Source organism: Streptomyces sp. NPDC002884 (assembly GCF_040295245.1).
In the GTDB taxonomy this organism is placed as follows: domain Bacteria; phylum Actinomycetota; class Actinomycetes; order Streptomycetales; family Streptomycetaceae; genus Streptomyces.
Genome location: NZ_JBEOVB010000044.1, coordinates 1 through 57,471 on the forward strand (window position 1 = coordinate 1; position 57,471 = coordinate 57,471).

Genomic DNA, 57,471 nt, shown 5'->3' on the forward strand with positions numbered 1-57,471 from the left:
GCGGCTGGCTATGGTCGCGGCCCCCCCCCCCCCGGCGGCCGTCTGCGGGCCCAGGAGGGCTCAGAGGCACCAGGTCCCGGTCGAGCGCCTGAGGGCCCGCAGCGTGTCGCTGCGGGCCCTCAGGCGTTGTCGTGGGACTGCCGTGCGGCTTGCTGTGCCGTTACGCCTCGTCCCGGCGCAGAGACGGCTTGAGCTCCTTGAACCGGCCGAGCAGGCCGTTGACGAACGACGGCGACTCGTCGGTGGAGAACTCCTTCGCCAGCTGCACCATCTCGTCGAGGACGACCGCGTCCGGGGTCTCGTCGGCCCAGATCAGCTCGTAGGCGCCCAGACGCAGGATGTTGCGGTCGACGACCGGCATCCGGTCCAGCGTCCAGCCGACCGAGTACTGCGAGATCAGGTCGTCGATACGCCGCGCGTACCCGGCGTAGCCCTCGACCAGCTGCATGGTGTACTCGCTGACCGGCGGCTGCCGGGTGTCGGCCCGGGAGAGCCGGATCCAGTCCGCGAGGACCGTCAGGACGTCGACTCCGCGCTGGTCGCCCTCGAAGAGGATCTGGAAGGCGCGCTTGCGGGCCGTGTTGCGAGCAGCCACGGTTAGCTGTTCACCCGGCCGAGGTAGTCGCTGGTGCGGGTGTCGACCTTGATCTTCTCACCGGTGGTGATGAAGAGCGGGACCTGGATCTGGTGGCCGGTCTCCAGGGTGGCGGGCTTGGTGCCACCGGTGGAGCGGTCGCCCTGGAGGCCGGGCTCGGTCTCCTGCACGACGAGCTCGACGGCGGCCGGCAGCTCTACGAAGAGCACCTCGCCCTCGTGCTGCGCGACGGTGGCCGTGAAGCCCTCGATCAGGAAGTTGGCGGCGTCGCCGACGGCCTTGCGGTCGACCAGCAGCTGGTCGTAGGTCTGCATGTCCATGAAGACGAAGTACTCGCCGTCCATGTACGAGAACTGCATGTCGCGCTTGTCGACAGTGGCCGTCTCGACCTTGACGCCGGCGTTGAACGTCTTGTCGACGACCTTGCCGGAAAGCACGTTCTTCAGCTTGGTGCGCACGAAGGCCGGGCCCTTGCCGGGCTTGACGTGCTGGAACTCGACGACGGACCAGAGCTGGCCGCCTTCGAGCTTGAGCACCAGGCCGTTCTTGAGGTCGTTCGTGGAAGCCACGGTTGCGGAATCTCCTGGACTGACGTGGACGACCCCGGTGCACGCACCTGGCTAAAGGGCGAGCAGCTCCTTGGTCGTGATGGTGAGTAGCTCGGGTCCGCCGTCCGCCTCGGGGCGCACGACGAGCGTGTCATCGATCCTGACACCGCCCCGGCCCGGGATGTGGACCCCCGGTTCGACGGTGACCGGCACGCAAGCGTCCAGTTTACCCATGGCCGCGGGAGACAACTGCGGGTCCTCTTCGATTTCGAGCCCGACACCGTGTCCGGTGAGCGCCGGCAGGCCCTCGGAGTGCCCCGCGGAGTCCAGGATATGGCGGGCCGCGCGGTCCACGTCCCGGAAGGCGGCTCCGGGTGTCAGGGCCTCGCGCCCGGCCCGCTGGGCAGCGAAGACGAGGTCGTACAGCTCGATCTGCCAGTCGGCCGGGGACGTGCCGATCACGAAGGTGCGGCCGATCTCGCAGCGGTAGCCGCGGTAGCTCGCCCCCAGACAGACGGAGAGGAAGTCGCCCTCCTCGACCCGTCGGTCGGTGGGCCGATGACCGCGCCGGCCGGAGTTCGGGCCGGTGGCGACCGAGGTGGTGAAGGCGGGGCCGTCGGCACCGTGATCGACGAGGCGCCGTTCCAGTTCGAGGGCGAGGTGCCGCTCCGTACGGCCCACCAGGATGGACTCCAGCAGCTCCCCCAGGGCTTGGTCGGCGATCTCGGCGCCGATCCGCAGACAGGAGATCTCCTCCTCGTCCTTCACCACCCTCAGCTGTTCGACCGCGCCGCCCACGTCCGCGAGGCGCAGCCGGGGCGCGACGGAGCGCAGCTCGCGGTGGCGGGCCACCGTGAGGTGATGCTCCTCCACCGCGAGGGAGTCGCCGCCCTCGCCCACGAGGAGATCGGCGGCTGCGACCGCCGGATCGCCTCCGGGGCGGTGGAGGCAGTGGACACGCAGTGCCTCGTCCGGCCGGCCCTCGCTCGGGCGGTCCTCGGGCGGGTCCGTGCAGACGAGGAGATCCTCACGTCTGCCCAGCAGCAGGACGGCGCCGGCCGGGGCCGCGCCCGCGAGGTATCTCACGTTGGCGGGGCGGGAGATCAGCGCGGTGGCGCTGCCGCTCGCGTTGCAGCGTTCTCTCAGCCGGGTGCGGCGGGACGCGTAGACCTCTGACATGACACGAGCGTAGGAGGAGTGGCTGGATTGTGCCGGTTGGGAGGGCGTTCGGGGGAACCGGCCGGGTCGGGCCGGAGCTCTCGAGAGCGCTCTACCACTTCGGGGGGCTCGCGATCGCCCTCGCCAGTACGTCGTCCAGGACCCTCGCCGTCGTCGGGACGTCCAGCTGGGAGTTGTCGATGATGGGGAGGCCGGAGCCGTACCAGCCGGCCATGCGGCCGTGGATGCGGGCCACCTCCTCGTCGGTGAGGCGGCGGTTGCCGGAGCGCTCGGCGTTGCGTTCCAGCACGACTTCCAGGCCGGGCAGCAGGACGACGGGCAGCAGGCCCGGACCCACATGCCGTTTCCAGCCACCCAGGCCCACGGCCGGGCGGTCGGGGAAGATCGCGTCGTCCAGGATGCACGAGATGCCGTTGGCCAGGAAGTTGCGCGCGGCGAAGCCGCAGGTGCGGCGGGCCAGGCGGTACTGGGCCTCGGAATGGTCGTTCCACCCCGACTGCGGGTCGGCGAAGCCCGAGCGGACCCATTCCCGTACGTCGTCGAGGCTGACGTGGGCCGTGGGTACCCGGCGGTGGTCGGCCCAGAACTTGGCGACGCTCGTCTTCCCGGCGCCCGCCGGGCCGATCAGCAGCACCGCCAGCGTCGTGGCCGCCGGGTCGGGGACGATCGGGGCGGGCGGCGCGCTGGGCATGGGGACGGGGCCGCCCGGCGGCAGCGGGACATGCCCGGTGGTGTCGGTGCCCTGGGCGACCGGGGCGTGCTGCGGGACCGGGGCGTGCTGCGGGGCGGGCGGCGGCGGCACGGGCGGGACCGGCGGCTGGGGCGCGGGCGGCACCGGGCCCGAGGGGGCGCCGAGGTACCCCGGCTGCTGCTGGGGGGCGCCGCCCGGCTGGTGGGGCGGCGGCAGCGGAGAACCCACTGCGTGCTGCATCCGGTGCCACTCCGTCTCGTACAGGCAATGGGCGCTGGTTGTGAGGGGTGCGGACCCCCATTTCGCTACTGAACGGTACCGCCCCCGGCTGTCGTTTGGTGAACGGCCGGGGGCGGTCCGAAGTGCCCGGTGCGGAAAGCGAATCGGGCGGAAGGGAAGCGGACGGACCTGCTCGCCCGTCCCGCGCTCCTACTCGCTCACCTCCCCGTACGCGGCCAGCAGCACGGCCGGGTCGGGACCCTCGAGGACGTTCGGCTTGGCCAGGCCGTCCAGGACGATGAACCGCAGCAGGTCGCCGCGGGACTTCTTGTCGACCTTCATGTTCTCCAGCAGCTTGGGCCACTGGTCGTAGCGGTAGTGCAGCGGCAGTCCCACCGACTCCAGCACCGTGCGGTGGCGGTCGGCCGTCGCGTCGTCCAGCCGGCCCGCGAGGCGGCCCAGTTCGGCCGCGAAGTGCATGCCCACGGAGACGGCCGCGCCGTGCCGCCACTTGTAGCGCTCGTTCTTCTCGATGGCGTGCGCCAGGGTGTGACCGTAGTTGAGGATCTCCCGCAGGCCCGACTCCTTCAGGTCGGACGACACGACGTCCGCCTTGACCCTGATGGAGCGCTCGATGAGCTCGGCAGTGTGCGGGCCCGCCGGGGTGCGGGCGGCCTCGGGGTCGGACTCGACCAGCTCGAGGATCACCGGGTCGGCGATGAAGCCCGCCTTGATGACCTCGGCGAGCCCGGAGACGTAGTCGTTGACCGGCAGCGAGTCCAGCGCGGCCAGGTCGCACAGCACACCGGCCGGCGGGTGGAAGGAGCCGACGAGGTTCTTGCCCTCGGCGGTGTTGATGCCGGTCTTGCCGCCGACGGCCGCGTCGACCATGGCCAGCACGGTCGTCGGGACGGCGATCCAGCGCACCCCGCGCAGCCAGGTCGCGGCGACGAATCCGGCCAGGTCCGTGGTGGAGCCCCCGCCGACGCCCACGACGACGTCGGTGCGGGTGAACCCTGACTGGCCGAGCGCCTTCCAGCAGTAGGCGGCGACCTCGGCGGTCTTGGCCTCCTCCGCGTTGGGCACCTGGATGGCGACGGCCTCGTAGCCCTGCTCGGCCAGGTCGGCGCGGAGCGCTTCCCCGGTGCCGGCGAGCGCCTCCGGGTGGATCACGGCGACCCGCTTGACCCGGTCGCCGATCAGCCCGCCGAGTTCGCCCAGCAGCTGACGGCCGACCAGGACCTCGTACGGCTCCGAGCCCGCGCTGCCGCCGATCTGGATCCGGGTTACGGACTCGCTGCTCATGCTTCCTTCAACTCCAAAGCGTCCAAGGCCACTTGGCTGACCTCTTCGGGCGTACGGCCGTCCGTCGTGACGACGGCGGTGGCGACGCCCTCGTAGAGATGGCGACGGGCGTCCATCAGCTCGCGCCACTGCTTGCGCGGATTGACGGCGAGCAGCGGGCGCGCCGTGTTCAGGCCGGTGCGCTTCACGGCTTCCTCGACGTCCATGGCCAGGTAGACCACGCGCTGCCCGGCCAGCAGCGCGCGCGTGTCCGCGTCCAGGATCGAGCCGCCGCCGAGCGCCAGCACGCCCTCGTGCGCGGCGAGCGCGTCCCGCACGGCCCGCTTCTCGATCGCGCGGAAGGTCTCCTCGCCCTCGTCGACGAAGATCTCCGCGATGCTGCGGCCCGCCTCGGCGACGATGTCGTCGTCGGTGTCCCGGTAGGACACGCCGAGCCGCTCGGCGAGCAGTTGCCCGACGGTGGACTTGCCGACGCCCATCGGGCCGACGAGGACGACCAGTGGCCCGCTCATCGGATGTGCAGGCTGTCGAGGTACGACCGCACGTTGCGGCGGGTCTCGGTGACGCTGTCGCCGCCGAACTTCTCCGCCACCGCGTCGGCGAGCACCAGGGCGACCATCGCCTCGGCGACGATCCCGGCGGCCGGGACCGCGCACACGTCGGAGCGCTGGTGGTGCGCCTGGGTGGCCTCGCCCGTGGCGACGTCCACCGTCCGCAGGGCCCGCGGCACGGTCGCGATCGGCTTCATCGCCGCGCGCACGCGCAGCAGCTCGCCGGTGGTGAGGCCGCCCTCGGTGCCGCCGGAGCGGCCGCTGGTGCGCCTGATGCCCTCGGACGTGGTGACGATCTCGTCGTGCGCCTTCGAACCCGGCACGCGCGCGAGGTCGAAGCCGTCGCCGACCTCGACTCCCTTGATCGCCTGGATGCCCATCAGGGCGGCGGCGAGGCGGGCGTCCAGCCGGCGGTCCCAGTGCACGTGCGAGCCCAGGCCGACCGGGACGTCGTACGCCAGCACCTCGACGACGCCGCCGAGGGTGTCGCCGTCCTTGTGGGCCTGGTCGATCTCCGCGACCATCGCCTTCGACGCGTCCGCGTCCAGGCAGCGGACCGGGTCCGCGTCCAGCTTCTCGACGTCGGCGGGGGTCGGCAGAACGCCGTACGGCGCCTTCGCGGCGGCCAGCTCGACGACGTGCGAGACGATCTCGATGCCGGCCGTCTCCTTCAGGTACGACCGGGCCACCGCGCCCAGCGCGACCCGGGCGGCCGTCTCACGCGCGGAGGCGCGCTCCAGGATCGGCCGGGCCTCGTCGAAGCCGTACTTCTGCATTCCGGCGAGGTCGGCGTGGCCGGGGCGCGGGCGGGTGAGCGGCGCGTTGCGGGCGAGGCCCGCGAGGATCTCCGGGTCGACCGGGTCGGCCGACATGACCTGCTCCCACTTGGGCCACTCCGTGTTGCCCACCATGACGGCGACCGGTGAGCCCATGGTCAGGCCGTGCCGGACACCGCCGAGGAAGGTGACCTCGTCGCGCTCGAACTTCATGCGCGCACCACGCCCATAGCCGAGCCGTCGCCGCGCGAGGTGGTCGGCGACCATCTCCGTGGTGATCGGCACGCCGGCGGGAAGGCCCTCCAGCGTCGCGACAAGTGCGGGACCGTGGGATTCTCCCGCGGTCAGCCAACGCAGCCTGCTCAACGATGCTCCTCAGTGCTCGCGCCCTGGTACTGCTCTGCGCACGCGCGTCCGTCGCGTACGTCGGTGGCGTGACCGGGTGCGCGGCCCTGGCCCGCCACCTCCGATCCTCCCACGTCCCGGCCCTGGAACCGGTCGCCGGTCCAGCAAGCGGACGGGGGGCCGGCCGGGGACGGGCTCACGGGTGGTGCGAGGCCCCGCGGGTGGCGAGGGCGTGCTCGCCCGCCTTGCGCATGGCCTCCACCGGCGCCGGGACGCGGCCGGTCATCTGCTCCACCTGGAGGACCGCCTGGTGCACGAGCAGGTCGAGGCCGCTGACGACGGCGCCGGCGAACATGGACCAGCGGGCGGCCAGCTCGGTGGGCCACGGGTCGTAGAGCACGTCGAAGAGGGTGGCGGGCCGCTCCGGCACGGAGGCGGCGAGGGCGTCCGTGGCCCCGGCCGGGGTGGTCGCGACGACCAGCGGGAAGCGGAGCGCGTCGGCGGCGTCCGCCCAGTCGGCGATCCGGACGTCGACATCGAGCCGCTCGCCCCACCGGCGCATCTCGTCGGCGCGGGCCGCGCTGCGGACATAGGCGACGATCTCGCCGGTGCAGACCCTGGCGAGGGCGGCCAGGGCGGAGGACGCGGTGGCGCCGGCGCCGAGGATCGCGGCCGAGTCGACCTGCTCGACACCGCGCTCGCGCAGGGCGGCGACCATGCCGGGGATGTCCGTGTTGTCGCCGAGCCGGCGGCCGTCCTCGGTGAACACGAGCGTGTTGACCGCCTCGACGGAGGCGGCCGTCTCGCTGACCTCGTCGAGCAGCGGGATGACCGCGCGCTTCAGCGGCATGGTCAGCGAGAGACCGGCCCACTCGGCGCCGAGTCCGGCGACGAAGGAGGGCAGGGCCTCCTCGTCGACGTCGAAGCGGTCGTACGTCCAGCCGGTGAGTTCCAGTGCCTCGTACGCGGCGCGGTGCAGCACCGGGGAGAGCGAGTGGACGATGGGGCTGCCGAGTACCGCGGCCCGGCGGGCGTCAGTTGCCCGTGCTGGCATCGAACTTGTCCTTGAGCTTCTGGAATTGTGCGTAGGTCTTGGCGAATTCGGTGTTGCTCTCACCGTCGGTCGCCACGAAATAGATCCAGCCGTCGGTGGTCGGATTCATGGTCGCCTTGAGCGCGTCCTCACCGGGATTGCCGATCGGACCGGGCGTCAGGCCCCTGTTGGTGTAGGTGTTGTACGGGTCCTTGTTGCTGTTGATCTCGGACTCGCTGATGTTGATTTTACTCTCGCCCTTCAGGTAGTTGAAGGTCGAGTCGAACTGGAGCAACTGGTTGGTCTGGTCGTTCGTCGGCTTGAGCCGGTTGTAGACGACCTCCGCCATCTTGCGGTAGTCGTCGTGCGTCTTGCCCTCGGCCTGGACGAGGCTGGCGACCGTGATGACCTGCAACGGGCTCTCGAGCTTGAGCGTCTTGGCCTTGGCCTCGAGGTCGTACTCGCCGTACACCTCGTTGGCGTGCGCGACCATCGACTTCAGGACCGCCTCGGGCTTCATGCCCTTGGCCGCGCCGTACGTCCCCGGGAAGAGGAAGCCCTCCAGCGGGTCCTTGATGTCGTCGTTGTCGTTCGCCCAGGCGGGCAGACCGAGCGTTTTGTACTCGTTCTCCGCCAGTTTTCGGGTGGTTCCGGTGGCAAGTCCGAGTTTCGTGTCGATGGCCTTGTAGACAGCCACGTTCCGCTGCCCCGGGGTGACCAGCACATTGGCCTGGCTGGCCGGGTCGAGCATCATCTCCACGGCGCTCTTCGCGGACATCTCCTTCTTCAGGATGTACGCGCCTGCCTGGATTCCGCCGGCTTCGGGATTGTTCGTGACCGCGGAGACGAACGCGTCCACGCTCTTGACGACGCCGGCCTCCTTGAGGAGTCTGCCGATGGCGGCGCCGCCGGAGCCCTTGGGCACCTCGATGCTCACGGTCTGCTTCGTGCCGTCGCCCGCGTAGTCCGGAGCCGCGGCGTAACGATTCTGGTAGTAGTCGTAGCCGAAATATCCGACGCCCGCGACACCACCGCCGAACACCAGTACGACGACCAGGCAGGCGCAGCCGCTGCGGCCCTTCTTGCTCTTCGCGCCCTTGCCGCCCCGGCCCCGCCGGTCTCCGCGGCCCTCGGGCTCGTCGTCGTCCTCGTCGTCCTCGGCCCCGCCGCCCGCGAAGAAAGCGTGCTCACCCTGATCGGGTCCCGGGTCCCAGTCGGCTTTTTGCTCGGACCCGGCTTCCGGCTCCGGCTCCGGTTCGGGCTCGGCACGCCGCCGGGCGGGCGGCTCCGGCGGCGGGTAGGCCTCCGGGGTGCCGTAGAAGTCGGGCTGTTCGGCGCCGTAGGCCGCGGCCTGCTGCCCGTAGGGGTCACCCGGGTCGGCCGCGTAGGGGACGTGGGCATGGGTGCCCGTGCCGTCCCAGCCGCCCTCCTGGTACCCCTCGTGGTAGCCCTGCTGGTTCTGCTGGGTGTACTGCTGGCCCTGAGCGGCGTACTGCTGCTGGTCGTAGCCCTGGTACTGCGGGTCGTACTGCTGCTGACCGTACTGCTGCTGACCGTACTGCTGCTGGTCGTACTGCTGCGCCTGTCCCTGGCTCCAGTCGCCGTACTCCTGCTGCTGGTCGGCGTGCTGCTCCTGCTGCTGCGGGTAGTGGTGGTGCTGTGGCTGGCCGCCGTAGGCAGGCTGATGGCCCGTGGGGGCCTGCTGCCCTTCCCATCCGCCGTCCCCGTACAACGGGTCCTCCGGATGCCACGGTTCGGAGCCAGAGCCCCGGCCATACTCAGTCATCGATCCCCTAGAGCCGCGAGGCGGCGATCACGCGGCTTTTTCCGGCCCGTCACCGTTCCGTCTCTCTCTGTGCGGCAGCTGTTCGAACACCGCCGCATCGCCCGGAACGTTACCGTAGCGCGATCAGACAACCACTTCGACGCCCTCACCCGGCGCCTTGCCTGACACCCGTTCGGATTCCAGGGCCTGCTGAAGGATGATCACAGCGGCTGCCTGGTCGATCACCGAGCGGCCCTTCTTCGCCTTCACGCCCGAGGCACGCAGTCCCTGACTGGCCGTCACGGTCGTCATCCTCTCGTCCACCAGACGTACGGATACGGGCGCGATTTTGTTCGCCAGCTGCTGTGCGAAGCCGCGGACCTTCACCGCGGCCGGGCCCTCGCCCCCCTTGAGGGAGCGAGGCAGACCCACCACGACCTCGATCGGCTCGTACTCCTCGACCAGTTGTCCGAGCCGGCGGTAGGCCGCGGGGACATCCCGGCCGGGGACCGTCTCCACCGGAGTGGCGAGGATCCCGTCGGGGTCGCACGAGGCGACCCCGATCCGGGCGTCCCCGACGTCGATCGCGAGTCGACGGCCCTTCCTCATCGGCTCGCTCACTTGGCCGTTTCCGCCACGAGTCGCTCGACGGCGTCGACGGCGTCGCCGACGGCGGCCGGGTTCTGGCCGCCGCCCTGGGCGACGTCCGGCTTGCCGCCGCCGCCACCGCCGAGGGTCTTGGCAGCCGTACGGACCAGCTCGCCGGCCTTGAGACCGCGCTCGCGGGCGGCCTCGTTGGTGGCGATGACCGTCAGCGGCTTGCCGTTGTTCACCGTGAACAGGGCGACCACGGCGGCCCGGCCGCCCTGGATGCGGCCGCGCACGTCGAGGACGAGCCTGCGCAGGTCGTCGGGGGTCGTGCCGTCCGGGACCTGGCCGGTGACGAGGGCCACACCGCCGACGTCCTTGGCGGACTCCACGAGACCGGCGGCGGCCTGGAGGACCTTCTCCGCGCGGAACTTCTCGATCTCCTTCTCGGCGTCCTTCAGCTTGCCGAGCATGGCGGAGACCTTCTCCGGGAGCTCCTCCGGACGGCCCTTGATCAGCTCCTGGAGCTGGGCGACGACCGTGTGCTCACGGGCCAGGAAGTTGTAGGCGTCCACGCCGACGAGGGCCTCGATGCGGCGGACACCCGAGCCGATCGACGACTCGCCGAGCAGCTTCACCAGGCCCAGCTGGGAGGTGTTGTGCACATGGGTGCCACCGCACAGCTCCTTGGAGAAGTCGCCGATGGTCACGACCCGCACCCGCTCGCCGTACTTCTCGCCGAACTCGGCGATGGCGCCCTGCTTCTTGGCCTCGTCGATGCCCATGACCTCGGCCCGGACGTCCAGGTCGCGGGCGAGGATCTCGTTGATCTTCTGCTCGACGTCGGTCATCACGGCCGTCGGGACGGCGGACGGGGAACCGAAGTCGAAGCGGAAGCGGCCGGGCTGGTTCTCGGAACCGGCCTGGGCGGCCGTCGGGCCGAGGGCGTCGCGCAGCGCCTGGTGCGTGAGGTGCGTGGCCGAGTGGGCGCGGGCGATGGCCGTGCGGCGGCGCTGGTCGATCGAGGCGTGGGCCTTGGCGCCGAGCGTGACCTCGCCGACCTGGACGACGCCCTTGTGGACGTACACGCCGGGGACCGGCTTCTGGGTGTCGCGGATCTCGATGACGGCGCCGGTGTCCACCCTGATGCGGCCGGTGTCGCCGATCTGGCCGCCGCCCTCGGCGTAGAACGGGGTGCGGTCGAGGACGATCTCGACCTCGTCGCCCTCGGTGGCGGCCGGCGAGGAGGCGCCGTCGACGAGGATGCCGACGATCGTCGACTCGCCCTCGGTGTCGGCGTAGCCGATGAAGTCGGTCGCACCGGCCCGGTCGGCGATCTCACGGTAGGCGCCCACGCCGGCGTGCCCGGTCTTCTTGGCCTGGGCGTCGGCCTTGGCGCGTTCCCGCTGTTCCTTCATCAGACGGCGGAAGCCGTCCTCGTCCACGGACAGCCCCTGCTCGCCGGCCATCTCGAGGGTGAGGTCGATCGGGAAGCCCCAGGTGTCGTGGAGCAGGAAGGCCTTGTCGCCGGCGAGGACCGTGCCACCGGACTGCTTGGTCTCGGTGACGGCGGTGTCGAGGATGTTGGTGCCGGCCTTCAGCGTCTTGAGGAAGGCGTTCTCCTCGGCGAGGGCGACCTTCTCGATCCGCTCGCGGTCGGTGACCAGCTCCGGGTACTGCTGGCCCATCATCTCGATGACGGTGTCGATGAGGTCCTTGACGACCGGGCCGGTGGCGCCGAGGAGGCGCATGTTGCGGATGGCGCGGCGCATGATGCGGCGCAGGACATAACCGCGGCCCTCGTTGCCGGGGGTGACGCCGTCGCCGATGAGCATCACGGAGGTGCGCATGTGGTCGGTGACCACGCGCAGCGAGACGTCCGACTCGTGGGCCTCGCCGTACTCGACGCCGGTCAGCTCGGTGGCCTTCCTGATGACGGCCATCGAGGTGTCGATCTCGTACATGTTCTGCACGCCCTGCAGAATCATGGCGAGGCGCTCCAGGCCGAGGCCCGTGTCGATGTTCTTGCTCGGCAGGTCGCCCAGGATCTCGAAGTTGTCCTTGCCGATGCCCTCGCCACGCTCGTACTGCATGAAGACGAGGTTCCAGATCTCCACGTACCGCTCGTCGTTGACGGCGGGGCCGCCCTCGACGCCGAACTCGGGGCCGCGGTCGTAGTTGATCTCGGAACAGGGGCCGCAGGGGCCGGGGACGCCCATGGACCAGTAGTTGTCCTTCATGCCGAGGCGCTGGATGCGCTCCTTGGGCACGCCGACGACCTCGTGCCAGATGCGCTCGGCCTCGTCGTCGTCCTTGTAGACCGTGATCCAGAGCTTCTCCGGCACCAGGCCGTAACCACCCTTGTCCTGGGGCGCGGTGAGCAGCTCCCAGGCGTACTTGATGGCGCCTTCCTTGAAGTAGTCGCCGAAGGAGAAGTTGCCGCACATCTGGAAGAACGTGCCGTGGCGGGTGGTCTTGCCGACCTCTTCGATGTCGGGCGTGCGCACGCACTTCTGCACGCTGGTGGCGCGCGACCACGGCGGCTTGACGTCACCGAGGAAGTACGGCTTGAAGGGGACCATGCCGGCGGGGACCAGGAGCAGAGTCGGGTCGTCCGCGATGAGCGACGCCGAAGGGACGACGGTGTGACCGCGCTCCTCGTAGAAGCTCAGCCAGCGGCGGCGGATCTCGGCCGACTCCATCAGTGGTCCTCATTCCGGTTGTGCGAGTACGTCGTGTGCTCGGGATGCTCGGGGGTACTGCGGCTGTTCTCGATGGCGGTGTACCGCCGGGGCGCGGGGAGTGCGGGATCGTCGCGGATCCCCAGCGCCTCCCCCAGCTCGGCCTCCCGCTGGGCCATGTTGTCGCGGACGTCGAGCGCGAAACCCACCGCGCGGTCCTTGAGGCGCGCTCCCGTCTCGAGTGCCTTGTTGGCCGCGGACGCGGCGAGGCTCTCGGGGGTCAGCTGCCTCAGCTTGCGATTGACCTTGGTGGTGGCCCAGACACCGGCGGCGACGCCCGTGGTGAACCAGAAGGTACGGCGGAACATCGCTGGTCTCAGTCCCTCTTTCCACGGGGCTTGCGCTTCTCCCGCCGGGAGACCGTTCGGCCCACGATCACGGTCCGCCGGGACTCCCCGGCGGGCACGTCGTCCTTGCGGCCGCCGAGGGCCCGGCGCACGCCGTAGCCGAAGGCGGCGACCTTCACCAGGGGGCCGCCGAAGGTGGAGGCGACCGTGGTGGACAGCGCCGAGGCGTTCGACGTGACTTCCTGGACGTCGGTGGCGATCGCGTCGACCCGGTCGATCTGGGTCTGCGCGGAACGCACCGCCGCGGAGGCGTCGGCCAGCAGCGGGACGGCCTGCTCGGTCACGTCGGCGACGAGTCTGGTGGTCGCCCTGAGCGTCTGCGCCAGCCTCGCCAGCGCGACGGCGAGGAAGGAGACCAGGATCGCCCAGAACACCGCCACCAGGATGCCGGCCACCTCTCCACCGGACACTGCGCACCCGCTCCCTGTCTGACGAACACCTATCTCTGGAGGCGAGCCTATCGCGCCGGCGCCGGCGTTCCGTACCGGATTAGACGTGCGAAAGCCCGCCGTCCCACCTGCCCCGAAGGGCAGCGGGACGACGGGCCTCGGCGCAGAAGTCCTACGACCGCTACAGACCGATCCGGAAGGGGATCAGCGGGCGTAGTACTCGACGACGAGCTGCTCGTCGCAGATCACCGGGATCTCCTTGCGGTTCGGCTCGCGGTCCAGGCGGAACGCCAGGGCGCCGAGGTTCACCTGGAGGTAGCGCGGGGTCTCGCCGTCGGGGGCGAAGCCACCGGCGCGGGAGACCTCGAACAGCGTCTTGCTGCGGCTGCGCTCGCGGACCATGACGACGTCGTCCGGCTTGACGCGGAAGGACGGCTTGTCGACCTTCTGGCCGTTGACCTCGATGTGGCCGTGGACGACCATCTGGCGGGCCTGGTAGATCGTGCGGGCGATGCCCGAACGCAGGACCAGCGCGTCGAGACGGCGCTCGAGCTCGATGATCAGGGCCTCACCGGTCTTGCCCTGGACCTTGGAGGCACGCTCGTAGGCGCGGACGAGCTGGCGCTCGGACACGTCGTACTGCGCGCGCAGACGCTGCTTCTCGAGCAGACGGACCTTGTAGTCCGAGTTCTGCTTGCGGCCACGGCCGTGCTCACCCGGCGGGTAGGGGCGCGCCTCGAAGTACTTGACGGCCTTCGGGGTCAGCGCGATGCCGAGGGCACGCGACTTCTTGACCTTGGGACGGGGCTGGTTCGCCACGATCTCTCACTTTCCAGAATTTCCGGCTCGTCAGGGTTAAGGGAGGTCGCATCCGCAGCCGGGGAAACCCGTCGGGTCCGCGTGGAACCTGTCGGGCAGCCGCTCCCCTGGTCTGGGCACATACGTGCAGCACGCGAGTTGCCCATCGACCGTTCTCGGAATTCCGAGTGGTGATGGGCTGCCCGCGACACCTTCGACGGTGCGCGACGCTCCTGGAGCGAGGTCCGAGGACCGCTGCTCCGGCCGACCGTCCTGTTCTGACTGCACGGGACGCGGCACTTCGGGCGAGTCTACAGGGTGCTCAGGACCCGTCGCGACCGAGGTGCTGCCGGGTCCACTCGACCGCGTCCGCGTAGCGGGCCTCGGCTCCGTGCCGGGTGGGCTCGTAGTACTCGCGGTCCTTGATGGCGTCCGGGGCGTACTGCTGGGCGGCGATGCCCTCGGGCAGGTCGTGCGGATACACGTACCCCTGCGCGTGCCCCAGCTTGGCGGCGCCCTTGTAGTGCCCGTCGCGCAGATGCGGCGGCACCGGACCGGCCAGACCCTTGCGTACGTCGTCCAGGGCGGCGCCGATCGCGGTCGTCGCGGCGTTCGACTTGGGAGCCAGGGCGAGGGCGATGGTGACGTGGCTGAGGGTGAGGGCGGCCTCGGGGAAGCCGATCATGGCGACGGCCTGGGCGGCGGCGACCGCGATCGGCAGGGCGTTCGGGTCCGCCAGGCCGATGTCCTCGCTGGCGGAGATCATCAGGCGGCGGGCGATGAAGCGCGGGTCCTCGCCGGCCTCGATCATGCGGGCCAGGTAATGCAAGGCCGCGTCGACGTCCGAACCTCGGACGGACTTGATGAGGGCGCTGGCGACGTCGTAGTGCTGGTCGCCGTCGCGGTCGTACTTCACCGCCGCGCGGTCGACCGTCTGCTCCAGGGTCTGGAGGCTGATCCCGGTCTCGTCCTGGTCCAGGGCGGCCCCGGCGGCGGCCTCCAGGGCGGTGAGGGCCCGGCGGGCGTCGCCGCCGGCGATGCGCAGCAGATGTGCCTCGGTGTCCTCGGGGAGGGTGACGGCGCCCTTGAGGCCGCGTTCGTCGACCACGGCGCGCCTGACCAGGTCGCGCAGACCGTCGTCCGTGAGGGGCTCGAGGGTCAGCAGGAGGGAACGGGAGAGCAGGGGCGAGATCACCGAGAAGTACGGGTTCTCGGTGGTCGCCGCGATCAGCGTCACCCAGCGGTTCTCGACGGCCGGCAGGAGGGAGTCCTGCTGCGCCTTGCTGAAGCGGTGGATCTCGTCGAGGAAGAGGACGGTCTCCTTGCCGTAGCCGCCGATGGCGCGGCGGGCGCCGTCGATGACCGCGCGGACCTCCTTGACGCCCGCGGTGATCGCCGACAGTTCGACGAACCGCTTGTTGGTGGCCTTGGAGACGACGTACGCCAGGGTCGTCTTCCCGGTGCCGGGCGGTCCCCAGAGGATCACCGAGGAGGGGCCCGCCGGACCCGTGGCACCCTCGCCGACCAGGCGGCGCAGGGGGGAGCCCGGCTTCAGCAGGTGCTGCTGGCCCACGACCTCGTCGAGGGTGCGCGGGCGCATCCGGACCGCCAGGGGGCTCCCGGTGGGGTCCTTCTCCTGGCGGTCTTCGGCTGCGGCGGTGAACAGGTCGGGCTCCACACGTCGGAGCCTACGTCAGAGGTCCGACAGTGACGTCCGGCGCCTGTCCTCCGCGGGGCTCAGGCCCAGAGGTCCGCGCCCCAGCGGGTCAGGATCAGCATGGCGATGATGCCGACGTGAGTGACCGGCAGGACCCAGGTGAACTCGCCGAGGAAGCGCTTCAGCCAGCCCGGGGCGGGCAGCAGGCCGTTGCGCACGTTGAACGAGGTGACGTACCAGAACATGGTGATCGTCGCGACCCAGGCCAGCGAGCACCACAGGCACAGGGCGTTGATCTCGTACAGGGACTGGTACTGGAGCCAGGTGCAGAAGGCCACGCCGAAGAGGGTGCCGAAGTTGAAGGTCAGCCAGTACCAGCGCGGGAAGGCGACCCGGGTCAGCAGGCTCATGCCCACACAGATCACGATGCCGTAGGCGACTAGGCCGAGCATCGGGTTGGGGAAACCGAACGCGGCGGCCTGCTTGCTCTCCATGACGCTGCCGCAGCTGATGATCGGGCTGATGCTGCAGCTCGGCGTGAAGGTCTTGCCCTCGACCTTGGCCTCGAGGATCTTGAACTTGTCGAGCGTGATGACCCAGGCCGCCAGCAGACCGGCGGCACCGGTGATCAGCAGCAGGATCGCGAACGCACGGCTGCCGCCCACGGTCCGGGGCTCGATCGCGGTGACGCGCTCGGGCTCGGACTCCGTGGAGACGTCTTTGACTGTCGTCTTGCTCATCACGCCGATCCGTCGCTTGAGAGTTGGACCATCTTCGGGCAGGGGCCATTGTGCCGCACCGGGCCGGGTGCGCACCGTTCGGTGCGTATAAGGAAGTACGTGAGCACGCCCTCCGGCGTTCGGTTCCGGCCAAGGCCAGGCGCCCACCTGCACGCGCGCGTGACGCTCGGACGACGGCGCCCGGCGGAGGACGAACGGGCGGCCGCCAGGTTGACGTGCCGGCGCATGACGAAGGCGCCGGGTCACCCGACCCGGCGCCTTCCTCGGGCTCGCGCGCCCGCTAGCCCAGCTTCGACTCCAGTTCCGCCACGATCTCGTTGACGCCGACCGCCCGCTGCTCGCCGGACTCCATGTCCTTGAGCTGGACGACGCCCTCGGCGAGGTCGCGTTCGCCGGCGACGATCGTGTAGCGGGCCCCGCTGCGGTTGGCGCTCTTCATGGCGCCCTTGAGCCCCCTGGCGCCGTAGGAGAAGTCGGCCGCGACGCCGAGCTTGCGCAGTTCGGTGACCTTCGCGAAGAGCACCCGGCGGGCCTCCTCGCCGAGCGGGACGGCGAACACGGAGGTCGCGGCGGGCAGTTCCAGCTCCACGCCCTCCGCCTCCAGCGCCAGCACCGTACGGTCGACGCCCAGCGCCCAGCCCACCGACGGCAGCGCGGGGCCGCCGATCATCTCGGAGAGACCGTCGTAGCGGCCGCCGCCGCCCACCGCGGACTGGGAGCCCAGTCCGTCGTGGACGAACTCGAAGGTCGTACGGGTGTAGTAGTCGAGGCCGCGGACCAGCTTGGGGTCGTCCTCGAAGACCACGCCCGCCGCCGTGATCAGCTCACGGACCTCCTCGTGGTACGCCTTGCACGCGTCGCAGAGGTAGTCGCGCAGGAGCGGGGCGTCCCCGAGCTGCTTCTGGACCGCCTCGCGCTTGTCGTCCAGGACCCGCAGCGGGTTGATCTCCGCACGGCTCAGCGTCTCCTCGTCGAGGTCCAGACCCCGCAGGAAGGTCTGGAGCGCCTCCCGGTACACCGGGCGGCACTCCTTGTCGCCGAGGCTGTTGAGGAGGATGCGGAAGTCGCACAGCCCCAGCGACCGGTACGCCTGGTCGGCCAGGATGATCAGCTCGGCGTCCAGCGCCGGGTCCTCCGCGCCGATCGCCTCGGCGCCGACCTGGGAGAAGTGCCGGTACCGGCCCGCCTGCGGCTTCTCGTACCGGTAGTACGAGCCCGAGTACCAGAGCTTGACCGGGAGGTTGCCCTGCTTGTGCAGGTTCGCCTCCAGGGCCGCGCGCAGCACGGACGCCGTGCCCTCCGGGCGCAGGGCCAGCCGGTCGCCTCCCTTGGTCTCGAAGGCGTACATCTCCTTGCTGACGATGTCGGTGGACTCGCCCACCCCGCGCGCGAAGAGGTTGACGTCCTCGAAGCCGGGCGTCTCGACGTAGCCGTAGCCGGAGTTGCGCAGCGGGGCGGCGATCGCCTCGCGTACCGCGAGGAACTTCGCGGAGCGCGGCGGAATCAGGTCGTACGTGCCCTTGGGGGCCTGAAAGGTACTCACGGAAGGTCTCTCGTCACATTCCTCGTCGGGGAGGGGTGTGCGAACCCGCTCCCTGGCCGCCGGCCGCCACCTGCCGCAGATGCGGATTGGTGGCGCGCTCCTGGCCGATGGTCGTCTGGGGGCCGTGTCCGGACAGCACCACGGTCGAGTCCTCGAGCGGCAGGCACACGCGGGCCAGCGAGTCGAGCATCTCGGCCATGTCACCGCCGGGCAGGTCGGTGCGTCCGATGGAGCCGGCGAACAGCAGATCCCCGGAGAAGAAGACCGACGGGACGTCGGCCGTCTCGGGCATCCGGAAGGTCACCGACCCCCTGGTATGGCCCGGCGCGTGGGCGACGGAGAACTCCAGGCCCGCCAGGTCCAGCGCGGCGCCGTCGGTCAGTTCACGGACGTCGTCCGGCTCCCCCACGGTCAGCTCGCCCATCAGCGGCATCCCGATGGACCGGCCGAGCGCCTTCTCGGGATCGCTCATCATGTAGCGGTCCTCGGGGTGGATCCAGGCCGGTACGTCGTGCGCTCCGCACACGGGAACGACCGAGGCCACGTGGTCGATGTGGCCGTGCGTGAGGACGACGGCGACGGGCTTGAGCCGATGCTTCCTGATCGCTTCCTCGACTCCTGGGGCCGCCTGGTGGCCCGGGTCGATGATCACGCACTCCTCACCGGCGGCGGGGGCGACGAGATAACAGTTCGTCCCCCAGGCCCCGGCGGGGAACCCGGCAATGAGCACGATCGTCCTTCGTTTGTGTCGATACGCGTGGGCTTCTGGGCCGCTGCGCCAGTGGTCAGAGCCTACCGGCGCTGCCGTTTCCTCAGCGAACCCATATACGGTACGGGGCACACGCAGGCGGTCGGCTCACAAGACGCACGCGTCCCAGTCGACGTACGAGACGCACGAGGAGAGAACCCGGTGGTCACCCAGGAACAGCGGAAGCGTCAGCTCGCCCGGGAGAAGTTCTTGCGGCAACAGCAGCGGCGCACCTCCGCGCGACGCAAGGCGCGTGCGCGCAACTCGGTGATCGCGTCGGTCCTCGGCGTGATCATCATCGGCAGTGTGGCGCTGTACACGACCGGCGTCATGAAGGACGACGACAAGGCGAACGCGAGCTCGGAGACGACGCCGTCGGCGACGCCGAGCGCCGCCAAGGACCCGTGCGAGAAGGCGGCCGCGGGCTCGGTCAAGACGCAGACCTGGAAGAAGGAGCCGGCGGTCACGATCGACAAGTCGGCGAAGTACACGATGACGCTCGCGACGACGTGCGGGGACATCGGCATAGCGCTCAAGGCGAAGGCCGCGCCGCACACGGTGAACTCGTTCAGCTTCCTCGCCGGCAAGGGCTACTTCGACCACACCAAGTGCCACCGTCTCACCACGAGCGGCATCTACGTGCTGCAGTGCGGCGACCCGACGGGCAGCGGCAGCGGCGGTCCCGGCTACACCATCCCGGACGAGAACCTGAAGGACACCAGCCTCAAGAACAACATCTATCCGGCGGGCACGATCGCGATGGCCAACACCGGTCAGGCGCACACCGGCGGGAGCCAGTTCTTCCTCGTCTACCAGGACAGTCAGCTGCCGCCGAGCTACACGCCCTTCGGGACCGTGTCGGCCGACGGCATGAAGGTCCTGGCGAAGATCGCCGCCGCGGGCGAGAACACGGGAGCCGGTGACGGAGCCCCGAACGCGACGGTCGTGATCAACAAGGCGACGGTCACGAAATCCTGACGGCGATCCGCCGACCAAGGGGCGGTCAACTGCGCAATTTCGGTCGCGCTGGATGCGGACAGGCGGCCCGCCGGTCGCCTATGTTGGCCGTGACGAAACTGTGGACGATGCCCAGGGGCGCTGAAGCCCCTCGGAGGCATCATGTGGAGGAGGCGCTGTGAGCAGCGACCCGTGGGGCCGCGTCGACGAGACGGGGACCGTGTACGTGCGTACGGCCGACGGCGAGCAGGTGGTCGGTTCCTGGCAGGCAGGCTCCCCCGAGGAGGCGCTGGCCTATTTCGAGCGCAAGTACGAGGGCCTGGTTGTCGAGATCGGCCTCCTCGAGAAGCGAGTGAAGACCACCGATCTGTCGACGAAGGACGCCCAGGTCGCGATCGACCACATCCGCGAACAGGTCGACGCGCACCACGCGGTCGGTGATCTTCAGACGCTGCGGGACCGGCTGGACAAGCTGGTGGCGACCGTCGAGTCGCGGCGCGAGGAGCGCAAGCAGCAGCGGGCCAAGCAGTCCGACGAGGCCCGCAAGGCCAAGGAGGACCTGGTCACCGAGGCCGAGCAGCTGGCGCAGTCCGACCAGTGGCGGGCCGCCGGTGAGCGGCTGCGGTCGCTGGTGGACATCTGGAAGGGTCTGCCGCGGCTGGACCGCAAGTCGGACGACGAGCTGTGGCACCGGTTCTCGCACGCGCGCTCGGCGTTCTCCAAGCGCCGCAAGGCGCACTTCGCGCAGCTGGACGCGCAGCGCGAGGAGGCCCGCCGGACCAAGGAGCGGCTGGTCACCGAGGCCGAGGCGCTGTCCGGTTCCTCGGACTGGGGTCCGACGGCGGCTCGCTACCGCGAGCTGATGGCGGAGTGGAAGGCCGCGGGCCGCGCCCAGCGCGAGCACGAGGACGACCTGTGGAACCGCTTCCGCGGCGCCCAGGACGTCTTCTTCGCCGCCCGCAGCTCGGTGTTCGCCGAGCGGGACGCGGAGCAGACGGAGAACCTGAAGCTCAAGGAGGAGCTGGCCGAGGAGGCCGAGAAGCTCCTGCCGATCGGTGACCTGAAGACGGCGCGTGCGGCGTTCCGCTCGCTCAACGAGCGCTGGGAGGCCATCGGCCACGTCCCGCGCGACGCCCGCCCGAAGATCGAGGGCCGGATGCACGCCGTGGAGCGGGCGATGCAGGAGTCCGAGGAGGCCGAGTGGCGCCGGACGAACCCGGAGGCACGCGCGCGTGCCGCGGGTCTGACCGGTCAGCTCCAGGCCGCCGTGGACAAGCTGCGGACGCAGATCGACCAGGCGCGTGCCCAGGGCAACTCCGCGAGGGCCGACAAGCTGGAGCGTGAGCTGGACGGCCGTCAGGCGCTGCTGGACCAGGCTCTGAAGGGCCTCCAGGAGTTCGGCGGCTGAGATCCTCCCGACCGGCGTCCGCGACCGCGGCCCGGACAGCGAAGAGGCCCCCGTACATCGCGTACGGGGGCCTCTCGTGTGCTCGGTTACGGCCTGCGCGCCGATGTCACCCGGTACACGTCGTAGACGCCCTCCACGCCGCGTACGGCCTTCAGGACGTGCCCCAGGTGCTTGGGGTCGCCCATCTCGAAGGTGAAGCGGGAGGTGGCCACCCGGTCGCGGGAGGTCTGGACCGCCGCGGACAGGATGTTGACGTGCTGGTCGGACAGCACCCGGGTGACGTCCGAGAGGAGGCGGGAGCGGTCGAGGGCCTCGACCTGGATGGCGACCAGGAAGACCGAGGACTGGGTGGGCGCCCACTCGACCTCGAGGATGCGCTCCGGCTCGCGGGACAGTGACTCCACGTTGACGCAGTCGCTGCGGTGAACCGATACACCACTACCCCGCGTGACGAAGCCGATGATCGGGTCGCCGGGCACGGGCGTACAACAGCGGGCCAGCTTGACCCAGACGTCGTCGACGCCCTTGACGACCACACCGGGGTCCTGGTTGCTGCGCCGCTTGCGGCCACGGGTGCGGGACGGGACCGTCTCGTCGATCTCCTCGGTGGCCGCCTCCTCGCCGCCGAGGGCCTGCACCAGCTTCTGCACGACGTTCTGCGCGGCCACATGGCCCTCGCCGATCGCCGCGTACAGCGAGGAGATGTCCGGGTAGCGCATCTCGTGCGCCAGCGTGACCAGCGAGTCGCCGGTGAGGATGCGCTGGATCGGCAGGTTCTGCTTGCGCATCGCCCGCGCGATGGCGTCCTTGCCCTGCTCGATGGCCTCGTCGCGGCGCTCCTTGGAGAACCAGGCCCGGATCTTGTTGCGGGCGCGCGGCGACTTCACGAAGTTCAGCCAGTCCCGGGACGGCCCGGCCCCGGCCGCCTTGGAGGTGAAGACCTCCACCAGGTCGCCGTTGTCCAGGGTCGATTCCAGCGGGACGAGGCGTCCGTTGACGCGGGCTCCTATCGTGCGGTGCCCCACCTCGGTGTGCACCGCGTACGAGAAGTCCACGGGCGTGGCGCCGGCCGGCAGCGCTATCACGTCACCCTTGGGCGTGAAGACGAAGACCTCGTTGCGCGACAGGTCGAAGCGCAGGGACTCCAGGAACTCGCCGGGGTCCTCGGTCTCCTTCTGCCAGTCGAGGAGCTGCCGCAGCCACGCCATGTCGTTGAGGTGGTCGTCCTTGCCGGTGGTCCTCGGCTGGTCCGAGCGCACCTTGGAGGCGCCGGCGACGGCCTCCTGCTTGTACTTCCAGTGCGCGGCGATGCCGTACTCGGCGCGGCGGTGCATGTCGAAGGTGCGGATCTGGAGTTCGACCGGCTTGCCGTTGGGGCCGATGACCGTCGTGTGCAGCGACTGGTACATGTTGAACTTGGGCATCGCGATGTAGTCCTTGAACCGGCCGGGGACCGGGTTCCATCGCGCGTGCACCGTGCCGAGGGCCGCGTAGCAGTCCCTGACCGTGTCCACGAGGACACGGATGCCCACCAGGTCGTAGATCTCCGCGAAGTCACGGCCGCGGACGATCATCTTCTGGTAGACGCTGTAGTAGTGCTTCGGGCGGCCGGTCACGGTCGCCTTGATACGGGCGGCGCGCAGGTCGGCCTGGACCTCGTCGGTCACTATGGCCAGATACTCGTCACGCTTCGGTGCCCGCTCGGCCACCAGCCGTACGATCTCGTCGTACATCTTGGGGTAGAGGATCGCGAAGGCGAGGTCCTCCAGTTCCCACTTGATGGTGTTCATGCCCAGGCGGTGGGCGAGCGGCGCGTAGATCTCCAGCGTCTCGCGCGCCTTCTTCTCCTGCTTCTCGCGCTTGAGGTAACGCATGGTGCGCATGTTGTGCAGCCGGTCGGCCAGCTTGATGACCAGGACGCGCGGGTCCTTGGCCATGGCGACGACCATCTTGCGCACGGTCTCGGCCTGCGCGGCTTCGCCGAACTTGACCTTGTCCAGCTTGGTGACGCCGTCGACCAGCAGGGCGACCTGGTCGCCGAAGTCGCGGCGCAGGTCCTCCAGGCCGTACTCGGTGTCCTCGACGGTGTCGTGCAGCAGGCCCGCCATGAGGGTGGCCGGATCCATGCCCAGCTCGGCGAGGATCGTGGTCACCGCGAGCGGGTGCGTGATGTACGGGTCGCCGCTCTTGCGCTTCTGACCGCGGTGCCAGCGCTCGGCGACCTGGTACGACTTCTCGATCTGACGCAGCGTCGCCGTCTCGATCTTGGGATCGTTGCTGCGCACTATCCGCAGCAGCGGTTCCAGGACCGGGTTGTACGGGTTCTGACGCTGGACGCCGAGCCGGGCGAGGCGTGCGCGGACGCGGTTGGAGGAGCCGGAGCGGGCCGGGGGCTGCGCGGCGGCCGGTCGGGCGGCGGGCGCGGCCGAGGAGCCCTCGGGCTGGGCCGGCTTGGGCCGGGGCTGCTCGGCGGGCTTGTCGACGGGCGCGGATCGGTCGTGCTCGACCGACCCACGGCTGTCGTCCTTCGCGTGCGACGCGGGCGACGCGGGCGTGGCCGCGGGACCCGAGGCGGGCTCGGGCTTGGCGGCGGTCAGGTGCTGGGCCTCGTCTGGCAAGAGGGCTCCTCGTGCGCGATCCGGGTCCCCCGGTCAGGCTCCGGAGCACCCATCGTAGCGATCCTGAGCTCCAGCATCGCCTTCAGGCCGATGTGAGGGCCGTCTACCGGCGAAACGCAAGGGGCGGGCTCCGGAATTCCTCCGGGCCCGCCCACTTGGCGTACGACGGTTCTGAGACCGCGCTCAGATCGTGAGCAGCGCCTCCAGAGGCGCTCCGCCGAGGGCCGCCTCCAGCCGGGGACGGCCGTCGAGGAAGCCCAGCTCCATCAGGACGGCGACGCCCGCGACCCGGGCGCCCGCCCGGCGGACGAGCTGTATCGACGCCTCGGCGGTGCCGCCGGTGGCGAGGACGTCGTCGACGATCAGCACCCGGTCGTCGGCGGACAGGTCCTCGGCGTGCACCTCGATCTCGGCCGAGCCGTACTCCAGGTCGTAGGCCTGGCCGAGGGTGGCTCCGGGGAGCTTGCCCGCCTTGCGTACCGGGATGAAGCCGAGGCCGGCCCGGACGGCGACCGGGGCGCCCAGGATGAAGCCCCGGGCCTCCAGGCCGACGACCTTGGTGGCGCCGGTGCGCTCGGCGATCCCGGCGAACGCGTCGGTGAGCGCGGCGAACGCCACCGGGTCCGCCAGGAGCGGGGTGATGTCCTTGAACATCACCCCCGGCTCCGGGTAGTCGGCCACGTCACGGATACGGCTGTGCAGCAGCGCCGTGATGTCGATGAGCTCGGTCATCGGCGCTTGCCCGACGGACGGCCACGGCCCCGGCCCCGGGACGCGGGCTGGTGGCGCGGCCCGACGACCGCGGCCTCGGCGTCCTCCGGCTCGTCGCCGTAGGTGTCGTCGCCACGGGTCTGCGCGGGCGCCTCCTCGGCCGACGACTGGGCGCGCTTGGCCAGGACACGCTTCTTCAGCGCCTTGATCTGCGGCTCGCGCTCCTTGAGGTCGGCGACGAGCGGCGTGGCGATGAAGATCGACGAGTACGCGCCGGCGGCGAGGCCGACGAACAGCGACAGCGAGATGTCGTTGAGCGTGCCCGCGCCCAGGAAGCCGCCACCGATGAACAGCAGTCCCGCCACCGGCAGCAGCGCGACGACCGTGGTGTTGATGGAACGGACCAGGGTGCCGTTGATCGAGCGGTTGGCGATCTCGCTGTAGGTGAAGCGGGTCTGCTTGGTGAGGTCCTTCGTCTGCTCCTTGAGGGAGTCGAAGACGACGACCGTGTCGTACAGCGAGTAACCGAGGATGGTCAGCAGACCGATCACCGTGCCGGGCGTGACCTCGAAGCCGACGAGGGCGTAGATGCCGACCGTGATCGTGATGTCGTGGATCAGGGCGACGAGGGCCGCGATGGCCATGCGCCACTCGAAGGCGATCGCCAGGTAGATCACGACCAGCACCATGAAGATCGCCAGGCCCTGCCAGGCCTTGCTGGCGATCTGGTCGCCCCAGCTGGGACCGACCAGTTCGGCGGTGATCGTCTCCGGGTCGGCCTTGAAGTCCTTGGCCAGGTCGGTCTTGATCTCGTTGGACTGCTTGATGTCCATGCCGGCGATCTGGATGCGCAGTGTGCCGTTGCCCAGCTTCTGCACGACCGCGTCATGGCCGGACGCCGTCTTCGCGTACTCCTCGGCCTGGGAGACGGAGACGCTCGTCTTCTCGGTGGTGAAGACGGCGCCGCCCTGGAAGTCGATGCCCATGTTCAGGCCGCGCACCGCCAGGCCGACGATGGCCGTGATGGTGATCAGGATCGAGATGCTGTACCAGAGCTTGCGGTGGCCGATGAAGTCGTAGCTGATCTCGCCACGGTGCAGCCGGGCGCCGAGGTTACCGAGTTTCGACATCGCTCAGGCCTCCTTCGTCTCGACGGGGCCGGCGGCGGGACCACCGGGACGGCGGGTGCGGCGCAGCGGCGGCTGGGCGCCCAGGCTCTTCGGGTCGAGGCCGGACCACTTGTGGCCGCTCGCGAAGAACTTCCGCCGAGCGATGAGCGTCATCAGCGGCTTGGTGAAGAAGAAGACCACGACCACGTCCAGGACGGTGGTCAGGCCGAGCGTGAACGCGAAGCCCTGGACCTTGCCGACCGTGACGATGAAGAGCACCGCGGCGGCGAGGAACGACACGAAGTCGGAGACCAGGATGGTGCGCCGGGCACGCGGCCAGGCCCGCTCGACGGCGGGGCGCAGCGTACGGCCCTCGCGGATCTCGTCCCGGACGCGTTCGAAGTACACGATGAACGAGTCCGCCGTGATGCCGATCGCGACGATGGCGCCACAGACGGCGGGCAGGTTCAGCGCGAAGCCGATGGCCGGGCCGAGCAGCGCCATGAGCACGTAGGTGAGCGCCGCGGAGACCAGCAGCGAAGCGAGGGCGATCATCGCGAGGCCGCGGTAGTAGGCCACCAGGTAGATCACGACCAGCAGGAGGCCGATGGCGCCGGCCAGCAGACCGGCGTGCAGCTGGTCACCGCCGAGCGCCGCCGTCACCGTGGTCACACTCTGCTCCTGGAAGGAGAGCGGGAGCGCACCGTAGGACAGCATGTTGGCGAGGCCCTGGGCCTCCTCCTGCGTGAAGCTGCCCGAGATCTGGGCCTGGCCGCCGGTGATGGAGGAGCTCACGTACGGGCTGGAGACGACGTTGCCGTCGAGCACGATGCCGAACTCGTTCTGCGGCTGGGTGTTCTGCGCGAGCTGGCCGGTGATCGTGGCGAACTTCTTGGCGCCGGACTTGTTGAAGTCCATGGTGACCTGCCAGCCGGCGGCGGTCTGCGTGTCGTAGACGGCCTGGGCCTTGTCGACCTCGGTGCCGTCGACGGCGGCCGGGCCGAGCAGGTACTTGTACCAGACCTTGTCGATCTCACCGCAGGCCACGGTCGTGTCCTCGGGCTTGACGCCCTCGCCGGCCTTGGTGCGGACCGACTCCTTGGAGCAGTCCAGGGCGGCGTACTTGGCCTGGAGCGCGGCGTCGTCCGCGGTGACGGCGCCGCTGCTCGCGGAGGCCGACGGGCTGGCGGAGGAGCTCGCCGTGGTGCCGGCGGAGGCCGACGGGGTGGAGTCGGCCTTCAGCGCGTCGGTGACGGCGCGGCCCTGCGAGGTGGCGGAGGCCGACGGGGAGGACGAGGAGGTCGCCTTCTCACCGGTGCCGGAGGCGCTCGCCGAGGGGCTCGGAGAGGCGCTGGACGAGCCGCTCGGGGACGCGCTCGGCGAGGCGGCGGCGGAGCCGGTGGCCTCCTGGGCCAGAACCGGGCGGAAGTACAGCTTGGCGGTGGTGCCGACCTGCTCCCGGGCCTTCTCCGAGTTGGTGCCCTTGGGGATGTTCACGATGATGTTGCGACTGCCCTGGGTCTGCACCTCCGCCTCGGAGACGCCCAGCCCGTTGACACGGCGGTTCATGATCTCGACCGCGGTGTCCATGTTGGCCTTGTTGACCGCGGATCCCTGGTCCGACTTCGCCTCCAGCGTGATGCTGGTACCGCCGGCAAGGTCGATGCCGAGACGCGGAGTGGTGTGACCGGAGGCGAACATGCCTGCGGTGAGCCCCACGATGGCGATCAGGATCAGGGCCAGCGAGCGCCCTGGCTTGCTCTGGGCACTCGCGCTCCGGCCCTTCTTAGGTGCTGCCACCTTCTCGTACTCCCTCTCGGGCCGCCTCGCGCCGGGTCAGCGCGGCGGCGGCCATGACATGGTGTCGGGATCCCCTGGCGAGATGCGCGCGCCCCGGCGCGGGCGGGTGGGACCCGTGCGCGCCGGGGACGTGACTACTTCTTCGCGTCGGAGTCGCCGTCGGTCGTCTTCTTCGGCTCTTCGGCGGCCTCGGCCGGCTCGGCGTCGGCGGCCTTCTCCTTCTCCTGGACCTCGTCGGTCGCGTCCTTCTTGCCGAGGTCGACGGCCTTGTCGTCGGAGGCGGCAGCTTCGTCGACGGAGTCGTCGGTCTCGGCGTCGGCGGACCCGGTGAGGGAGGAGGCGTCGTCCGGGACGACGTCGGAGTCGGACTTCAGGTCGTGCTCGATGCCGTGGACGATGCGGTTGTACTCGTCGTCGGTCAGGACGGCACCGATGGAGTTCTTCGCGAAGAGCAGGTCGACGCCGGGACCGGCGTCGAGGAGGACCGTGTCCTCGTTGACCTCCTTCACCGTCGCGTACATGCCTCCGATGGTGCGGACACCACTGCCGGGCTGCATGTCGTTACGCATGCTGGCGGCCTGCTGCTGCTTCTTCTTGGCCGACCGGGTCATCAGGAACATGGCCCCGATGAGCACGATGAACGGGAGGAGGGTCACAGGACTCACGGGACGGACTTCCTTCGGACGACCGCGATGGTGGAGCGGCCTGTTGGATGGGGGTTGTGTGCTGCCGACAACGGCGGCATCGGCGGAGTCTAAGCGAGTCCGCGCGCATGGAACAACGCTCAGCATGGCACCTGGGTTCCTGACCCTGCCAACACCTCCGCCGCGGCCCTCCGCGTCACGCCCCGAACAGGTCCTGTTGTCCACTTCCCTGAGCCGGGGTGAGACCGAGGTGTGCCCACGCGGCCGGCGTCGCCACCCGTCCTCGCGGGGTACGGGCGAGCAGTCCCTCCCTCACCAGGAAGGGTTCGGCGACCTCCTCCACCGTCTCACGTTCCTCCCCCACCGCGACGGCGAGAGTGGACAGACCCACCGGTCCGCCGCCGAACAGCTTCAGCAGGGCCTCCAGGACCCCGCGGTCGAGGCGGTCCAGGCCGCGGCCGTCCACCTCGTAGACCTTCAGCGCGGCCTCCGCGATGTCACGGGTGATCCTCCCGTCGGCCTTGACCTGCGCGTAGTCGCGTACGCGGCGCAGCAGGCGGTTCGCGATCCGGGGGGTGCCGCGGGAGCGGCCGGCGATCTCGGCGGCACCGACGGTGTCGATCTCCACGTCGAGGAGGTCCGCGGAACGGTGGATGACGCGCTGGAGCTCGGCGGGCTCGTAGAACTCCATGTGCGCGGTGAAGCCGAAGCGGTCCCGCAGCGGGGGCGGCAGCAGGCCCGCGCGCGTGGTGGCGCCGACCAGCGTGAACGGGGGCAGCTCGAGCGGGATGGCGGTGGCGCCGGGGCCCTTGCCGACGATGACGTCGACGCGGAAGTCCTCCATCGCCATGTAGAGCATCTCCTCGGCGGGCCGCGACATGCGGTGGATCTCGTCGAGGAAGAGGACCTCGCCCTCCTGGAGAGAGGAGAGGATCGCCGCCAGGTCGCCCGCGTGCTGGATGGCGGGGCCGCTGGTGATCCGGATCGGGGCGCCCATCTCGGCGGCGATGATCATCGAGAGGGTGGTCTTGCCGAGGCCGGGGGCGCCGGAGAGCAGCACGTGGTCGGCGGTGGCGCCCCGCGCGCGTGCGGCGCGCAGGACGAGGTCGAGCTGTTCGCGGACCTTCTCCTGGCCGATGAACTCGCCGAGGTCCTTGGGGCGCAGCGCGGCCTCGACGGCCTGGTCCTCACCATCGGCGACAGAGCCGACCAGCCGCTCCGGGGCGGTGTCCTCGGTCGTGTCGTCCCAGTTCACTGATGTCTCCTAGCGGGCGCGGTTCAGGGTCTGAAGGGCGGCCTTCAGGAGGTGGCCCACCTGGGGCGCGCCGTCCGCCGCCTCGGCCTGCGGGGTGACGGCGGCGACCGCCTCGTCGGCCTCGCGGGTCGCGTAGCCGAGGCCGATCAGGGCGGCGTGCAGCTGGTCGCGCCAGCCGCTGGTGACCGGTGCGCCGACCACGGGGGCGCCGAGCGGCTCGCCCAGGCGGTCCTTCAGTTCCAGCAACAGCTTCTGGGCGCCCTTCTTGCCGATGCCCGGTACCGCGATGAGGGTCTTCTCGTCGCCCGTGGCCACCGCGCGGCGCAGGGTGTCCGGCGCGTGGACCGCCAGCATGGCCTGGGCGAGCCGGGGGCCCACCCCGCTCGCCGTCTGGAGCAGCTCGAAGACCTGGCGCTCGTCGTCGTCCACGAAGCCGTACAGGGTGAGCGAGTCCTCGCGGACGACGAGGGAGGTGGCGAGCTTGGCCGGCCGGCCGAGCCGGAGCGTGGACAGCGTGTTCGGCGAGCACTGGATGGCCATGCCCACGCCACCCACCTCGAGCACGGCGGTGTCGGGAGCGAGTGCGGCGACGGTGCCGTTGACGAAGGCGATCATGCCGTACGGCCTTTCGGTGTCGTCTGTGCTGTGGCCGTGTGCAGAGCGACGGCCCGCTGGAGTCGGTTCTGCGCGGGACCGCGCCAGATGTGGCAGATGGCGAGCGCGAGGGCGTCGGCCGCGTCGGCGGGCTTGGGCGGCGCGTCGAGCCGCAGCAGGCGGGTGACCATCGCGCCGATCTGGGCCTTGTCCGCGCGTCCGCTGCCGGTGACGGCGGCCTTGACCTCGCTCGGGGTGTGCAGGGCGACGGGGATGCCACGGCGGGCGGCGCACAGCATGGCGACGGCGCTGGCCTGGGCGGTGCCCATGACCGTGCTGACGTTGTGCTGGCTGAACACCCGCTCCACGGCCACGTATTCGGGGCGGTACTCGTCGAGCCACCGCTCGATGCCCTGCTCGATGCCGACGAGGCGCTGCCCCAACTCGGCGTCCGCGGGCGTCCGTACGACACCCACGCCGAGCATGGTGAGCGGCCGGCCCGCGACTCCCTCGACGACGCCGACACCGCATCGCGTCAGTCCGGGGTCCACCCCCAATACCCGCACGCGCCTTACCCCCTTCGCGGCTGAACCGCCGCTGCGGTCCGTGGACGGTGATCTCCGACGTCCGCCAGGCTATCCGCTGCCACCGACAACGACGTCGGGCCGGTAGGACGTGTCCCACCGGCCCGACGGATCCGCTCGGCTCGCGGCGGCGTTACGCGTCGACCTTCTCCATGACCTCGTCGCTGACGTCGAAGTTCGCGAAGACGTTCTGCACGTCGTCGCTGTCCTCGAGCGCGTCGATCAGCCGGAAGATCTTCCTCGCGCCGTCCTCGTCCAGCTCGATCTGCATGGTCGGCACGAAGTTGGCCTCGGCGGAGTCGTAGTCGATGCCGGCTTCCTGCAGGGCGGTGCGGACCGCGACCATGTCGGTGGCCTCGGACAGGACCTCGTAGGACTCACCGAGGTCGTTGACCTCCTCGGCGCCCGCGTCGAGGACCGCGCCGAGCACGTCGTCCTCGGTCAGCTCACCCTTGGGGACGATGACGACGCCCTTGCGGTTGAAGAGGTACGACACCGAGCCCGGGTCGGCCATGGAGCCGCCGTTGCGGGTCATGGCGACGCGGACGTCGGAGGCGGCGCGGTTGCGGTTGTCGGTGAGGCACTCGATGAGCACCGCGACGCCGTTCGGGCCGTAGCCCTCGTACATGATCGTCTCGTAGTCGGCGCCGCCGGCCTCGAGGCCGCCGCCGCGCTTGACCGCGGAGTCGATGTTCTTGTTCGGAACCGAGCTCTTCTTGGCCTTCTGGATGGCGTCGTAGAGGGTCGGGTTGCCCTCGATGTCGACGCCGCCCATCCGGGCCGCCACCTCGATGTTCTTGATCAGCTTCGCGAAGAGCTTGCCGCGCTTGGCGTCGATCACGGCCTTCTTGTGCTTCGTCGTAGCCCATTTAGAGTGGCCGGACATCTGCCTGTCTCCTTCGCGTAACCCATCTGGTCCGAGCTCCCCGGGCCTTGGGAATCCGGGGACCCCCAGATCCTACAAGGACTCCGCCGCCCGGTTCGCGCGCACCATGTCGACGAACAGGGCGTGCACACGGTGGTCGCCGGTCAGTTCCGGGTGGAAGGACGTGGCGAGCGCGTTGCCCTGGCGGACGGCGACGATGTGGCCCTCGTGCTCGGCGAGCACCTCGGTCTCGGCGCCGACGGACTCGACCCAGGGAGCGCGGATGAACACGCCGTCCACCGGATCGCCCGCGATGCCGGTCACGTCGAGGGCCGCCTCGAAGGACTCGTTCTGTCGCCCGAACGCGTTGCGGCGCACGATCATGTCGATGCCGCCGACGGTCTCCTGGCCCGAGCGCGGGTCGAGGATCTTGTCGGCGAGCAGGATCATGCCCGCGCAGGTTCCGTAGACGGGCATTCCGGCCCGCACGCGCGCGCGGAGGGGTTCCATCACTCCGAAGAGGACGGCCAGCTTGGAGATGGTGGTGGACTCACCGCCGGGGATGACGAGACCGTCGACGTCGGCGAGTTCCTCGGGACGCCGCACCGGCCTGGCCACGGCGTCGGCCGCGGCCAGGGCGATGAGATGCTCCCGGACGTCGCCCTGGAGTGCCAGGACGCCTATGACAGGGGCTTCGTGGCTCATGGGAGTGGTTACCAGCCGCGGTTGGCGTAGCGCTCGGCCTCGGGCAGGGTGTCGCAGTTGATGCCGACCATGGCCTCGCCCAGGTTGCGGGAGGCGTCCGCGATGATCTTCGGGTCGTCGTAGAAGGTGGTGGCCTTCACGATGGCGGCGGCGCGCTTGGCCGGGTCGCCGGACTTGAAGATGCCGGAGCCGACGAAGACGCCCTCGGCGCCGAGCTGGCGCATCAGCGCGGCGTCGGCCGGGGTGGCGACCCCACCCGCGGAGAACAGCACGACGGGCAGCTTGCCGAGCTCGGCGACCTCCTTGACGATCTCGTACGGGGCGCGCAGCTCCTTGGCGGCGGCGTACAGCTCGTTGTTGTCGAAGCCGCGCAGCTTGGCGATCTCGTTCTTGATCTGGCGCAGGTGACGGACGGCCTCGACGACGTTGCCGGTGCCGGCCTCGCCCTTGGAGCGGATCATCGCGGCGCCCTCGGCGATGCGGCGCAGGGCCTCGCCCAGGTTGGTGGCGCCACAGACGAAGGGGGTGGTGAACGCCCACTTGTCGGAGTGGTTGACCTCGTCGGCCGGAGTGAGGACCTCGGACTCGTCGATGTAGTCGACACCGAGCGACTGGAGGACCTGGGCCTCGACGAAGTGGCCGATACGGGACTTCGCCATGACCGGGATCGAGACGGCTTCGATGATGCCCTCGATCATGTCCGGGTCGGACATCCGGGCCACGCCGCCGTCCTTGCGGATGTCGGCGGGGACCCGCTCCAGCGCCATGACGGCCACGGCGCCCGCGTCCTCGGCGATCTTCGCCTGCTCGGCGTTGACCACGTCCATGATCACGCCGCCCTTGAGCTGCTCGGCCATACCGCGCTTCACGCGCGCGGTGCCGGTCTCGGGGGTCTGGTTTTCGGAGATCGTGCTGGACACGGGTGACCTCACTCGTAGGAATAGGGGGCTTCGGCAGCAACGAGGAAACGCGAGTGGACCAGTCCACAGCAAGGGCCAATGGAAAGCCCGTGGATCCTTTTGGTCGATCATGCGGGCCGCGGCGGGCCCCACCGGCCAGGTCGCGGCCCGCCCTGGCCGGAGTTCCGCCGGATCGACAGGCCGGGCCCGTCGGGCGTCAGGACCGGCGGTTCAGGCCGCGCGGTCCGCGAGGGCGGGCGGCGGTTCGTCGTCCATCTCGAACGCCATCGGGAACGGGGCGTGGCCGGCCAGCCGGAACCAGCGGACCTTGCGGTGCTGGCGCAGTCTGCGGACCGCGCCCACGGCGTCGTTGTGGAAGCGGCGGGCCATGGGGACCCGGCGGACGGCCTCGGTGAGCTCACGGGCCGCCGCGTCTCCCCCGGGCGCCTCGCGTACGACGTCCAGTTGCCGCGCGTCCGCGAAGACGGCCCTCAGGGCCTGGCTGAGCTCGCTCTCGGCGACCTCCCGCTGCTCCTCCTCGGCCTGCCGCGCCGCGTGCGCCGCCTCGTACAGGACGATCGAGGCGGCGGGGTCGAGCACCTTGGAGGTGGCCAGCTCCTGGGCCACGGACGCCCGGCGCAGCAGCTGTGCGTCCAGCGCGGCGCGGGCGGCGTCGATGCGGGAGTGCAGCCGGTCCAGCCGTCCCGCCGTCCAGCTCAGGTACAGGCCGATCGCGACGAGGACGACAAGGATCCAGATCAGGGTTGCGGTCACGGGCGGCAAGGCTACCCGTGCCCCTCACCGCGGCGGGCGGGTCAGTCCCGGGCCAGTCCGAGCCTGGCCCGCAGACCCGCCGGTCCCCGGTCGTCGTCGGCCGCCGCCACCGCCGCCGCGCCGGCGGTCACCGTCTCGTACACCGACAGGATGTCGGCGCCGACGGTCGACCAGTCGAAGCGCCGTACGTGCGCGCTGCCCCGGTCCCGCAGCTCGGCTCTGCGCTCCGGATCGCCCAGGAGCCGTACCGCCGCCTCGGCCAGCGCGTCCGCGTTCTCGTTGGCGAACAGCTCGCCGGCCGCCCCCTGGTCGAGGACCTGGGCGAAGGCGTCCAGGTCGGAGGCGAGCACCGGGGCCCCGGCCGACATGGCCTCGACGAGGATGATGCCGAAGCTCTCGCCGCCGGTGTTGGGCGCGACGTACAGGTCGACACTGCGCAGGAAGCGCGCCTTGTCCTCGTCGCTGATCATGCCGAGGAACTCCACGCGCGCGTGCAGTTCCTTCGGCAGGTTCTCCACCGCCTCCTTCTCGTCGCCGCGGCCGGCGACCAGCAGCCGGGCGTCCGGGCGCTCGGCGAAGATCTTCGGCAGGGCCCGCATCAGCACGGGCAGGCCCTTGCGGGGCTCGTCGATGCGCCCGACGAAGCCGATCGTGCCGCCCTGCCACTCGGGGTCGGGCTCGGCCCTGGCGAAGAAGTCGACGTCGACGCCGTTGGGGATGACCACGGCGTCCCCGCCGAGGTGCTCCACCAGCGTGCGCCGGGCGTACTCGCTCACCGCGATCCGCGCGCTGATCTTCTCCAGGGCGGCCTGGAGGATGGAGTACGCGGCGATCATCGCGCGCGAGCGCGGGTTGGACGTGTGGAAGGTGGCCACGATCGGGCCCGAGGCCGCCCAGCAGGTCAGCAGGCCGAGCGACGGCGAGGTCGGCTCGTGGATGTGGACGACGTCGAACGCCCCGTCGTGCAGCCAGCGGCGCACGCGCGCGGCGGACAGGAAGCCGAAGTTGAGGCGCGCCACCGAGCCGTTGTACGGCACCGGGACCGCGCGGCCGGCCGAGACGACGTACGGCGGCAGCGGGGTGTCGTCGTCGGCCGGGGCCAGGACGGACACCTCGTGGCCGAGCCGGATGAAGTACTCGGCGAGGTCGCGGATGTGGAACTGAACGCCGCCCGGCACATCCCAGGAGTACGGGCAGACGATGCCGATCCTCACGCGGGGTCCCCGTCCGAAGGGCGGGGTTCCAGGTCCGCGAGCCACAACCGCTGCAACATGTGCCAGTCCTCCGGGTGGTCGGCGATGCCGGTGGCGAAGGCGTCTGCCAGCGACTGTGTCATGACAGACGTCTTCTCGGCCCGCGTACCTGACTCGGGTACCTCGACCGGGGGATGCACCCGGCCCTTCATGACGGGCGAGTCGTCGTACCAGAGCGTGACGGGGAGCAGCAGCGCGCCGGTCTGCTGGGCGAGCAGGGCGGGCCCGGCGGGCATCGTGGCGGTGTCCCCGAAGAAGTCCACCTCGACCCCGGAGGCGGACAGGTCACGCTCGGCGACCAGGCAGACCAGCCCGCCTTCGCGCAGCCGCCGGGCCAGGGTGCCGAAGGCGGTACCGCCGCTGTGCGGCAGCACCTCCATGCCGAGGCCCTCCCGGTAGGCGACGAACCGGTCGTAGAGCGTCTCCGGCTTGAGGCGCTCGGCGACGGTGGTGAAGGGCGTCCGGAGTTCGGTGGTGACCCAGGCGCCGGCCAGGTCCCAGTTGGCCATGTGCGGCAGGGCCAGGACGACGCCCCGGCCGGAGGCGATGCCGTCGGTCAGATGGTGGAGGTCCTTGGGTTCGAAGCCCTTGCAGACGCGCTCGGCGCTCCAGGCCGGCAGCCGGAAGGACTCCATCCAGTAGCGGAGATAGGAGCGCATCCCCGCGCGCGAGAGCTCGGCCAGGCGCTCGGGGCTCGCGTCCGGCAGCACGCGCGCGTAGTTGCTCTCCAGCCGTCGCACACCCTTGCCGCGCCGCTTCCACGCGAGGTCGGCGACGGTACGGCCGAGGCGTACGGCGACGGGCTCGGGGAGCTTCTTGACGGTGCTCCAGCCGAGGCCGTACAGCGCGTCGGCCAGGCGCTCCTGGGCGCTCACTTCGCGGCCTCGCTCCCCTGCGCCTCGTGTCCCCGCGACTCCGGGTCCTCCTGGGCCGCGGCGGCCTCCGCCTCGGCCGACTCGCGCCGGACCGTGACGACCCGCTGGATCAGCGTGACGAGGCTGCCCACGGCGACGATCCACAGCGCGATCGGCAGCAGCACCTGGATGCCGGGCACGCCGAACGTGTGCAGACCCGCCAGACCGGCCGCGACCAGGGAGATCACCAGGCGCTCGGCGCGCTCCACGAGCCCGTTGACGGCGACCGGCAGGCCGATCGACTCGCCCCGGGCCTTCGTGTACGACACCACCTGGCCGCTGGTCAGGCAGAAGATCGAGACGGCGCACAGGACGTTGTCGTCGCCGTTGCCTGCGTACCAGAGCGCGAAGCCGCCGAAGATCGCGCCGTCGGCGACCCGGTCGAGCGTGGAGTCGAGGAAGGCGCCCCAGCGGCTGGTCCGGCCGAGCTGGCGGGCCATGTTGCCGTCGACCAGGTCGGAGAAGACGAAGAGCGTGATCACGATCGTGCCCCAGAAGAACTCGCCCCTGGGGTAGAAGACCAGCGCGCCCGCGATCACACCGGCGGTGCCGAGGAGCGTGACCGTGTCGGGGCTCACACCCCGGCGGATGAGAAACGCGGCGAACGGTGTGAGGACACGCGTGAAGAATGCACGCGCGTACTTGTTCAGCATGGCCTTCCCGAGGGTCGGTGTCGCCGGGCGGCCCCTGCTGGCCGCCGGCTGGCCCATCGTAGCCACGCGCGCGTGTGTGCGACGGTCGGGCACCCGGACCCCCGTGTCACGCCCCGGCGGAATCCGGGTCACGGCCGGGTCGCGTCCGCCGTATGGACGCGCCGTGACGGGAGTGGAAAGCTCGAAGGACCGCGGGCGTCGCCGGAGCCGCCATCGCACGCGGGGCCGCCGTGCCCGCGCCCCCAGTGACCTCACCGTGTTCGGGAGGCAAGGAAAATGGGCGACAAGGCACATCCCGGAGCCGCCGGCAGGGCTACAGCGGCCGACCACCCCGCGTCCGTACGGAATGTGGTGCTGGTCGGCCACTGCGGATCGGGCAAGACGACATTGGTGGAAGCTCTCGCGCTGACGGCGGGAGCGGTGAACCGGGCGGGCCGCGTGGAGGACGGCGGCACCGTCTCCGACTACGACGAGATCGAGCACCGGCAGCAGCGCTCGGTACAGCTCTCCCTGGTGCCCGTGGAATGGGACGGCATCAAGGTCAACGTCCTCGACACCCCCGGATACGCCGACTTCGTCGGAGAACTCAGGGCCGGTCTGCGCGCAGCGGACGCGGCCCTCTTCGTCGTCTCGGCGGCGGACGGCGTGGACGGCTCGACCCGGATGGTGTGGGAGGAGTGCGCGGCCGTCGGCATGCCCCGCGCGATCGTCGTCACCCACCTGGAGGCCGCCCGCGCGGACTTCGAGGAGATGACGCGGATCTGCGCGGAGGCCTTCGGCGGCGACGATCCGGACGCGGTCCTCCCGCTGTACCTGCCGCTGCACGGGCCCGAGGGGCCCGACGGGCACGCGCCCGTGACCGGACTGACCGGGCTGCTGTCCCGGAAGCTGTTCGACTACTCCACCGGCGAACGCAAGGAGCTGGAGCCGGGCGAGGACCAGCTGCCGGATCTCGAGACGGCCCGCAACCGGCTGATCGAGGGGATCATCGCCGAGAGCGAGGACGAGACGCTCATGGACCGCTATCTCGGCGGCGAGCAGATCGACGTCAAGACGCTGATCGAGGACCTGGAGCGGGCCGTCGCGCGCGGCACGTTCTTCCCGGTCCTCGCGGCCGCCCCGGCCGCCGAGGGCGCCCGGCAGGGCCTCGGCACGGTCGAGCTGCTGGAACTGGTCACCAGGGGCTTCCCGACGCCCCTGGAGCGCCCGGCGCCCCGGGTGACGACGATCGACGGCGAGCCGCGCGAGCTGACCTCGTGCGATCCGGACGGGCCACTGGTCGCGGAGGTCGTGAAGACCTCGTCCGACCCCTATGTGGGCCGTGTCTCGCTGGTCCGGGTCTTCTCCGGCACCCTGCACCCCGACGAGACCGTCCATGTCTCGGGGCACGGCCTCGCCGACCGCGGCCACGAGGACCACGACGTCGACGAACGCATCGGCGCCCTGTCCGCGCCGTTCGGCAAACAGCAGCGGACCCTGACGCACTGCATCGCGGGCGACCTGGCGTGTGTGGCGAAACTCGGCCACGCGGAGACCGGCGACACCCTGTCCGCCAAGGGCGACCCGCTCCTCATGGAGCCCTGGCGGATGCCCGACCCGCTGCTGCCGCTCGCCATCCAGGCGCACAGCAAGGCCGACGAGGACAAGCTCTCGCAGGGCCTCGGCCGGCTGGTCGCCGAGGACCCGACGATGCGCCTGGAACAGAACCAGCACACCCACCAGGTGGTGCTGTGGTGTCTGGGCGAGGCCCACTCGGACGTCGCCCTGGAGCGACTGCGCTCCCGCTACGGCGTCCAGGTCGACGTCGTCCCGCACAAGGTCCCCCTCCGGGAGACGTTCGCGGCCAGGTCCGGCGGGCGCGGACGGCACGTCAAGCAGTCCGGCGGACACGGCCAGTACGCCATCTGCGAGATCGAGGTGGAACCGCTGCCGGGCGGCACGGGCATCGAGTTCGTGGACAAGGTCGTCGGCGGCGCGGTGCCCCGGCAGTTCATCCCGTCCGTCGAGAAGGGCGTACGGGCGCAGGCGGCCAAGGGCGTGGAGGCCGGGCATCCGCTGGTCGACATCCGGGTCACCCTGCTCGACGGCAAGGCGCACTCGGTGGACTCCTCCGACGCCGCGTTCCAGACGGCCGGCGCGCTGGCGCTGCGGGAGGCGGCGGCCGAGGCGCGGATCCATCTGCTGGAACCGGTGGCCGAGGTGACCGTCCTGGTCGGCGACGCGTACGTGGGCGCCGTGATGAGCGATCTGTCGGGCCGGCGCGGGCGGGTGCTGGGCACCGAGCAGACCAGCGGCGCGCGCACCGTCGTCAGGGCCGAGGTGCCCGAGATCGAGATCGGCCGGTACGCGGTCGACCTGCGCTCCCTCTCCCACGGCACCGCACGCTTCCAGCGCGCGTACGCCCGGCACGAGCCGATGCCGGCACAGGTCGCCGAGAAGGTCCGCCAACAGGCGCAGAACGGCTGACGGTTGTTGCCCACCGGTCCTCAAGCGGCCGGTGGGACACCGTAGTGGAACATTCCCCTCCGATTCGGCGGGCGGCTTCGGCCGTCCGCCGACGGATGTCGCTGCCTGCGGATACGCTGATGACCTGATCAACAGGTGTGCGAAGTACGGAAGTCGGGAAAGCCGCAGAAGCGGGAGCGGCGGCGATCGGGGGCGGGAATGACCGTTGGCAGCGGTTACGCGGACATCTTCGGACCACAGGTGCCGCAGACGGGCGACGGAGGGCAGACACCGACCTTCGCGCTGGCCTCGGCGGCCTACCGGGACAACCCGGTCGAGGACATCAAGAAGGCCGACAACGAGTGGCACCAGACCGCGGTCAATCCCGGCCGCAGCTGGGCCAGGATCTTCCGGCCCAACCTCGGTGAGGCGTTCTCCCAGGCGGTGATCGACCGCATGCTGGGCGTCGGCCGTGCGCCCCTCATCCAGTCCTTCGGCAGTGAGCCGCAGGCCGTCGTCGAGCACTGTCTGGCGGCCAACCGCATCCGCCGGGAGCGCGACCAGAAGCTGACCGGTCTGATGCTGCTGTGCGGTGTGCTCTTCCTGCCCGGTCTGGTGGTGTGGCTGCTGGTCTTCCAGCTGCGGGCGACCATGGGGAAGCTGGACAACAAGCGGGTCTCCGGCATCGGCACCGGCCTGCTCGTCGCCGTGGGCGCCCTCGCCGTGCTCTTCCTGGTCAAGATGCCGTTCACCGGTGTCGTGGGCTGGTACGCGCGCGGATGCGTCGTGGCGCCCGTGGCCGGCTGGTTCCTGGCCAAGCGGATCTGCGAGGGCACCGCGACGGACCTGCGCGGGCGCTGGGACAGCCTGCTGGCCGGCAGCAGCGTCGGCGCCAAGGTCCCCGAGGCGGTGCCGACCAGCCCCAACCAGACGGCGGCCGAGCAGCTGCGCCAGTCCCTGGCCCGGCTCAGCGCCGAACAGCAGTCCAACTCGGTCTTCTACGCCGGCCCCAAGGGCATACTCGGCATGGGCACGCGCTGGGGCGCCTGGCACCTCGCCGAGGAGCTGACACCGGTCGACCCCGTGAAGGGCGTCCACGAGTTCCGCAGCTGGACCGTCGTACGGGCCATCCACGACCAGCTGAACCTGCTGCCCCGGCAGAGTCTGAAGACCGGCGGCTTCCCGCCGCCCACGGTCCGGCACTGGATCGTCACGCCGGTGGGCGAGAACGCCAAGGCGGTCGCCCGGCCGGAGGGCACCGACGTCGAGGCCTACCAGGTCAAGCCGAGGGCCATAGAGGACATCTGCAACAACCAGCAGTTCGGCGGCGGCGACCGGCACTACCTGGGCGTCCAGTGGCCGCTCTGGGACGGCCAGTTGATCATCACCATGCTGATCACGGTGACGGTGCTGCACGAGACGCTGCGCATCGAGGTCACCGGGCACGCCCTGGGCCCGGTGAACGGCCTGTTCACCACGAAGTCCGCGGCACCCACCAAGGAGGTCGCCAAGAGCGTCCGGTTCTGGGAGACGCGAACGGTCAAGCTCCCGCTGGTCACCCCCGACGAGGTGGTCCGGCTGGCCGCGCGGGCGACGATCAGCTGGTACCCGCCGCTGCTGAAGTGGCTCGGCGGTTCCATCGGCCTGCCCGAGCCCTTCGGTCTGCGGCACGCCTGGGCCGACCAGCCCTGGCGGCACCGCTTCATGGCCGACGACGCGCTGCGCGCTGCCACGCCGGTACTGCGCGTGGTGCACACGGCCGCGATCAAGGTGCTCAAGGAGCACGACGTGGACATCGACAAGTTCAGCTCGCGCTCGTCGGCCCTCAGCGGCGCCGTCCAGGACGTGTCACCGCGCAAGGCCGACACCTACGACGCGTAGGCCCGCGGCGGTCGGCCGGAATCGTGCGGGTGTCCTGAGGTGACCGGCCCCGGGGGCTGCCGCCCCCGGACCCCCGCTTCGGCCCTGAAGGGGCCCCGTCCTCGGACGCCGGCCGGTCCGGCAGGCCCGGCCGGGGTCGGGGTCGGCGTCGGGGTCCTCCGGCGGCCGAGCCGCTAGGCCGACGCCGGCCAGGCCTCTGCCAGCATTTTTCTCGTGTCCGCCAGGAGTTGCGGCAGTACGCGCGTGTGACCCACCACCGGCATGAAGTTCGTGTCCCCGCCCCAGCGGGGCACGATGTGCTGGTGCAGGTGGGCGGCGATACCGGCGCCCGCGACGGCCCCCTGGTTCATGCCGATGTTGAAGCCCTGCGCGCCCGACGCGGTGCGCAGGGCCGTCATCGCCTGCTTGGTCAGCTCGGCGAGCTCGGCCGTCTCCGGCACCGTCAGGTCGGTGTAGTCGGCGACATGCCGGTAGGGGACGGTCATCAGGTGGCCGCCGTTGTACGGGTACAGGTTCAGCACCGCGTACACGTGCTCACCGCGCCGGACGACCAGCCCGTCCTCGTCCGATTTGGCCGGGATCGAGCAGAAGGGACAGCCGTCGTCGGCGCCCGGACCGGTCGGCTTGTTCTCACCCTGGATGTAGGCCATCCGGTGGGGCGTCCACAGACGCTGGAACGCGTCCTGCGTGCCCACTCCGATCTGCTGTTCCGGCTCACTCGTCATGCAAGGCAGCATATTGCTTCGCCCATTCGCGGCGTGTCGGCGGGGCTGCGGGAAAAGCCTCGCGGGCCAAGCTGGGCCGATGGACGAAGACAGCCGTGTGGCCCGCTGGGAGCAGCGCACCGAGGTCCCCCTCGCGTTCGCCTCCCTGGCCTTCCTCATCGGGTACGCCATCCACGTCCTCGCCCAGCACATCACGGAAGGCTGGCGGGACTTCTGCTTCGCCGTGATGCTGATCGCGTGGACGATGTTCGCCGTGGACTACGCGGTGCGCTGGCGGCTCAGCGGACAGCGACTGCGCTTCGTGCGCGTCCACTGGCTCGACGCACTGGTCGTCCTGCTCCCGCTGCTGCGCCCGCTGCGGATCGTCAAGCTCTACGAGGCCGTGCAGCGCCGGCACGGAGAGCCACGGTTCTCACTGCACGCGCGCGTGATCACCTACGCCGGGCTGTCCACGGGACTGCTCGGTTTCGCCGGCGCGCTCGCCGTGTACGACCAGGAACGCGGGGCCCCGGGGGCGAACATGAAGACCTTCGGCGACGCCCTGTGGTGGACCTGCGAGACGCTCACCACCGTCGGCTACGGCGACATCACGCCCGTCACCCCGTGGGGCCGGGTGATCGCGGTCGGCATGATGGCGTGCGGGCTGGCCCTGCTGGGCGCGGTCACCGGGTCGTTCTCGTCCTGGCTGATCCAGGTCTTCTCCTCGGAGAGCGACACCGGCGACGCCCAGAGCCCGTCGGGCCCCCGGAACGGCGAAGGGCCCCCGGAGAGATGAACTCCCCGGGGGCCCGCGCACTACGGGATCAGACCTGCGTCCGCTCCTCGACGACCTTCGCGATCTTCGCGATGGCCTCGTCGAACGGGATGCCGTTCTCCTGCGAGCCGTCGCGGTAGCGGAAGGAGACCGAGCCGCCCGCCATGTCCTCGTCGCCCGCGATGACCATGAAGGGCACCTTCTGCTTCTGGGCGTTGCGGATCTTCTTCTGCATACGGTCGGAGGAGGAGTCCACCTCCACCCGCAGGCCCTTCTTCTTCGCGGCCGTGGCGAACTTCTCCAGGTACTCCACGTGACCGTCGCCGATCGGGATGCCGATCGCCTGGACCGGGGCGAGCCACGCCGGGAAGGCGCCCGCGTAGTGCTCCAGGAGGACCGCGAAGAAGCGCTCGATCGAGCCGAAGAGGGCACGGTGGATCATCACCGGGCGCTGCTTCGAGCCGTCGGGGCCCGTGTACTCGAGGTCGAAGCGCTCCGGCAGGTTGAAGTCGAGCTGCACGGTCGACATCTGCCAGGTGCGGCCGATCGCGTCCTTGGTCTGGACGGAGATCTTCGGCCCGTAGAAGGCGGCGCCGCCCGGGTCCGGGACCAGCGGGAGGCCCTGCTTCTCGGCCACCTGCCGCAGCGTCTCGGTGGCCTCCTCCCACACCTCGTCGGAGCCGACGAACTTCTCCGGGTCCTTGGTGGACAGCTCCAGGTAGAAGTCGTTCAGGCCGTAGTCGCGCAGCAGGTTCAGCACGAAGGTGAGCGTCTTGTCGAGCTCGTCGGCCATCTGCTCGCGGGTGCAGTAGATGTGCGCGTCGTCCTGGGTGAAACCGCGCGCGCGGGTCAGGCCGTGCACGACGCCCGACTTCTCGTACCGGTACACGGTCCCGAACTCGAAGAGACGCAGCGGCAGTTCACGGTAGGAGCGGCCGCGCGCGTCGAAGATCAGATTGTGCATCGGGCAGTTCATGGGCTTGAGGTAGTAGTCCACGCCCTCGTCGAGCTGCATGGGCGGGTACATGCCGTCGGCGTACCAGTCCAGGTGGCCCGAGGTCTCGAAGAGCTTCCCCTTCGTCGCGTGCGGGGTGTAGACGAACTCGTAGCCCTCCTCCTCGTGGCGGCGGCGGGAGTAGTCCTCCATGACCCGGCGGATGACGCCGCCCTTGGGGTGGAAGACCGCGAGGCCGGATCCGATCTGCTCCGGGACGGAGAAGAGGTCCAGCTCGCTGCCCAGCTTGCGGTGGTCGCGCTTCTCGGCCTCGGTGAGGAAGTCGAGGTGGGCCTTCAGCTCCTCCTTGGAGGGCCAGGCGGTGCCGTAGATGCGCTGGAGCATGGGGTTCTTCTCGCTGCCGCGCCAGTAGGCGGCCGCGTTGCGCATCAGCTTGAACGCCGGGATGTTGCGGGTGGTGGGCAGGTGGGGGCCCCGGCAGAGGTCCTTCCAGCACAGGTCACCGGTCTTGGCGTCCAGGTTGTCGTAGATCGTCAGCTCGCCGGCGCCGACCTCGACGTCCGCGCCGTCGTCGGTGGAGGCCGAGCCCTTGATGCCGATGAGCTCCAGCTTGTAGGGCTCGTCGGCCAGCTCCTCGCGGGCGGCCTCGTCGGTGACCACGCGACGGGCGAACCTCTGCCCCCGCTTCTGGATCTCCTGCATCTTCTTCTCGACGGCCTTGAGGTCCTCGGGCGTGAACGGCTTCTCGACGTCGAAGTCGTAGTAGAAGCCGTCCTTGACCGGCGGGCCGATGCCCAGCTTGGCGTCGGGGAAGAGCTCCTGCACGGCCTGGGCCATGACGTGCGCGGTGGAGTGGCGCAGGATGTTCAGGCCGTCGGCGGAGGAGATCTCGACGGCCTCGACCTCCTCGCCGTCGGCGAGCACGTACGACAGGTCCCTGAGCTCGCCGGACACGCGGGCGGCGATGATCGAGCGCTCGCCGGCGAAGAGGTCGGCGGCCGTGGTGCCCGTCGTCACCGTGCGCTCTTCCCGCTCGGAATCGCGTTGGATGATCACACGGACGTCTGACACCGGTCTCTCCTGACTGAAGGGGGTGCGGCGCCATACCCTGAGCGCGCGCAAGAGGCGATCGTACCGACCCACCCCCTCCCACCGCGAAATCAGTTTCCCGGCTACTCCCCTCCGCAGGCTTCCTCGAAGTAGTCGAGATGATCCTGCAGCGACTTGATCAGCCGGTCCCGCTCGGCCTCGTCGACCTGCACGGGTACCACCCCGCAGGCGCCCATGAGCCTGCGGAACCCGCCCCTGCTCTCCAGCCGGCCCTGCACCCGTACCGGCAGTCCGACCAGGTGGGCCTGGCCTGCGATGCGGTAGTCCTCCTCGTCGAGGGTGAGCCGGACGTGCGGGATCTCGGCGCCGGCCAGCACCCGCAGCCGTACGCTGCCCTCGCCGCGCGGCCCCGACCTGCGCATCCGGACGACCGTGCCGGTGATCCGCACGGCCACGGAGGGCTCCGCACGGAGATAGCGGGCGCCCGCCTCGCGCAGCACGGACAGGTCGCCCGGCGAGAACTCGACCGGTTCGCCGCCCGCGGCGCACGCCTCGGGGACCCCGGCGGCCGGTGCCCACTCGACGGCGATCCTGGCGCCCTCGGTGCCCCGGACCAGGGTGATCAACGCCTCGGTGAGCTCACGGCTGGCGCCGGCCTCCACCGCGCCGTCGAAGGCGTCCATGCCCCCGGTGGCCCGTTGGTAGTCGATCGCCTCACGCACCGCGTACAGGGCCTGGTGCAGGCGGACGGCGAGGGGGCGGGCGGCCGCCACGGGCACGAAGGCCGTCAGACGGCGTCCACCGGCCGCGGAGCCGACGAGGACGCTCTCCAGCGCCGCGAAGGCCGCGCGCCGGTGCCGGGCCCCGTAGTAGCCGGCACGCGCGCGCGTGGCGAGCGCGCCGGCCAGCAGCATCTGCCGGGCGGCGGCGCGCAGCTGTTCCTCGACGGGCCAGGACGCGGCCCCGGCGGGCCCGACCGGGGTGTCCCGCCACCAGCGGATCTCGTCGCTCGGGACGGCGAGCCCGACGAGCACCTCCCGTGCGGACGGCATACCGCAGCGGGCCAGCGCGAGGAGCGCCTCGCCGAGCAGGTCGTCGCTGTCGGGGAAGGCCCGGCTCTCCGGGACGAGCAGGCTGGTCCCGCCGCCGCCCGGTCCGGGCGGGGTCCAGCGGCCGTAGCGGCCGGCGGCGCCGCCGCGCCGCTGCCAGCCGTGTCGGCGCAGCAGGGCGCCGAGGACGGCGGGGTCGACCTCGCCGGGCTCGGGGGACCGGTTCCAGTGGGCCTCGGGGTGCGGCCGTACGGGCCGCAGCGGCTCGTCGAGGGGGCGGTGGGTCATGGTCTGCCTCCCGTCCCGGCCCGCGTCATGATCTCGCACAGCGCCCGGTCGTCGAAGATGCGTGTGGTCGGTATCCGCACGGTGGTCCGGGTCCGGCCGGTGATCGGGTGGCCGGCGAGATTGACCCAGTAGCAGCAGTGCCGCAGTTCGAGGCAGTCGTGGCCGGCGCGCAGCCACTGGTCCTGGGACCGCGGGACGAGCATCACGACGAGGATCTTGTGCACCGACACCGGGGTGCGGGCGAGTTTGCGCAGGTGGTCGTTGTCGAGCGTGAAGGAGAAGAAGCGGCCGGGCGGATTGGGCCGGATCTGGTAGGTCGCCTTGAGCTGCACCTTGATGGTGACCTCGTCGTCGACGGTGTGCCCGGGCGCGCTGTGGCTGACGTGCCAGTCGATGCCGTTGTCCGGGAACGGCTGGGACAGCGAGCACCCCGCCGCCGCCGCGACGGCGTGCAGATAACCCACCTGGAGTGTCTCCATGCAGGCGGTGGTGGCGAGCGTGCCGCGATGAAGCCCCTCGCGTTCGGGCAGCAGCCCGCCCCGCTCGGGCTGCGCTATCGCCATGACCAACAGCCTTCCACGCAAAGCCAGTCCCCGTAACGGGTCGCTGAACTGCGATGACCCGTACTCGTGTTGTGTCCTTCCGGCGTACGGCGCAAACAGCCCGGGTATCACCAAACAGGCAGAAGACGGGGCGTCAGCTGCCCTGGGTGAACGAGGGGTTGTGTGGGTATGACGTACTGGTACGAGGGGCCTCTGGCCGCCTTTGACACGGAGACGACGGGCGTCGACGTGGAGACCGACCGGATCGTGTCGGCCGCCCTCGTCGTCCAGGACGCGCCGGGAGTCCGGCCCAGGGTGAGCCGCTGGCTGGTGAACCCGGGCGTGCCGGTGCCGGCCGGGGCGACGGAAGTGCACGGACTGACGGACGACCACCTCCAGCGCAACGGCCGCTGGCCGTCGCCGGTGATGTTCGAGATAGCCGAACTGCTCGCCGAACAGGCCGCCGCGGGACGTCCGTTGGTGGTGATGAACGCGCCGTTCGACCTGACGCTGCTCGACCGTGAGCTGCGCAGGCACCGCGCCTCCGCGCTCGGCAACTGGGTGGACGCGACACCGCTGCGGGTGCTGGACCCGCGGGTCCTCGACAAGCATCTGGACCGCTACCGCAAGGGCCGGCGCACGCTCACCGACCTGTGCGCGCACTACGGCGTGACGCTGGCCGACGCGCACGACGCGGCGGCCGACGCGCTGGCCGCGCTGGAGGTCGTCCGGGCGCTGGGCCGGCGGTTCGCGGCCCGTCTGGAGCGCCTGTCCCCCGCCGAACTGCACACGCTCCAGACGACCTGGCACGCGGCTCAGGCGCGGGGACTCCAGGCGTGGTTCGCGCGCAGCGGCACACCGGAGACGGTGGACACCTCCTGGCCGCTGCGCCCGGAGCTGTCGGCGGCGGCCTAGGCCAGGGCGCCGGAACACAAAAAAGCCGGTCCGCGTGATGCGGACCGGCCTTTCCCGGTGGGCGATACTGGGTTCGAACCAGTGACCTCTTCGGTGTGAACGAAGCGCTCTCCCACTGAGCTAATCGCCCGGGAACGCACCGAACAATACAGGTCTTCGCGGGCTTCCTTCAAACCGCTTGCAGGTACGCGGCCAGGCCGCGCCGTCCGGCCCGCATCATCAGCCGGTGGTTGAGGCGGAACACCGGCCGCCCGAGCACGGCGAACCGCCGCAGCAGCGGCTTGGCGACGTGGACCTCCTGGTCGTAGCGGGCGAGGGTGCCGCAGCCGTCGGCGGTGACCGTCCAGCGCGCCCAGCCGTCGAGGTCACCCGTCATCGCGACCTCCAGGACCCCTGCTTCCGCGTCGCGCCGCACCTCACGCGCGGTGAAGGTGAGGTCGTAGGGGAGCAGCGAGCGGACGCGCAGGACGCCGGTCGTGCTGTCGACCTGGTTCACCTCGCGCACCTGCGGCCACCAGCGGGGGTAGTCCTCGGCCCGTTCCAGCGCCTCGTACACGCGGGCGGGCGGCGCGGGCAGGGCCCACAGGCTGCGGAAGCGGTAACGGGTGCGGTCCATGGGCCGAGTCTGCCGCGCGAGGGCCTTGCCGACGGCATTTGAGTACGTTCTGAGTACGTGCGCTCATGCCGTCGGGCGTGACGCGGACCACACTCCGGTACATGACGTATTTCCCGCCCCCGGCCGAGGAGCTGCGGTTCCTCGACAGCGAGCTCCGGCAACTGGACGCCCGACGGGCCCAGTTGCTGGCCCGCCGCGCCTGGCTGATCACGACGCTTCAGCAGGCGGTACAGCCGGCCCCGCCCGTGTGGCCGAGCCCCCCGGCGCGGTCCGGACCTTCCGCGCGCCACGAGGCGACCGCCCCGGGCGTACAGAACGTCCTCCTCCTGCTCGGCGGCATCCTGCTCACCGTCGCGGCGATGGTGTTCACGCTGGTCAGCTGGGGGCATCTGGGGATCGCCGGCCGCTCCCTGGTGCTGGGCGCGGTCACATTGGCGGTGCTCGGCGCGCCCGTGGCGCTGCTGCGGCGGGGGCTGCGTTCGACCGCCGAGTCGGTGGCGGGCCTCGGCCTCGCACTGACCGTGCTGGACGCCTACGCCCTGCGCGAGGTGGTGTTCACGGCGGCGGACGGTACGACGTACGCGGCGGCCGCTTCGACGGCGCTGGCGGCGCTGTGGGCGGCCTACGGCACGGCGCTCGCCGCGCTGCCGGGCTCGTCCGCGCTGCGCCTGCCCCGTCCCGCCGCCCTGGCGGTCGCGCAACTCCCCCTGGCGCTCTGGACGATCGCGCTCGGCGGCGGACCGTTCACGGTCACGGCCGCGGTACTGCTGACGACGGCGTTCGACGCGCTGGTCGCGCTCCGGGTGACCGAGCGGCCGGTGCGTCCGGTCGCCGTGGTGTGCGCGTTCGGCACCGGCGGCTGGGGCGTCCTGGCGGCCGGCCTGCTCTCCCTGGGAGCGGCCGGTCCGAGCGCCGCCGCCCGTGCGGCGGCGCTCCTCTTCCTGGCGGCGGTGATCGCCCTGGGCGTGGCCCGGTTCGCGCCGCGGACGGGGCTCGCCACGGGTACGGCGGCGACCGGCGCCCTGTGTGCGGCGGCCGGCCTCGGTGGTGTCCTGCGGGTGTCGCTGCCGGGTGACTGGGTGGTGCCGGCCTGTCTGGCCTGCGGGATCGCCTTGTCGGCCGCCGCGCGGGGCCCGGCGGCGGTGCGCCGGGGTGTCCTCCTGGCCTCCGGTGTCGTCCAGGCGGGCGCGGTGCTGTGGGCGGTGCCGGCCGTGGGCGTCACGCTGCTGGGGCCGACGGCGTGGCTGGGGCACATCTGGTCCGGGGCCCCGGCCGACGCCCGTGCCGCGGTGACGGCCGACGCCTTCTGGCCGCCGTACGCCGTGACGGTGCCGCTGATCCTCGTCGCGGTCGCCGCGGTACTGGCCACGGCGGTCCGCAGCGAGAAGTGGCGTCCGCAGGCGCTGACCGCCGCGCTGACGCTGACCTGGGCCGCGGTGCTCGTCACGCCCACGGCCCTGGAACTCCCCTACCTCGCGGGTCTGTTGATCCAGGGGCTCATGGTGCCCGCGCTTCTGGCGCCGGTGCTTCAGGGGGCGGCGCTTCAGGGGGCGGTGGCCCGGACGGCCACCGGGCTCGCCCTGCTGACCGCCCTCGGCCTGGCCTTCCTGTCCCTGGCCACCGAGCCGGCGACCCTCGCCGCTCTCGCGTCGCTGACCGTCGTGTTCGCGGTGGCCGCGTGGCGCGGTCGGCAGGCGCCGGTGTACGCGGCCGCCTCCCTGGGCTGGGCCACGGCCCTGGCCTGCGCCGTGGGCGCGTCCGCCGGCTGGCGGCCGGAGCACATCGCGCTGCTGGTGCTCGTCGTCCCGGTGGCCGCGGCCCTGCTCGCGGCGCGGCTCGGCGACTCCGTGACGACGGTGGCGGTCGAGGTGACGGGAGCCGTCGCCGGGCTCGTCGCCCTCGGCCTCGCGGTGGCCGACCCGCCCCTGCTCGCCCTGGTGCTGTCCCTGTGCGGGGTGATCGCGGCGGGCACGGCCGTACGTCCGGACCGCCGTCACGTCGGCTACGCGGCCGTCGCCCTGTTCGTGCTGGCCGCGTGGGTCCGGCTGACGGCCTGGCGGGTGGGGCTCCCGGAGGCGTACACACTGCCGGTCACGGTCCCGGCGCTGCTCGTCGGAGCCCTGCGCCGGCGCCGCGACCCGGCCGCGTCGTCCTGGACGGCGTACGGTCCCGGTCTCACCGTCACGCTCCTGCCGAGCCTCGCCATGGCCTGGAGCGACCCCGAGTGGACACGGCCGCTGCTGCTGGGCGCGGCCGGACTGCTGCTCACCCTGCTGGGCGCCCGGCACCGGCTGCGGGCCCCGCTCGTGCTGGGCGGTTCGGTGCTCGCCCTGGTCGCCCTGCACGAGCTCGCCCCGTATCTGGTCCAGGTGACCGACGCGCTCCCCCGCTGGGTGCCTCCCGCCCTCGCCGGGCTGCTGCTGCTCGCCCTCGGTGCGACGTACGAGCAGCGGCTGCGCGACGTCCGGCGGGTGCGGGAGGTCCTGGGGCGGATGAACTAGCCGTCTCCTACGGCATCTTGTCGCCGAGGAGCGCCAGGTTCTCGATGGCGGCGAGGCCGTAGAGCGCCGTGTCGTTGGTGGACACCCAGGCGGCCTCGCCGCCCGCGACCAGGGTGGCGGGGCCGCTCAGCGGCTCCGTCTTCCACGGCGAGGACTCCATGTAGCCGTCGGAGCTGTAGAACTTCGTCCAGGCCCGCTTGGCGAGCGTCTCGTCCCCGGTCTGGACGGCGGCGTACGCGTCGAGTCGCGAATGGCCCTGGAAGAGCAGCAGGGTCCCGAAGTTGCTGCCGTAGCGCGCCGCCTGTTCCGCCTTGGTGGCGTTGAAGTAGCGGCAGTAGTCCAGGTACGCCTCCTTGAACTTCGGGATGTCGACCAGGTGGATGAGCTCGGCGCACAGTTCGTTGAGGCCGAAGACCGCGGACAGGTGCGAGACGCCGACGACCGGGGCCGTGGCCACCGCGAACCTGCCGGTGTCGAGGTCGTAGAGGCCACTGCCCTGCACGAAGCCGTTGGGCTGGGCGCCGATGGTCTCCATGGTGGACAGGACGCGGGCCTTCGCCTTCTCCCACTTCGGGCCCTTGCGCTCCCACTCGGTCAGCCACGCCGACACCAGGCCGCTCCAGTCGGTGCCGAAGCCGATCGACAGGGCGTGCCGGTCGGGGGTGTACGGCTCGGTGCGGATCTTGCGCAGCGGGTCCAGGGCGAGGAACGTCTCGTCGGAGTCGACGTTGGCGTGCATGAGGTCGCCGACGCGTTCGTCGGCGGTGAGGAAGTAGTAGTAGCGGCGGTAGGTGGTGTTGGCGATGCGCTGCTGCTTGGCGCTGTCGGCGTAGTGCTGGACGCCGTGCCGGGTGCCCAGGCCCGCCCACTGGCCGAGGTGGTAGACGTCGACCTCGCCGGTGTGCCGGGTCATCGCCTCGGCGAAGCGGAAGATGTCCGCGCGGCCGCTGCGCAGATAGGCGAACCAGAGCCAGAGGTCCGGCGACAGCTCGGAGTTGTCCCAGGCGTAGCCGCCGATGTCGTACCGCCACTGGTGCCTGACGGTGTCATAGGTGTGCATGATGTCGCCGTAGTCCCAGAAGCCGTACCAACGGCGCTGCTCCACCTGGTCCTTGTAGTAGGTGAAGAGGAAGTCGAGGTGGTCCTCGATCTTCGCCTTGGCGGGAGTGGAGCGGTCCGGCTCGGCGTACAGGCCCGGCCCGAACACCTTGGCCTTGATGAGCTGCCGGGGCGGGGCGGCGAGCTGGGGCAGCACCCGTACGGCCTCGACCTGTTCGGCGAGCTTCTCGGGGGCGGGCGTCGACTCGTTGGCCCAGAAGAGGAGTTCGGAGGTCCGGGCGATGCCGTAGGGGGTGCCGAAGCCGGGCTCGTAGTCCTCGTAGGTGATGTTGAGGCCCTCGAGCTGCTCGGGGAAGGTGTCCTGGCCCATGCCGTCGTGGTAGAAGCGCAGGTCCATGGGTTGCGCCTCGGGCGACCAGAGCCAGAGGGTGACCTCGGCCTCGTCGGTGTGCGCGTCGCGGATGTCGAGCTGGGCGGGGTGCTTCTCCCAGAAGTCCCTGAGGCCGAAGGAGAAGCCGCCGCTCGCCCCGCCGACGTAGCCGAAGCCGGAGGCCCGCTTGCCGCCGCCGGCGCCGATCCAGCCGTAGCCCTTCTTGGTGCGCTTGCGGAGCGCGAAGCCGTCCGCCGACAGCTGGGAAAGGGTGTAGTCGCCCCACTCGGGGATGTACTGGAGGCGGGTGGTGACCCGCTGGTCCCAGGTGGCGGGGTCGGGAAGCTTCTGGCCGGCGTACTGGGCCGCCTGCACCGCGGCGCCGGGGTCACGGCGCAGACCGGTGATGCCCTTGACGGCCTCGCGCAGCAGACCGGTGCCCTCGCCGCCGATGCGGATGTGGCGGTCGTAGGACTCGTCGCGCATCGGGACGGTGAAGCGGACGCCCAGCCCGCGGATGAAGTCGCCGCTCGCCTTGCCCGGCTCCTGCTTCCCGTCGTAGGTGACGGTGTGCACCATGCGGAAGGAGTCGGCACCCGCGTAGAAGTAGAGCCGGATGGAGAACGGCAGCCAACTACGGCTGCCCTTGCGGTGCTTGCCGTCGATGCGGACGACCGCGCGGACCGGGCCGCTCTGCTCGACGGTGACGCCGTCGATGGCGCCCTCGAAGCGTTCGGTCTTGACGGTGCCCTGGTCCTCGTCCTCGATCTCGGGCTGCCGGATCAGGACCAGTCGGCCGTTCTTGGCGATCTCGGTGGAGCCGCGGGTGACGGACTTGACGATCGTGGCGCCCGATTTGGCGATCTTCGCGGTGATGACACCCGTCGACACGTCGACGGTGCCGCCGCTCTTGTCGACGGTCACCTTCTTGGCGGGCGCGGCCGGGGCGCCGGCGGCGAGGGTGAGCTTGCCGGAGCCCGAACCGACCGCGTGGGCCGTCCACTTCAGTGACCCGTCGGGCCAGTAGGCGAGCGGCCAGGACTGTACGGGGACGTCCTTGCCGTCGGCGTCGGTCAGCGCGAAGGTCTGGTCCTCCTGGTACGTGCCCACGGGCCAGGGCACGCCGAGCGTGGAGCCGGGGGCGGCGCCGAGGCCGCCGTCCTCCAGCCAGTCCAGGGTCACGGGATCGGCGTCGGCCGCGGCGGCCGAGGGCGCGGCCTGCGCGTCCTTGGCGCCGAGGACCCAGCTGAACTGCGCGGCGGCTCCGGCGACGGCGGCCGCCTTGAGGAGGGACCTACGGGGGATGGGAGACATGAGATGCAGCCTTTCCTTTCCGTGCGGGTGCAGGGGTGGTCAGGGGCATGACAGAGAGAGGCGCGGCGCCCGGGGCGCCGGCCTTGAGCGAGGGGCGGCCGTCAGTGATGCCGGTACCGCTTCTCGACGGCGACGGCCGCCGCCGCGACGGCCCCGAGGACGGGGACCGCCAACGGCGCGACGAACCAGGCGGACAGGGTGACGACGGCCAGTCCGCAGACGACCAGGAAGGACCCGGCGGGATCGAGCACGGTCCGCCGCCCGGCATCCGCGAGCAGCGCCCGCCAGGCGCGGTCCGGAGTCCAGACGGCCGCCGCCCGCAGCAGGGCCACGGCGACCCCGATCAGCGCGAGGACGCCGACGGCCCCGACGGCCGGCCCGCCGGGAAGCCCGGCCCGTACGGCCAGGACGTCCACCCAGACCGCGACGGCCGCCGCCCACCCGGCCAGCCCGACGAGCCACCCGCCGCGCACGGCCGCCCGGAAGTCCGCGACGAACTCCCGCAGACCGCCGTCCTCATGGGTCGTACGACGGCGCAGATGCCGTGCGCCGGCGGCGAAGGCCGCGGGGTAGGTGACGACCCCGAGGCAGGCCACGGCGATCCACACCCCGGTGAGCAGACACTCGGCGAAGACCGCGAAGCGCTCGCCGAACACGGACTCCTTGCGGGCCTTCACCCGTGCTTGCGCCATGGTGACCGCCTCAGCCCTTCAGTCCGGAGGTCGCCATGCCGTCGATGAGATAGCGCTGGAAGGCCATGAAGAAGGCGATGACCGGCACCAGCGCCACCAGCGACATCGCGATCATGCTGCCGTAGTTGGAGATGCCCTCCTGGTCGCGGAACATCATCAGCCCGAGCGAAACGGTGTACTTGGAGGGGGTGTTGAGATAGATCAACGGCCCCATGAAGTCGTTCCACGCGTTGATGAACGTGAAGATGGCGCTGGTGATGATGGCGGGGCGGCTCAGCGGCAGCACGACGGACCAGTAGGTCCTCAGGTGCCCGCAGCCGTCGAGCTTGGCGGCCTCGTCCAGCTCACGCGGCAGCCCGCGCATGAACTGCACCATCAGGAAGACGAAGAACGCCTCCGTGGCCAGGAACTTGCCCGCGACGAGCGGCACGAGCGTGTCGATGTAGCCGAGGTTGCGGAACAGCACGTACTGCGGGATGAGCAGCACGTGGTAGGGCAGCAGCAGGGTGCCGATCATCAGGGTGAACAGCAGGTTCCGCCCGGCGAACCGGATCTTGGCGAAGGCGTACGCCGTCAGCGAGCTGGAGAGCACCACCCCGACCACGGCCAGGCCCGCGTACATCAGCGAGTTGCTGAAGAAGCTGGTGATGGAGATGCCCGAGATGCCGTCGGCGAGGCCGGAGAAGTTCGCCCAGACCGGCTCGGTGGGCAGCAGGTCGAGGCTGGCGATGATGTCCTTGCTCGGCTTGAACGAGGCGCCGAGCACCCAGATCACCGGGTAGAGGACGACCGCGAGCACGAGGATCGCGCCCACGTGCCAGACGAGGGATCCGGTGCGCCGCCGCTCGTTCGCGGGGCGCACGACGGGGCCGGTGGCACTGGTCACTTGGCGGCCTCCTCGTAGTGCACCCACTTCTTCTGCGACCAGAACAGGACCGCCGTGACGAGCGCCACCGCGACCACCAGCGTCCAGGCCATCGCGGAGGCGAAGCCCATCTGAGCCTCCTTGAAGCCCTTCTGGTAGAGGTAACAGGTGTAGACGAGGGTGGCGTCGGCCGGTCCGCACCGGGTGTCCGAGACGACGTACGCCGAGCCGAACACCTGGAACGCGTGGATGGACTCCAGCAGCACGTTGAAGAAGAGCACCGGGGAGATCATCGGCAGCGTGATGTTCCAGAACCGCCGGAAGGGGCCGGCCCCGTCCATCTCGGCTGCCTCGTACAGCTCCTGCGGCACCTGCTTGAGCCCCGCGAGGAAGATGACCATCGGCGCGCCGAACTGCCAGATACTCAGCGCCACCAGGGAGTACAGGACGTAGTCCGGGTTGCCGATCCAGCCGCCGACGTCGAGCCCGAAGATCTTCTGGGTACGGTCCACGACGGCGTCGTCGGAGAACAGCGCCCGCCACACGAAGCCCACGGAGACGCTGGCGCCGATGAGCGACGGCATGTAGAACGCGGCCCGGTACAGGGCCTGTCCGCGCCGCTTCTGCGCGAGCAGCAGCGCCACTCCGAGGGCCAGGAGCAGCTTCAGCGGTGTGGCCACGACGACGTACTTCAGTGTGACCTCGACCGACTTCTGCCAGCGCGGGTCCTGGAACATCGTCGTGAAGTTGTCGAGCCCCACCCACCTGGGCGGCGTGAACAGGTTGTAGCTGGTGAACGCGTAATAGAGCGACGCGATCATCGGCCCCGCCGTGAGCAGCAGGAAACCCGCGATCCACGGCGACATGAAGAGATAGCCGGCGAGGTTCTCGCGGCGCCGCCCGCGCCGCCCGGCGACAGGAGCGGCGGACCGCTTCTTCGCCGGGCGCGCGGGCGCTTCCTTGACGAGCGTCATGGTGGTACGTCCCCTCAGCCCGCGAACGCGGCCTTGGCCTCGCTGAACAGCGCCTTCGCGGCGTCGGCCGGCTTGGTCTTGCCCTGGGCGACCTCACCGCCGATCCGCAGGAAGGCCGCCTCGATGACGTCCGCGCCGGACGGGTGCGGGGTGATCTTGCCGAGGGCGTCGGCCTTGGCGACCTCGTCCTCGTAGGCCGCGACACCCTTGTTGTTGGCGTCGGTCGGCTTGAAGGCGGCGAACTGCTCGGTGGTGGCGAGGATGCCTCGGTCGTAGCCCATGATCTTGCCGACCTCGGGGTCGTGGACCATGAAGTCGATGAACTGGGCCGCTTCCTTCGGGTGCTTGCTCCCGGAGAAGGCGCTCAGCATCAGCGAGCCGAGGTACTGGCCGGTGTCCTTGCCGTCCGTGGTGGGGATCGGCGCGAGCCCGTAGTCCGACTCGCCCTCGCCCTCGTAGCGGATGGAGAAGTTGTCCCAGGTGAACTCGGACGCGGCGAGGCCCGCCGAGAGACCGGACTTCGGCTTGACCTGCTCGATCTTCTTCGGGTCGGCGACCAGCCCGGACTTCACGCGCTTGTAGCCGTCCTCCCACCACTGCGTCACATCGTCCTCGGTGAAGCCGAGATCGGTGTCGGTGAAGAAGGCCTTGCCGTTCTGGCGCAGGTACAGGTCGTAGAGGTACATGATGCTGAAGTAGCCGGTGTCACCGGCGATCTTCAGCTTGTCCTGGATCGTCTGCAGCGCGTCGAAGTACTCGTTCCAGGTCCAGCCGAACTTCGGCTCGATGCCCGCCTTCTTGAAGGCCTTGAGGTCGATGACGAGCGACATCGTGTTGGCCCCGACGGGTATGCCGATCTGCTTGCCGTCGACCTGACCGTTCGCCAGAACCCCGTTGCGGAAGTTCTCCAGGCTCAGATTCCCCGCGTCCGCCTGCGCCTTGAGATCCATCAGAACACCGCGCTTGTCGTACTTGCGCAGAAAGCCGACCGCATTCTGGAAAACGTCCGGCGGATTCCCGCCGGAGGCCTGGGTCTGGAACTTCTCCCAGAACGCCTCGTAGTCGGTGAATTCGGGCTTGATCTTGATCTTCGGGTACTTCTTCTCGAAGAGCGCGATCGTCTTCTTGATGGCGATGGTGCGCGGCTCGCCACCCCACCACGCGTAACGGATCGTCACCGTTCCGTCCGCCGACGTACCACTGTCTCCCCCGCACCCCGTGGTCGCGGCCAGGCCCAGTGTGGCCGCCGTCGCCCCCGCGGCCTTCAGGATCGTTCGCCTCTCAACATTCCTGCTGGTTCCCACAGTCGGGCCCTCCCCGCAGCGTCGTTGCCGCTTGCATGAATCGTTTCAAGAAAGCGCTTGCTGGCACAAGGTACGAGGGGGTTGAGAGAGCGTCAATGATTCGGACAGGAATTTCTTGTACGCCGACTCTGCGGCGAACTGCGCCCCTACGGGTGACGCGACATCATTTCGTGGACGAACTCGCAGGTGAGGGACCTCTGTTCGATTCCCCGAACCTCTGACGGGCCGTCGAAAGATCACGCCGAGGGGCTGAAATCCGCCTGCGGACAGGGGAGCCGACGAGGAACGGGAGCCTGCCGGGACGAGGGAGCCGAGCGGTGACGTGCGGCGGCGCGGCGGCTTGGGGGTCGGCGCGGGCCTCTCGGGGGGGGCGGCGCGGCCGCTCGGAGGAGGCGGCGCGGGCCGGCGGAGGAGGCGGCGCGGGCCGGCGGAGGATGCGGCGCGGGCCGACGGAGGAGGGGCGTGGCGAGCGGGGCACGTGATGGCGCGGGAGGACGGGGCGGAGGCGGTGGGACGCGGGAGGACGGGGGGGGAGGACGGGCACGGGCGGAGGCGGGCGGAGGCGGGGGCGGGCGGGCGTCGGCAGTGCGGGCAACGCGGGCGACCGAGGGAGCGGCGTGATCGGGCTAGCTGGGCAGGGAGAAGCGGCGCGGCCGGGCTCGACGGGCAGGGAGAGGCGGCGCGGCCGGGCTCGATGACCTGAGCGGCGAGCCGGGCTCGGCGGACCTGAGCGGCTGCGCGGCCGGGCTCGGCGGGCAGGGAGAGGCGGCGCGGGCCGGCAAGCCCCAGGTGGTCACCCAGGAGATCGACGGCAAGGTCCACGAGCCGGTCGAGCGCATGACGATCGACGTCCCCGAGGAGCACTTGGGCG

At 70.7% G+C, this 57,471-nt stretch carries 50 protein-coding genes and 1 tRNA gene; 7 read left to right on the plus strand and 44 right to left on the minus strand.

Annotated features, from left to right (window positions below):
• Positions 1-160 precede the first annotated feature (160 nt).
• The 18 genes from nusB to ABT070_RS41480 form a co-directional block, all read right to left on the minus strand.
• Positions 161-595 carry a transcription antitermination factor NusB gene (nusB, locus tag ABT070_RS41395; RefSeq protein WP_351768131.1) on the minus strand — a complete coding sequence of 145 codons (435 nt, stop codon included), beginning with the start codon at positions 593-595 and terminating at the stop codon, positions 161-163.
• A gap of 2 nt (positions 596-597) precedes the next feature.
• A complete protein-coding gene (gene efp / locus ABT070_RS41400) occupies positions 598-1,164 on the minus strand; it encodes an elongation factor P (protein ID WP_351768132.1) in 567 nt (188 codons plus the stop codon).
• A 51-nt stretch (positions 1,165-1,215) separates the two neighbouring features.
• The gene (locus ABT070_RS41405; protein WP_351768133.1) at positions 1,216-2,322 is read right to left on the minus strand and encodes an aminopeptidase P family protein; all 1,107 of its coding nucleotides are present in this window, start codon (positions 2,320-2,322) and stop codon (positions 1,216-1,218) included.
• A gap of 91 nt (positions 2,323-2,413) precedes the next feature.
• Positions 2,414-3,253, minus strand: coding sequence for a Pro-rich N-terminal domain-containing protein (locus tag ABT070_RS41410; protein ID WP_351768134.1), 840 nt, complete (start codon positions 3,251-3,253; stop codon positions 2,414-2,416).
• Positions 3,254-3,442: 189 nt separating this feature from the next.
• A complete protein-coding gene (gene aroB / locus ABT070_RS41415; RefSeq protein WP_351768135.1) occupies positions 3,443-4,537 on the minus strand; it encodes a 3-dehydroquinate synthase in 1,095 nt (364 codons plus the stop codon).
• Entirely contained in the window at positions 4,534-5,049 is a 516-nt protein-coding gene (locus tag ABT070_RS41420; protein WP_351768136.1) for a shikimate kinase, read from the minus strand. The genes aroB and ABT070_RS41420 overlap by 4 nt, the downstream gene beginning before the upstream one ends.
• Positions 5,046-6,230, minus strand: coding sequence for a chorismate synthase (gene aroC / locus ABT070_RS41425; RefSeq protein WP_351768137.1), 1,185 nt, complete (start codon positions 6,228-6,230; stop codon positions 5,046-5,048). Before aroC ends, ABT070_RS41420 begins: the two co-directional genes overlap by 4 nt.
• A 175-nt stretch (positions 6,231-6,405) precedes the next feature.
• On the minus strand, positions 6,406-7,263 hold the full coding sequence (locus ABT070_RS41430) for a shikimate dehydrogenase (protein ID WP_351768138.1): 858 nt from the start codon (positions 7,261-7,263) through the stop codon (positions 6,406-6,408).
• Positions 7,244-9,028 (minus strand): endolytic transglycosylase MltG, encoded by a 1,785-nt coding sequence (mltG, locus tag ABT070_RS41435; RefSeq protein ID WP_351768140.1) that lies wholly within the window; start codon positions 9,026-9,028, stop codon positions 7,244-7,246. The genes ABT070_RS41430 and mltG overlap by 20 nt, the downstream gene beginning before the upstream one ends.
• A 123-nt stretch (positions 9,029-9,151) precedes the next feature.
• Positions 9,152-9,616, minus strand: a complete 465-nt coding sequence (ruvX, locus tag ABT070_RS41440) for a Holliday junction resolvase RuvX (RefSeq protein WP_351768182.1) — start codon at positions 9,614-9,616, stop codon at positions 9,152-9,154.
• A gap of 8 nt (positions 9,617-9,624) precedes the next feature.
• A complete protein-coding gene (gene alaS, locus ABT070_RS41445) occupies positions 9,625-12,297 on the minus strand; it encodes an alanine--tRNA ligase (protein ID WP_351768141.1) in 2,673 nt (890 codons plus the stop codon).
• Positions 12,297-12,644, minus strand: a complete 348-nt coding sequence (locus ABT070_RS41450) for a hypothetical protein (protein WP_351768142.1) — start codon at positions 12,642-12,644, stop codon at positions 12,297-12,299. Before ABT070_RS41450 ends, alaS begins: the two co-directional genes overlap by 1 nt.
• Before the next feature lie 8 nt (positions 12,645-12,652).
• Entirely contained in the window at positions 12,653-13,093 is a 441-nt protein-coding gene (locus ABT070_RS41455; RefSeq protein WP_327182006.1) for a DUF948 domain-containing protein, read from the minus strand.
• Positions 13,094-13,276: 183 nt separating this feature from the next.
• Positions 13,277-13,891 carry a 30S ribosomal protein S4 gene (gene rpsD, locus ABT070_RS41460; RefSeq protein WP_093775827.1) on the minus strand — a complete coding sequence of 205 codons (615 nt, stop codon included), beginning with the start codon at positions 13,889-13,891 and terminating at the stop codon, positions 13,277-13,279.
• Positions 13,892-14,192: 301 nt separating this feature from the next.
• On the minus strand, positions 14,193-15,548 hold the full coding sequence (locus ABT070_RS41465; RefSeq protein WP_351768144.1) for a replication-associated recombination protein A: 1,356 nt from the start codon (positions 15,546-15,548) through the stop codon (positions 14,193-14,195).
• Positions 15,549-15,607: 59 nt separating this feature from the next.
• Positions 15,608-16,267, minus strand: a complete 660-nt coding sequence (locus ABT070_RS41470; protein WP_351768145.1) for a vitamin K epoxide reductase family protein — start codon at positions 16,265-16,267, stop codon at positions 15,608-15,610.
• A 280-nt stretch (positions 16,268-16,547) separates the two neighbouring features.
• A complete protein-coding gene (gene hisS / locus ABT070_RS41475; protein ID WP_351768146.1) occupies positions 16,548-17,810 on the minus strand; it encodes a histidine--tRNA ligase in 1,263 nt (420 codons plus the stop codon).
• Between the two features lie 13 nt (positions 17,811-17,823).
• Positions 17,824-18,540, minus strand: a complete 717-nt coding sequence (locus tag ABT070_RS41480; RefSeq protein ID WP_351768148.1) for an MBL fold metallo-hydrolase — start codon at positions 18,538-18,540, stop codon at positions 17,824-17,826.
• A gap of 180 nt (positions 18,541-18,720) precedes the next feature.
• On the opposite strand from ABT070_RS41480, the gene ABT070_RS41485 reads away from it, so the two are divergent.
• Entirely contained in the window at positions 18,721-19,536 is an 816-nt protein-coding gene (locus tag ABT070_RS41485; protein ID WP_351768150.1) for a peptidylprolyl isomerase, read from the plus strand.
• A 157-nt stretch (positions 19,537-19,693) separates the two neighbouring features.
• Positions 19,694-20,923, plus strand: coding sequence for a DUF349 domain-containing protein (locus tag ABT070_RS41490; protein WP_351768152.1), 1,230 nt, complete (start codon positions 19,694-19,696; stop codon positions 20,921-20,923).
• 86 nt (positions 20,924-21,009) lie between these two features.
• On the opposite strand, the gene ABT070_RS41495 is transcribed toward ABT070_RS41490, so the two are convergent.
• The 15 genes from ABT070_RS41495 to pgsA all read right to left on the minus strand — a co-directional run bounded on the left by ABT070_RS41495 (position 21,010) and on the right by pgsA (position 36,358).
• Entirely contained in the window at positions 21,010-23,541 is a 2,532-nt protein-coding gene (locus tag ABT070_RS41495; protein WP_351768153.1) for a RelA/SpoT family protein, read from the minus strand.
• A gap of 183 nt (positions 23,542-23,724) precedes the next feature.
• Complete coding sequence (locus ABT070_RS41500) at positions 23,725-24,273, minus strand: adenine phosphoribosyltransferase (protein WP_351768154.1); 549 nt, start codon at positions 24,271-24,273, stop codon at positions 23,725-23,727.
• Positions 24,270-25,382, minus strand: coding sequence for a protein translocase subunit SecF (secF, locus tag ABT070_RS41505; protein WP_351768155.1), 1,113 nt, complete (start codon positions 25,380-25,382; stop codon positions 24,270-24,272). Before secF ends, ABT070_RS41500 begins: the two co-directional genes overlap by 4 nt.
• 3 nt (positions 25,383-25,385) lie before the next feature.
• Positions 25,386-27,161 carry a protein translocase subunit SecD gene (gene secD, locus ABT070_RS41510; protein ID WP_351768156.1) on the minus strand — a complete coding sequence of 592 codons (1,776 nt, stop codon included), beginning with the start codon at positions 27,159-27,161 and terminating at the stop codon, positions 25,386-25,388.
• Positions 27,162-27,295: 134 nt separating this feature from the next.
• The gene (yajC, locus tag ABT070_RS41515; protein WP_351768157.1) at positions 27,296-27,826 is read right to left on the minus strand and encodes a preprotein translocase subunit YajC; all 531 of its coding nucleotides are present in this window, start codon (positions 27,824-27,826) and stop codon (positions 27,296-27,298) included.
• 175 nt (positions 27,827-28,001) lie between these two features.
• Positions 28,002-29,060, minus strand: a complete 1,059-nt coding sequence (ruvB, locus tag ABT070_RS41520) for a Holliday junction branch migration DNA helicase RuvB (protein ID WP_351768158.1) — start codon at positions 29,058-29,060, stop codon at positions 28,002-28,004.
• 9 nt (positions 29,061-29,069) lie between these two features.
• On the minus strand, positions 29,070-29,675 hold the full coding sequence (ruvA, locus tag ABT070_RS41525) for a Holliday junction branch migration protein RuvA (RefSeq protein WP_351768159.1): 606 nt from the start codon (positions 29,673-29,675) through the stop codon (positions 29,070-29,072).
• Positions 29,672-30,220: a crossover junction endodeoxyribonuclease RuvC gene (gene ruvC, locus ABT070_RS41530; protein WP_351768160.1), complete on the minus strand. Its 549-nt coding sequence runs from the start codon at positions 30,218-30,220 to the stop codon at positions 29,672-29,674. Before ruvC ends, ruvA begins: the two co-directional genes overlap by 4 nt.
• Positions 30,221-30,371: 151 nt before the next feature.
• Complete coding sequence (locus ABT070_RS41535; RefSeq protein WP_351768161.1) at positions 30,372-31,124, minus strand: YebC/PmpR family DNA-binding transcriptional regulator; 753 nt, start codon at positions 31,122-31,124, stop codon at positions 30,372-30,374.
• Positions 31,125-31,196: 72 nt separating this feature from the next.
• The gene (gene pdxT, locus ABT070_RS41540; protein ID WP_351768162.1) at positions 31,197-31,808 is read right to left on the minus strand and encodes a pyridoxal 5'-phosphate synthase glutaminase subunit PdxT; all 612 of its coding nucleotides are present in this window, start codon (positions 31,806-31,808) and stop codon (positions 31,197-31,199) included.
• Between the two features lie 8 nt (positions 31,809-31,816).
• Positions 31,817-32,728, minus strand: a complete 912-nt coding sequence (gene pdxS, locus ABT070_RS41545) for a pyridoxal 5'-phosphate synthase lyase subunit PdxS (protein WP_351768163.1) — start codon at positions 32,726-32,728, stop codon at positions 31,817-31,819.
• 210 nt (positions 32,729-32,938) lie between these two features.
• Entirely contained in the window at positions 32,939-33,490 is a 552-nt protein-coding gene (locus ABT070_RS41550) for a LemA family protein (protein ID WP_351768164.1), read from the minus strand.
• Between the two features lie 32 nt (positions 33,491-33,522).
• On the minus strand, positions 33,523-34,695 hold the full coding sequence (locus ABT070_RS41555) for a glycosyltransferase family 4 protein (protein WP_351768165.1): 1,173 nt from the start codon (positions 34,693-34,695) through the stop codon (positions 33,523-33,525).
• Positions 34,692-35,609, minus strand: coding sequence for a phosphatidylinositol mannoside acyltransferase (locus ABT070_RS41560; protein WP_351768166.1), 918 nt, complete (start codon positions 35,607-35,609; stop codon positions 34,692-34,694). Before ABT070_RS41560 ends, ABT070_RS41555 begins: the two co-directional genes overlap by 4 nt.
• Positions 35,606-36,358 carry a phosphatidylinositol phosphate synthase gene (pgsA, locus tag ABT070_RS41565; protein WP_351768183.1) on the minus strand — a complete coding sequence of 251 codons (753 nt, stop codon included), beginning with the start codon at positions 36,356-36,358 and terminating at the stop codon, positions 35,606-35,608. Before pgsA ends, ABT070_RS41560 begins: the two co-directional genes overlap by 4 nt.
• Before the next feature lie 219 nt (positions 36,359-36,577).
• Between pgsA and ABT070_RS41570 the strand changes: the two genes are divergently transcribed.
• Both ABT070_RS41570 and ABT070_RS41575 read left to right on the plus strand, forming a co-directional pair.
• Entirely contained in the window at positions 36,578-38,767 is a 2,190-nt protein-coding gene (locus ABT070_RS41570; RefSeq protein ID WP_351768167.1) for an elongation factor G-like protein EF-G2, read from the plus strand.
• A 198-nt stretch (positions 38,768-38,965) separates the two neighbouring features.
• Entirely contained in the window at positions 38,966-40,627 is a 1,662-nt protein-coding gene (locus ABT070_RS41575) for an AbeC-like domain-containing protein (RefSeq protein WP_351768168.1), read from the plus strand.
• A 173-nt stretch (positions 40,628-40,800) separates the two neighbouring features.
• On the opposite strand, the gene ABT070_RS41580 is transcribed toward ABT070_RS41575, so the two are convergent.
• Complete coding sequence (locus tag ABT070_RS41580) at positions 40,801-41,364, minus strand: HIT family protein (RefSeq protein WP_351768169.1); 564 nt, start codon at positions 41,362-41,364, stop codon at positions 40,801-40,803.
• 67 nt (positions 41,365-41,431) lie between these two features.
• On the opposite strand from ABT070_RS41580, the gene ABT070_RS41585 reads away from it, so the two are divergent.
• A complete protein-coding gene (locus ABT070_RS41585; protein ID WP_351768170.1) occupies positions 41,432-42,127 on the plus strand; it encodes a potassium channel family protein in 696 nt (231 codons plus the stop codon).
• A 28-nt stretch (positions 42,128-42,155) separates the two neighbouring features.
• Here the strand turns inward: ABT070_RS41585 and thrS are convergent, their stop codons facing one another.
• The 3 genes from thrS to ABT070_RS41600 form a co-directional block, all read right to left on the minus strand.
• Positions 42,156-44,132, minus strand: coding sequence for a threonine--tRNA ligase (gene thrS, locus ABT070_RS41590; RefSeq protein WP_351768171.1), 1,977 nt, complete (start codon positions 44,130-44,132; stop codon positions 42,156-42,158).
• 101 nt (positions 44,133-44,233) lie between these two features.
• Positions 44,234-45,448 carry a hypothetical protein gene (locus ABT070_RS41595; protein WP_351768173.1) on the minus strand — a complete coding sequence of 405 codons (1,215 nt, stop codon included), beginning with the start codon at positions 45,446-45,448 and terminating at the stop codon, positions 44,234-44,236.
• Positions 45,445-46,011 carry a DUF4365 domain-containing protein gene (locus ABT070_RS41600; RefSeq protein WP_057606934.1) on the minus strand — a complete coding sequence of 189 codons (567 nt, stop codon included), beginning with the start codon at positions 46,009-46,011 and terminating at the stop codon, positions 45,445-45,447. Before ABT070_RS41600 ends, ABT070_RS41595 begins: the two co-directional genes overlap by 4 nt.
• Positions 46,012-46,179: 168 nt before the next feature.
• On the opposite strand from ABT070_RS41600, the gene ABT070_RS41605 reads away from it, so the two are divergent.
• The gene (locus ABT070_RS41605) at positions 46,180-46,905 is read left to right on the plus strand and encodes a 3'-5' exonuclease (protein ID WP_351768174.1); all 726 of its coding nucleotides are present in this window, start codon (positions 46,180-46,182) and stop codon (positions 46,903-46,905) included.
• 58 nt (positions 46,906-46,963) lie between these two features.
• On the opposite strand, the gene ABT070_RS41610 is transcribed toward ABT070_RS41605, so the two are convergent.
• Both ABT070_RS41610 and ABT070_RS41615 read right to left on the minus strand, forming a co-directional pair.
• Positions 46,964-47,035 (minus strand) — tRNA-Val (locus ABT070_RS41610).
• 39 nt (positions 47,036-47,074) lie between these two features.
• Positions 47,075-47,521: an SRPBCC family protein gene (locus ABT070_RS41615; RefSeq protein ID WP_351768175.1), complete on the minus strand. Its 447-nt coding sequence runs from the start codon at positions 47,519-47,521 to the stop codon at positions 47,075-47,077.
• 65 nt (positions 47,522-47,586) lie between these two features.
• Between ABT070_RS41615 and ABT070_RS41620 the strand changes: the two genes are divergently transcribed.
• Positions 47,587-50,022, plus strand: coding sequence for an SCO7613 C-terminal domain-containing membrane protein (locus ABT070_RS41620; protein WP_351768176.1), 2,436 nt, complete (start codon positions 47,587-47,589; stop codon positions 50,020-50,022).
• Between the two features lie 7 nt (positions 50,023-50,029).
• Here ABT070_RS41620 and ABT070_RS41625 read toward each other — a convergent pair whose 3' ends face one another.
• The 5 genes from ABT070_RS41625 to ABT070_RS41645 all read right to left on the minus strand — a co-directional run bounded on the left by ABT070_RS41625 (position 50,030) and on the right by ABT070_RS41645 (position 56,600).
• Complete coding sequence (locus ABT070_RS41625; RefSeq protein ID WP_351768177.1) at positions 50,030-52,765, minus strand: exo-rhamnogalacturonan lyase family protein; 2,736 nt, start codon at positions 52,763-52,765, stop codon at positions 50,030-50,032.
• A 101-nt stretch (positions 52,766-52,866) separates the two neighbouring features.
• The gene (locus tag ABT070_RS41630; protein WP_351768178.1) at positions 52,867-53,457 is read right to left on the minus strand and encodes a hypothetical protein; all 591 of its coding nucleotides are present in this window, start codon (positions 53,455-53,457) and stop codon (positions 52,867-52,869) included.
• A 10-nt stretch (positions 53,458-53,467) separates the two neighbouring features.
• Positions 53,468-54,343 (minus strand): carbohydrate ABC transporter permease, encoded by an 876-nt coding sequence (locus ABT070_RS41635; protein ID WP_351768179.1) that lies wholly within the window; start codon positions 54,341-54,343, stop codon positions 53,468-53,470.
• Positions 54,340-55,296 carry a carbohydrate ABC transporter permease gene (locus ABT070_RS41640; RefSeq protein WP_351768180.1) on the minus strand — a complete coding sequence of 319 codons (957 nt, stop codon included), beginning with the start codon at positions 55,294-55,296 and terminating at the stop codon, positions 54,340-54,342. The genes ABT070_RS41635 and ABT070_RS41640 overlap by 4 nt, the downstream gene beginning before the upstream one ends.
• Before the next feature lie 14 nt (positions 55,297-55,310).
• Complete coding sequence (locus tag ABT070_RS41645) at positions 55,311-56,600, minus strand: ABC transporter substrate-binding protein (protein WP_351768181.1); 1,290 nt, start codon at positions 56,598-56,600, stop codon at positions 55,311-55,313.
• Positions 56,601-57,471: the final 871 nt, after the last annotated feature.

Excerpts from the sequence above, each read along its gene's own strand:
- ABT070_RS41405 (WP_351768133.1), bottom strand. The coding sequence starts at position 2,322 with ATGTCAGAGGTCTACGCGTCCCGCCGCACCCGGCTGAGAGAACGCTGC.
- ABT070_RS41410 (WP_351768134.1), bottom strand. The coding sequence starts at position 3,253 with ATGCAGCACGCAGTGGGTTCTCCGCTGCCGCCGCCCCACCAGCCGGGC.
- aroB (WP_351768135.1), bottom strand. The coding sequence starts at position 4,537 with ATGAGCAGCGAGTCCGTAACCCGGATCCAGATCGGCGGCAGCGCGGGC.
- ABT070_RS41420 (WP_351768136.1), bottom strand. The coding sequence starts at position 5,049 with ATGAGCGGGCCACTGGTCGTCCTCGTCGGCCCGATGGGCGTCGGCAAG.
- ABT070_RS41430 (WP_351768138.1), bottom strand. The coding sequence starts at position 7,263 with ATGCCAGCACGGGCAACTGACGCCCGCCGGGCCGCGGTACTCGGCAGC.
- mltG (WP_351768140.1), bottom strand. The coding sequence starts at position 9,028 with ATGACTGAGTATGGCCGGGGCTCTGGCTCCGAACCGTGGCATCCGGAG.
- ruvX (WP_351768182.1), bottom strand. The coding sequence starts at position 9,616 with ATGAGGAAGGGCCGTCGACTCGCGATCGACGTCGGGGACGCCCGGATC.
- alaS (WP_351768141.1), bottom strand. The coding sequence starts at position 12,297 with ATGGAGTCGGCCGAGATCCGCCGCCGCTGGCTGAGCTTCTACGAGGAG.
- ABT070_RS41450 (WP_351768142.1), bottom strand. The coding sequence starts at position 12,644 with ATGTTCCGCCGTACCTTCTGGTTCACCACGGGCGTCGCCGCCGGTGTC.
- ABT070_RS41470 (WP_351768145.1), bottom strand. The coding sequence starts at position 16,267 with ATGAGCAAGACGACAGTCAAAGACGTCTCCACGGAGTCCGAGCCCGAG.
- ABT070_RS41500 (WP_351768154.1), bottom strand. The coding sequence starts at position 24,273 with ATGACCGAGCTCATCGACATCACGGCGCTGCTGCACAGCCGTATCCGT.
- secF (WP_351768155.1), bottom strand. The coding sequence starts at position 25,382 with ATGTCGAAACTCGGTAACCTCGGCGCCCGGCTGCACCGTGGCGAGATC.
- ruvA (WP_351768159.1), bottom strand. The coding sequence starts at position 29,675 with ATGATCGCCTTCGTCAACGGCACCGTCGCCGCACTCGCTCCCGACACC.
- ABT070_RS41535 (WP_351768161.1), bottom strand. The coding sequence starts at position 31,124 with ATGTCCGGCCACTCTAAATGGGCTACGACGAAGCACAAGAAGGCCGTG.
- pdxT (WP_351768162.1), bottom strand. The coding sequence starts at position 31,808 with ATGAGCCACGAAGCCCCTGTCATAGGCGTCCTGGCACTCCAGGGCGAC.
- pgsA (WP_351768183.1), bottom strand. The coding sequence starts at position 36,358 with ATGGGCCAGCCGGCGGCCAGCAGGGGCCGCCCGGCGACACCGACCCTC.
- ABT070_RS41570 (WP_351768167.1), top strand. The coding sequence starts at position 36,578 with ATGGGCGACAAGGCACATCCCGGAGCCGCCGGCAGGGCTACAGCGGCC.
- ABT070_RS41575 (WP_351768168.1), top strand. The coding sequence starts at position 38,966 with ATGACCGTTGGCAGCGGTTACGCGGACATCTTCGGACCACAGGTGCCG.
- ABT070_RS41580 (WP_351768169.1), bottom strand. The coding sequence starts at position 41,364 with ATGCTGCCTTGCATGACGAGTGAGCCGGAACAGCAGATCGGAGTGGGC.
- ABT070_RS41585 (WP_351768170.1), top strand. The coding sequence starts at position 41,432 with ATGGACGAAGACAGCCGTGTGGCCCGCTGGGAGCAGCGCACCGAGGTC.
- ABT070_RS41595 (WP_351768173.1), bottom strand. The coding sequence starts at position 45,448 with ATGACCCACCGCCCCCTCGACGAGCCGCTGCGGCCCGTACGGCCGCAC.
- ABT070_RS41600 (WP_057606934.1), bottom strand. The coding sequence starts at position 46,011 with ATGGCGATAGCGCAGCCCGAGCGGGGCGGGCTGCTGCCCGAACGCGAG.
- ABT070_RS41605 (WP_351768174.1), top strand. The coding sequence starts at position 46,180 with ATGACGTACTGGTACGAGGGGCCTCTGGCCGCCTTTGACACGGAGACG.
- ABT070_RS41615 (WP_351768175.1), bottom strand. The coding sequence starts at position 47,521 with ATGGACCGCACCCGTTACCGCTTCCGCAGCCTGTGGGCCCTGCCCGCG.
- ABT070_RS41620 (WP_351768176.1), top strand. The coding sequence starts at position 47,587 with ATGCCGTCGGGCGTGACGCGGACCACACTCCGGTACATGACGTATTTC.
- ABT070_RS41625 (WP_351768177.1), bottom strand. The coding sequence starts at position 52,765 with ATGTCTCCCATCCCCCGTAGGTCCCTCCTCAAGGCGGCCGCCGTCGCC.
- ABT070_RS41630 (WP_351768178.1), bottom strand. The coding sequence starts at position 53,457 with ATGGCGCAAGCACGGGTGAAGGCCCGCAAGGAGTCCGTGTTCGGCGAG.
- ABT070_RS41640 (WP_351768180.1), bottom strand. The coding sequence starts at position 55,296 with ATGACGCTCGTCAAGGAAGCGCCCGCGCGCCCGGCGAAGAAGCGGTCC.